This is a genomic window from Occallatibacter sp., assembly GCF_049582745.1.
GTDB lineage: Bacteria > Acidobacteriota > Terriglobia > Terriglobales > Acidobacteriaceae > Telmatobacter.
This window is the reverse complement of the sequence record NZ_JBAUUO010000127.1, coordinates 1-57,671: the sequence shown is the minus strand read 5'-3', so window position 1 is coordinate 57,671 and position 57,671 is coordinate 1. Positions and strand designations below refer to the sequence as shown.

The window sequence follows — 57,671 nt, the reverse complement described above, 5'->3', positions numbered from 1 at the left end:
TTCGCAGTTCGACTCCCTGCTTGTGCTGGCCTTTGCTGCGATCGCGCTGGTCCTCGCTGCCGCCGGTCTCTATGGAGTGCTCACGTATCTTGTCACGCAGCGCACGTCCGAACTCGGCATACGCATGGCCCTCGGCGCGAGGCGCGTCCAGTTGCTCAGTACAGTCCTCTTCGATGGCTTGCGCCCCGCTCTTCTTGGTCTCGTCATCGGCCTCGGAGCGAGCGCATTTGCCGTTCGCCTCATCAAATCGATGCTGTATCAAACAGAGGCGCTCGACCCCACGGTTTTCACAGCCGTTGCAGCTCTTCTGCTGGCCGTGGCCACCCTTGCCTGCATGCTCCCGGCATGGCGCGCCTCGCGCCTTGACCCGATGCAAGCACTCCGAACGGAATAACGGGAGAATTCACCATGCGCTGGTTTGAACAACTTCGAATGCGGGTTCTGATGCTCTTCAGCCGCGGCCGCGCCGCCGCACGCCTCAATGAGGAACTGGCCTTCCACCTCGACCGCCAGATCGCCGAGAACATCGCCGCAGGCATGACGCCGGACGAAGCGCGCTATTCCGCACTCCGCACCTTCGGCAATCCGCCGTTGCTGCGCGAACAATCCCGCGCCACCTGGAGTTGGAACGGTCTCGAATCCCTCCTCCGCGATCTCCGCTTTGCCTTTCGCGCCTTGCACCGCACTCCCGGCTTCACCGCCATTGCGATTGTCGTCATGGCTCTCGGCATCGGCGCGAACGTTGCTTTGTTCACCGTTGTGCGCAACGTGATCCTCAAACCGCTGCCATTCAAAGATCCTGATCGTCTCCTCATGCTCTATGAAGACAGTGTTCGCAATCCCGGTACACCGGATTACAACGTCGTCGCAGGTGGAATCTACCAGGAATGGAAAAAGCAGAACCATACATTCAGCAATCTTGCACTGGTAGGAAATACGCGCGTTGGACTGTCCGGCACGAGCGGCCAGCTCCCTGAGAAGGTTGCCGGCGCGCAGTTTTCCTGGGACCTCCTGCCGACTCTCGGCGTAAAGCCGGCGCTGGGCCGCAACTTCGCGGAATCGGACGACAGCCCCTCGGCCAATGGCACAGTTCTGTTGAGCTGGGGCCTGTGGAAGCGGCGTTTCGGTGGCAATCCTGCCATCGTGAATCAGTCCATCTTCATTGACGCTGTGCCCTACACGGTCATCGGCGTGATGCCGGCTTGGTTCGATTTTCCGCGGCCTGGAACGCAGTTATGGTTGCCCGTCTCTCACGAGAGGCCGATGAAAACAATGACCACTCTCAGCAACCACACGTTTAGTGTTGTCGGTCGCCTCAAGCCAGGAATCTCAGAAGAGCAGGCCGCGGCCGATCTGAGTCTGATCTCGCTGCATCTCCACAACGCAAATCTCAACGATCCTTTCGTGTTCAAGGCAGCCAACAGCCGTCCGCTCCTCGAGCACATGGTGGGACCCATCAAGCCCGCGCTCTTCGTTTTGCTTGCCGCTACTACATGTGTACTTCTGATTGCCTGTCTGAACGTCGCCAATCTGCTGGTGGCGCGCGCGGCTGCGCGGCGCAAGGATCTCGCGATTCGGAGCGCACTCGGCGGCAGCCGGCTTCGCCTCACCCGCGAACGCCTGATGGAAAGTCTGCTGCTCTCATCCTTCGGCGGCGCGTGCGGCATCCTCCTCGCGTACGCCGCGGTGCAGTGGCTTGTGCAGACGCGGCACGACATGAGCCGAGTCGAAAGCATTCACTTCGATGGTGTAGTTGCCGCATTCACATGTGGGGTGATCATCCTCTGCGCCTTGTTCTCAGGCTTGATCTCAGCAATCAGCGCCAGGGACGCCACGATCCTCAGCACGCTTCACGAGTCTTCGCGTGCCCACAGTGGAGGCCGCGCGAAGACGAGCCTGCGCCGTGTCTTGCTTTGCCTTCAGGTCGGCCTCACGGTCGTCTTGTTAACCGCCGCCGGCCTCCTGCTCAAAAGCTACGAGCGCCTTCGCTCCACCGACATGGGCTGCCACACTCAGAGTATGCTCACCCTGCGCACCGGCCTTCCGGATGCACGCTACACAACCCCGGCTCAGCGCGCCAACTTCTTCGATGTGCTTCTTGAGCGGATTCGCAGCGTGCCTGGAATTACCGTTGCGGGCATCGTCGAAGCTGTGCCAGGACAGGGCTATTGGGGAGACACGAGCTTCACAATCGTCGAGCATCCGCCGCTTCCGCAGGGCTCCGGAATCTGGGCGCTCAATCGAACGGCCGACTCCCGTTATTTTGAGGCGATGGGAATTCCCATCCTTCGCGGCCGCACCTTCAATCCTGCGCTTCGACTGAAGCTGGCAAACGAAATCATCGTCGATCAAACCTTCGTCAACAAGTTCATGCCTGGGGAAGAACCCATCGGCAAGCACATCCACACCAATGACAAGGACTTTGCGATCGTCGGCGTCGTTGGCGCCACGCGATTCCAAATCGGTGAAGATCCGAAGCCTGTAAAATACTTTTCGCTCGAATCAGGAGAGGCTCCCGTCGTCACCATCGTGATCCGCTCGAATCAGGACGTCGCGCAATTCGCACTTCCGGTGCAGCGCATCGTTTCCGACATGGATCGTGACCTGGCCGTATCCGACATTCTCACCATGAACCAGTTGCTGGGCAAATCGACACTCGATTCCAGCTTCAATGCGACTCTGCTCGCCGCCTTGGCTCTTCTCTCTCTAATCCTCGCCGCAGTCGGCCTCTTCGGCGTGCTCTCTTACATCGTCGCGCAGCGCACCAGCGAGATCGGAATCCGCATCGCTCTCGGTGCGCAGCGGGAACAAGTGCTGCGACTGATGCTGGTGGACGGAATGTGGCCGGCACTTCTCGGCCTCACCGTCGGCCTCGCGGTCAGCGTTGAAGCAGCTCGCCTGATCCGCACGATGCTCTACGAAACGCAACCGCTCGATCCAACTGTCTTTTCCGGGGTTGCGGCAATTCTGCTCGCAGTTGCGGCACTTGCCTGCCTGCTCCCTGCATGGCGTGCCTCGCGTCTCGACCCCATGCAGGCACTTAGAACGGAATAGGCGCGGAGTTTGCACCCCGCGCCTACGTCGTACACACAAGCAGTCGGATTGTTATTCCCTAATCCCTATTCCCTGTTTCATTGCGTCACCGGTGGTGCTGGAGGCGCCTTCGGCGCTCTCAGATGCGGTCCGCTTCCCGAGGACGGCCCGGCAACCGCTGGCGGCGGACCCGGCTCCTCGTCTCCACGCTTGATGTGGATGTCGCCGTTGTCTGCGGTTAAAGTCACCTTCGGCCCGCCCGCACCGATCTTGCCGCTCACCGACTTGCTTTCATCTCCGTTTACCGTTAGCGGAAAATCCGAAACAATGTCGCCGTTCCGCGTGTTTCCCGTTACAGAGGCCGCCGCATTCGGCGGCAACGTCAATTCCACATCGCCCTTCAGATTTCTCGCTTCGACTGCGTAATTGCCCGCAGACTCTACGGCAATCCGGCCGTCGCGGTCCTGAACGTAGCTGTCGCCGTACACCTGGCTCAGGTCCACATCCTTCGAGTGCGTGGTAACGCGCACCTGACCTTTTGCCTGGGTTACGCGCAGATTATCGGAATTGAGCGTAAGGTCGCCCGGCAGCGATGCCACATCCATGTCGGTCACCGACGTATGCACGTGAATCGTTCCACTCACATTCTCCATGTGCACGTCGCCGAAGAGTTCGCCGTTTATGGTGACCTTGCCCGTAATCTCCGACAATGTGAGGTCGTTGCAGTTTCCCTCGGCAGTAATGTCGCCATCGACCTGGTGGGCTGAGAAGTCGCCCTTGTCGGTGGAGAAATGCACATCCACCGATCCCTTGATCACACTCAGGTGGACGTCTCCGTGAGTCGAATTGATATTCAGACCGCTATCGAGGTTTGCCGCTGTCACATCTCCGTGACCCGAGTGCACTGTCACGTGTGCGCTCTTCGGCACCGTTACGGTCAGGTTAAGGCGACCGTTACTATTGCTGTCCGACTTCACCAGCACTGCGCCTCCGCTCACCGTCACGTGCGCCTGTTCCGCGTCGAAGATCTTTTTTGCCTCGTCGTCCGAGCCGGCAAACGCCACCTCGTGCGCCTGTACTTCGATATTGGGCGAGTCGCCAGCCGTAACGCTTACATCGCCGCGCGGATTCTCAATCTGTATTGCGGCGCCCGACGGAATCGGCACGTTCAAAACTTGCTGATCCAGATCGTGTTCCGGCTGCCCGAACATGTTGAAGAAGTTGTCCCCGTCGTGGTCACCCCAATCGCCTCGCCACGGGCCCCATATTCCACGCGAAGTGCCAGACGCAAAAAATCCAATCACAGCGAGCAGGATCAGGATGCCCACAAATCCGGTCCCGCGCCGCACCGGAGCTTCGCGCCGCAAGTCCAGCGCCCACTCCGCCAGCATCGCCAGTCCGGCGGCGATCAGCAGCAGAGGCCACCATTTGCCGTACCAGGTCCAGAAGTTCGCGGGAGCAATGTGGCCGGAGTAGATCAGCAGCCACACAATGCCGATCGCAATGAGGATCAGCGGACCAACCACCGACGGAACGCGCGGCCCGTACGCGTGCTGATACTTCGCCTTGTATGCATACTGCTGAGCTTTCCATGCATCGCGCTGGGCGCGCCACGCAGCCCTTTGCTGTTCGCGGTACACGCGCCATTGCGTACGCGGATCGTAACCGCCCGGAGGCATGTTTGGAGGTGCGCTGCTCATGACTGACCTCCCTCGGGACCCTTCCCGTAGTCTGGCGCCGCAGGAACGATGGATGTGCCGGGCTGCGGCTGCGCGGCTCCCGCCGGAGCCGGGGTCGCGGCAGCGCCATATGGATACGGAGAGCCCGGATACGGCGCCTCATCTCCTGCCGCGGCCAGCGCCGCACGCTCCGCCAGCTTCAGCACGCCAATCAGAATCAGCAGCAGCGGAACGAACAAACTCCAGAAATCGAGAAGACCCGCTTCGTGCATCAGCAGAACTGTTCCCAGAAGCAGCAGAATCGCTGGCCCTCTCAATCGGCGAATCAGGATGTAGCGGTTCATTGCGGGCCTCCCTTCGTATCTTCAAAGCGACGAACAATCAGCCACACACCGAGTGCGATAAAGACAAGCGGCCACAAGAACTTCAAAATATGCTCGGCCAGAAAGCCCATCTGATTCAGCAGCAGCAGCAACCCAAACCCGATCAGGATCAGTGCTCCAATCGGCTCCTTGCGGCGCCAGAACACGGGCGGCACGGGAGGTACAGCCGGATCTACAAATCCAGCAGCGGCCGGTGGCGTATACGGTGCCTGATATTGCGTGTACGGAGCCTGCTGATACGCGCCTGCACCCGGATTGGGCGCCGCAGGTCCAGCGCCGGAAACGCTGCCAGACCCCGGCGGAACAGAACTGTACGGCATGCCCGGCCGATGCTGCGGTCCACCCAGGTTCAGCCAGTTGCCCACCTCATTCAGACCCAGAGGGTCAGGCAGCGGCTGTCCATCGCGAATCGCCTTCGCCGTGTGGAAGGCTTCAAACGACTGATACAGAACCCACGCTGGAATAAACAGGCCAAATATCCCGTAATGCGTCGTGATGCTGATGATCACGACAAAAATCACCACGTGGATCAGCCCCTTGAAATACTGACCGTTGTACATTGCGCCCACGCCGGGTATAACGCCCAGCACGGCCGCGACCGACGGATTCGGTCCGCCCGCGGTCGGCGCAATAAAAGGTTGCTGCACGTTCTGCCAGGCAACGTAGCAAGGCTCGCAAAGAATCTGTCCATTCCCCGCGTTGCGAATACAGGCCGCGCAGAGCGCCTTGCCGCAGTTCTGGCAATAGGCCGTCGCACTAACACCGCTGTGATTTACGCAGTCCATACTGTGCTCCCTTCCCGTATTGCCATTTCGAACTCGGGTTCTCCGGCAACAAATCCAAGTTGCTGGAGTGCAGAGCCGCCAGGATGCGCGGGCCCGGGTCCCAGGCGGCAGGTCTCTGTCGCCTGGGTGGGGGACTGTTCGTGAAGGTCAACGGAAGTTTCTAAATAGTCGGGATCCCTCAAGGCTGGGGCCCCGGATTGCTGCGGAGGATCGACGCGGGATCCGCCGTCTTTCCGGTTAGGGTTTTGTTTTGACTCCCCCGGTTGCACCGGCCGAGTCTGCTGCTGCTGCGTCTCGGTTCTGCGCCGGATCTCCTGCATCCGCGACTGAACCTCGTACACCAGTCGCAGGTGATCGTAGTACCGGATAATCGGGGTCGACGCCATTGTCAGCCTGCGCTCCATGAACGAACGCACCGCCGTCGGCCGCAGATTCGAAAGCCGCAGGTCTGCAAGTTTTACGCCCGTCATATTCAGCGTAAGCGCGATTGAAAAGAAGGCCATCGCCGCCGTCATCAGCAGCCGTGGCTCGGCGAAGCGGCGAATCCGCCCCATCATGCCCGGACGCTGCCACGCTGGAATCGCCATGGGAGCCACGTCGCCCGCGGTCGCCAGCTTGTACTCCGACGTGTGTCCCGGCCCAGTCTGCGCAAGGATTTTATCCAGCAGACCCTCCGGGACCTCTGGTTCCGGGCTTAGAAACTCCAGCCACTCGCGCCCACGCCGGGCTTCTTCAAAAAGGGCGGTGCACGACGGACAGACAGCCATGTGGGACGAGAACGTAGCCTCATCCTCTGGCCGCAACAGCCCATCCAGCGCGTCGGCCAGGAGTGTTTCCCAAAGCCCGCAAGCTGGAGAGTTCGGAATGTTTCCGCGGTCTGCCATCACATCACCTCCCGCTTATTACGTTCCAGCAGGCGCGCAAGTTCCGCACGGCCTCTGCTGATGCGGGATTTAACCGTCCCTTCCGGTATGCCCAAAACCTGGGCGATCTCTTTGTAATCCATATCCTGTAAGTCCCTTAATATCACTGCCTCGCGCAATTCCACTGACACCTTGGCCAGCGCGCCCTGCACCATCTTGGCCAATTCCTTCTGGGCCGCTTTTTCATGCGGTGAAGGTCCGCTTGCCGTCAGCCTGTCAATCGGCCGCAATTCGTCGGTTTCGTCCCACCCCGCGTCGAGCGAATCCGTGCTCCGCTGGTTCCGGGTGCGGCGGAAATTGTCCACAAGCAGGTTACGGGTCATGGTCGTGATCCATACCTGCAGGCTTCCGCGAGCGATATCAAAGCTGGCAAGATTCGAATAGATCTTTAGAAAGACGTCCTGCGTTAGATCTTCGGCGTCAGCGGCATTGTTCGTAAAACGATAGCAAAGTCCGTAGACACGGCGATGGTGGGTACGAACCAGTTCGGCCCAAGCCCCGGAATCGCCGTCCATGCAGCGGCGGACGACTTCAAACCAGTCGATCTCGAGCGGCCCGCTCGTCTGGCGAGTGTCCGGCGTCATGGGTTTGGCTTCCTGACCGTGGACCGGAACCAGCTTCCGCGGGACACCTTCATCCCGGGGCTCCAACTTGCGCCGGATGGGCACCTTTGGCGCCACCAGTCCTGCCACGCTCCAGCTTAATGTACCCGCACAAGCCATGGAGGCCTATACGCATGATTTTGTTGAACAGTTCCCATATCTGGCCATGGCACGCCGGATCTCCGTGCCTCCCATTAAGTTTTCATTCAGTAAACCGATTGCGCGGCTGTATTTATTCCTTCGCCGCTTCCAACTGCCCTGCGAGAGGGGCCGACCAATCGTCACGCCGGGCGACGAAAGCGCCCGGAACACGCTGCCGCCAGCGTTCCGACGATGGCCTTCTTCACATGCCGATCTTCCATCTTCACTTGCCGATCTTCCAGGTGAGCTGGTCCATATCAAAGCGCATCTCCTCCGCTCCTGGAACCCGATGAAGTGAAACCTCACGCCAGCAGTACTCCGCGGGGGCCGCGGTGTCATTGCTGTCGTCGCGTTTGCATAAACCCATCCCGGCCTCTGGGCTGATGAAGGTCAGCACCGTCCAGCTCGAAGAGTCTTTCGACACCTCCACCAGGACGTAATCCACCGAGGTGAACGAGTACCCCAGGTCGCGCAGCCCCATGAAATACGCCTTGTTGTTCTCGATGGCCAGCAGGTAGCGGAGCCTGATATCCCAGATGGGCCTGCTCGCCCCCGTATTGACTGAGACGTCCAGGGTCTTGGGCATCGCCGCAACAATCGCGCACCAGTCCTCGCCTGTGCGCTTCGAGGCCTGCTTGCATATCGGATTCGGCTGCTGGCAGCACAGTGGAGAAACCGGCAGGCTGATCCCGAGTTGCTTTGCTGTCTCATCCTGAATGGCTTTCGCGCTCTGAATCGGAATGGGACGCGCCCCCGGCTTGATCGGCGCAGGGTCGGGAATCGCAACACCGGCCGCGATAAAAGCCTTCGCCAGATCCTGCTTCTGTTTCAAATCGAATTGATCGTTTGCGGCCAGCGACTGCAGTGGATACAGAAATCGCGGGTCCTCGAATCGGGTGAGAAATAGATCCTGGTACGCATGTGGGCTGGCTCCGTTTTCCAGCAGCAGCTTAACCGCCTTGGCATTTCCGGCCCGCATCGCCGCGATCAGCAGTCCTTCCTGCTTGTAGTAGTCGTTCGGCACCGTCATGTTTGGATCGAGTCCCGCCTTCAACGCCGAATCCAACCAACCGAGCGCTTCCGGCGCATTGGCGGCGCTTTGAAAGAATTCCTGCGCCACCGTCGATTTGCCGTCCGCCGATTTCTGTCGCAGCCCCTGCTCAATCTCCGCCGGTCTCACCCCGGCAGCCGTGGCGTCTTTCAGGAACCGCACGTCGGCGGAACTGAGTGCCGCTGCAATGTTCGGAATCGTCATGCGAAGCCGGTTGATCGATCGCTGGAAGTCTCCCGCATCCGGTGCGGGAGAAGAGTCCGCCGCTTCAGGCTCAGCTTCCGGCACAACGACCGTCGCAGCGCCTCGCGCCCCGCCCGCAACCGGCAAGGGCGCCTTGCCGTTGCGAACAAACACAAAATCGCCGCCACTGTGGGTGGAGTTGGGAATCACCGCATATTCCGGTGTCTGCGTCGAATTGCCCACCACGGAGTCCTTGATGGTCCCGTAGAACAGGCTGCTCGCCGTGAACATCGAGTTCCCATTCTCGGCCAGCGCGCGCAGCAGCACGCCTGCAAACACCGAGTGCCCGTCGACCCCAGCGTCGGACACCGTCTCTTCCCCGCCGCTGGCCATCAGGTTGCGCGACTTGCGTCCGAGCATCCGGGCAATCATCGCCGGGGTTCCTCCCTCGATTCCCGAGCCCGCGCTGCGCGTGTTCGCCAGGTCTCCCGAGTAGCAACTATCCGAGATCACCAGCACGTGACGGGCCGGCGCATCGCTCACATCGTTCATCAGTTCGTCGGAAATGATGCGGTTTGGGCTAAGTATGGAGTTGGTATCGTACGGCATCCAGTAAGCGCGCTTCGTCTTTGGGTCCAGATAGCCGTGCCCGGCGAAGTAGATCACCAGATTATCCGCCGGTTGCAGTGTGCCCTCGAGTTTTGCCAATGCGTCCAGGATATTGAAGCGAGTGGCGTCCGCGTTCAGCAAATACTGCACCTTGAACCCGTAGCTCTGTTCCAGCACCTTGCCGACGGCCTGCGCATCGTTCACCGGCGTCTTCAACCGGGGTAGCGGCGCATGGTAGTCGTTGATGCCGATAACGAGCGCGTAGAAGTTGCCGATTCCGCCGTTGGCTGCGGGCGGCGGCTGTAGAGGCTCAAGACCGCGCTGCGGTTGCGCGTGCATAAAAGGCGCGACCATAAAAGGCGCGACAAGGAGCAGCGCGAAGCAGAGCGCGCCGCCGCAGGTGCACGAACGGATGCCATGGTGCGGAGTCTTCATCAAAATCAACTCGCGCTCTTGCCGGGGAAGCAGGAAGGTGGCCAGTGTAGCGCGCCAGCAATTCTTCGCGCGAGCTTATTTGATGTTCGAGGCCACTCGGTCTGTTTGAATGCGGCATGCGATCAAGACTGTTCGGCCGCCGCGCCCGCTCACTTTTCCGGGCCGCTTTCTTGTAATCTGATTCAAACCCCAACTGCCCAAGCGGCATGGGGAAAATGAGGTCAGGCTTGCCGTCAGGGAAATTCGCTCTTACCTATACCGTCAAAAATGAGGCAAGGCTGTTGCCGTCGGCGATTGAGTATCATCTCGCCGCGGGATGCTCCCGCATCTACCTCTTTTGGGACAACACCACCGATAATTCAGCCGAGCTCGTTCAAAAATATCCGCAGGTGATTGCGCGCAATTCATTCCGGCCCGAAGAACTTCACAACCCGCCAAGCTGGCTCTCCCGAATAATGCCTGCCTGGGGAGCCGACCTCAATGTGCGGAAGATCACCAACACCTTCTACTCGGCGCGGGATGCCGCAAAAGACGGTATCGAATGGCTCGTCGGCATCGATCCCGACGAGTTGATCCTGATGTCGCGCCGCGAGCAGGTGCTCGAGAATCACATTCCCCGCTATCTAGAAAAAATCCACGACGACATCGACCAGTTGCAGCTACCCAATCTCGAATCCGTTCCCACCGCGGCCGAAACTGAGAATCCATTTACGGATTGCGTCTATTTTCTCAACCGCTTCCCGGCCACGGAGGCCGTCTGGCGCTATTCGCGTGCGGCGCTGGCTCGCATCACGGCGTTTTCAAAAGCGCGGGTCACGCGGTTTCCCAAGCTCATCGCGTGGTACGACTGGCTCTTCTACGAGGTGCGCTTCGCCGGCGCGCTGCATCGGATGATGCGCGAACCAGGAACGAAGCGAAGGATTCCCGGCACCTATTTCCTGGGATACAGCAGTTATAAGTCCTTCATACGAACAGATCGCGTGGCGGACTTCCAGTTCGCCACGCACGGCTGGAAGCCGTTTACACGGCGGCCCCGCAGCCTCCGGACCGGCAACGTCCTGCATTTCGATCTGCTCGATGCAGCCTACTTTGCATTGAAATTCAGGCAGCGCCCCGCGCCGCGCGACATTTTCTACCTGCGCTACATGCTGGGACTCGTTGCACGCGATCATAGCCTCGAAGAGATCAGGGAGTTCTTCGAAACCTACATCGCCATCCGCGATCCGAAACGCATCGAATTGCTCAAGAAAAAGGGCATCCTCATCGAGATTAGATCCGCATCGAATCTCCTCAAGAAGCTGCTGAAAACACCAGCTCCCATCGAGGCCTGACGATCGCGTCAACCCTCCGGCGACGCTTCAGTACCGGTCGCCAAACTCCGGCTCGACCGGGTTCTCGAAGAGCGATGCGTCGCGCGTCACGATCGTCAATCCCGACGGCGTAACGAAATAGCGTCGCTTATCCTCCACCGGGTCGTAGCCGATGACCGTTCCCTCCGGAATGTGTACGTCGCGATCGATAATGGCGCGGCGGATCCGACAGTGACGGCCGATCTGCACGTGGGAAAAGATAATGCTCGAGTCGACTTCGGAATACGAGTTGACGCGCACATCCTGCGACAGCACCGAATTCGACACCGAAGCGCCGGAGATGATGACGCCCGCCGTGATGATCGAGTTCATCGCCATGCCCGTGCGTCCCGGCTCGCCAAAAACGAACTTCGCCGGCGGATACTGTCGCACGCGGGTGCGCATCGGCCAGCTTTTGTCGTAGAGGTTGAACACCGGCGACACCGAGCACAGGTCCATGTTGGCTTCGTAATAGGAATCGAGCGTGCCCACGTCGCGCCAGTAGAGCGCCGTTTGCTTGTTCTCGTCGACGAAGCTGTAGGCCATCATCTTTTTCTTACCCAGCATGTTGGGCAGAATGTTGTGGCCAAAGTCGTGTTTCGAATTAGGATCCTCGGCATCGGCGATCAGCGCCTTGAGCAAGGTCTCGGTGTTGAAGATGTATATTCCCATCGAGGCCTCGACCTTGTCGGGATTGAAGGGCGACCTGAACTTCGTCGTTGCCGGTTTTTCCTCGAATCCCTGCAACTCGCCGTTTTTGCCGACGTCAACCACTCCAAAGCGGGCCACCTCATCGGGCGCAACCGGCAGTGTGGCCAATGTCACGTCCGCCTGGGTCTGGTTGTGATACTCCAGCATGCGGCTGTAATCCATCTTGTAGATGTGGTCGCCGCTGAGAATGATCATGTGCTTCGGCTGTTCGCTGCCGATGGAGTAGATATTCTGGTAAACCGCGTCGGCCGTGCCCATGTACCAGTTGGTGCCGGTGCGCTGCATCGGTGGCAACAGCTCAAAGAACTCGCCAAGTTCCTGCGCCACGATACCGGTCCAGCCTTCGCGGATGTGCCGATTGAGCGACAGCGCCTTGTACTGAGTGAGGATGAAGACCCGGCGCAGACCGGAGTTTATGCAGTTGGAGAGCGTGATGTCGATGATCCGGTAGTGACCGCCGAAAGGCACGGCCGGTTTGGCGCGGTCGCGGGTAAGCGGAAAGAGCCTTTCCCCGGCGCCGCCTGCAAGCAAAACACCCAAAGTGTCTTTCATGTCCGTATGAGCCTGCCTTGTCGCGTTGTCTGTCCGGAGCGTTCTCAGCGCGAGACCAATGTGCCGTTATCCGGTACGGCATGTTTCAGAGAAGAACTTCCTCCGTTCGCCTCTGAACGGCGAAGAATACCACACAGAGATAACATCCGCAGCCTGTCCGCGTTACGGCACATTTACGGGGCCCAAATTGTCAAGAAACCGGGCCGCAACGAGAGGGGCTTTTAATGGGGACTTCCGTATTGAACCTACCCGGTCAGGCCGCGCCTATCTGCGCTTTGCCTTGAACCGGTACTCCACGCCGACAGAAATCGCAAAGTTCACGTCGTTTTGCGTGTACTTCGTGCCGTAGTTGATGCCATACCGGGTAAAAACCGCGTCGGGCGTGATGCGGAATACCCACCGCGCAGAGCGGTTCAGGTCAATATGCCCGCCAACAATTGCTCCCAGCGCCACCTGGTTGGGGTAAAAATCAACCGCGGAGGGAGGTAGACCGCGGAGGTCCTTCTCGAACTCACCGTAAGCACCGCCCACCATGGCATGTGCAATCAGTGCGCCGTGCTTGTTATGCGGCCCAAGCCGCTCCGGGCCGCCGACAAAGAGATACTGCGCGACAAAGGGTCCTTCAATCAGCTGCGTCGATACATTGCCGCCGGTTCCCGCGCCGCTTGTACCCACGTATCCCCGGCCGCTTCCTTCGAGGGCCCAGTGCTTACTGAACCAATACGAACCCGATAGGTCCAGTCCGCCGAGATTCGACCCCTGCACAAGTGTCGGGCCAGCCTTCATGTGGTCGTAGGCCATGCCCAGCGATACATCCCACTTGTTGTCGTACTTCACATTGGCCAGCGGGTCGACGGCAATATACGTGCCGTTGCCGGTCGGCTGCGAACCCGTCTGCACAGACGGCTGCACCTGGCTGAACGCACACGAAACCGCGGCGGACAGTCCGAGAACCAGGACTGCCGAAAGCAATGAAAACCTTACTGGAAGACGCATCAACACAAAGCTTACAGGACCATACCTTGGAGGGACAATGATCGGAACTGAGGGTTAGACGCAAGCCAGCCCACTGCGGCGAGCAGGGCATCGCGCGTTTGCCTCACGGCGCGCAGGTTTCGGTCCACCTGGCATAGACCAGGTAGCGCATGGTCTTCAGGATTTCGAGCGCCGAATCCGTCTCCGAACCGGAAGCACCCGGTTGCAGCGGTGGTGCTGCATGCAGGCGCCAATCGAGTGGAATGTGGCTGAAGATCATCGCAGTCCGCGGCAGATGATAGGCGCTGGAGACGACCTCCGCCGAGTGCCAGCCGTGCGCCTGCATGATTCTCGTCGAGTAGCACGCATTCTGGATTGTGTTCGTGGCCCTGGTCTCCACAAAGATAGCCGAGGGGGGAATTCCCTGCGCTGCAGCAGCACCAGCCATCACGTCTGCCTCGACGAATTGATTGTGTGCCGGTCCTCCCGTAAACAGAAGTCGCGGAGCTACACCGCGTTCGTACTCCCGCACCCCTTCGGAGACGCGCGCCAGTTCCTCTGGAGTTGGGTTGCCGTCCTGGTCAGCCGGATATCCGAGAACAATGATTGCATCGAAGCGATCGCGGCTGGTATTTGCAGTCGGCGCAAGCCGGCGCGCGATCAGAGCCCATCCCACCAGGACGATTCCTGCCAGAATCCCGGTCAGCAAAGCACGCACAGCCCACCGGTTTTTGCCCGGCTTGATTGGCTTGTAGCGGTGCAGAGGGCGGCGGGTCGATGCACGCCGACGCGATTGGCGGGATGAGGATGCAATTGCCACAATGAGCCCCCATCCTTCACTCTACGAGTGAAAGCCGCGCGGCAGGCGCACGAAGGTATTTACTGAATGGGCGCTCTGCCGTCTCAAGCCAGCTCTGCTGGATGATCCCAGGACGACAAGACAATCTCGCTCAATGGTTTACGGCTGCGCGGCGACTGCTCCTGCGCCTGGTAGTGCTCGCTCAGTGAAGACAGGTCGCCATGGTAGCCCATCGCCATCACTGAGCCAATCGCGTACGTCTCGGGAATTTCAAATGTTTCGCGCGCTTTGGCTTGGTCAAAGCCGGCCATTTGGTGGGTCGCGATTCCCATCGCGGCTGCTTGCAGCGTGATGAAGCCATCCGCTGCGCCGAGATCGTGAATCGCGTAGTTATTCGGGGAGTCGTTGTGGCTGAACCGGGTTTTGGCGACACCCAGGATCAGCACCGGGGCACTCCGCACCCAGGCCTGGTTAAACGGCACGAGTGTGTTGAATATCTTCTTGTAGGTCTCGGAATTACGGTGGCCGACAAAATACCGCCATGGCTGCTCATTAAAGGAGGACGGCGCCCAGCGTGCGGCTTCGAAGATCGTCTTCAGATCGGCGGGACTCACATCCTGGTCAGCAAAGGCGCGGGGGCTCCAGCGCTCCAGAATGACAGGCAATACTCCCTCCGTCGAGGGCTGCGCGTACTTCATCTTATTGATTTCATTTAGAGTAAGGGGCATCGATCTCCGCTCCGCCAAAAGCTCTGCACTTAATGGGATGCGCAAGTGCAAGGAAGGGTGCGGATGCGGACTCCGATCCGGAGCGATTCGCACACAATTCGAGCTTTCCCTGCCTTGCCACGCGCATCTACCACGGACACCAGACTGCGAGACGAAGCGCGGTCGCCGTCACATTGCATTCACAGTTTTCTGGAATACTATGGCCTAGCTCTAATTTCCCAGATTTCCAGGAAAGCTCGCAGCTCTCCTGTACGAACGCCGCAAATCTTTTGCGGATAGGGAAGGAATGTGGTCAGGCCTGGATTACAAGTCGACGCACCTCAGGCGGGTCTTGATCGCGGTTTCACAACTTGATGGAGGAAGTATGACCGGTTTCAATCTGCGTAGGGGCTTGGCTTGTTTTGCGGCCCTTTTCATTCTGCTTACATTTGTATCAATAGCCCGTGCCCAGTCGGCCGTCGATGGTGCTGTGGGCGGTAACGTTCTCGACAGCACCGGAGCAGTTATTCCGAACGCTTCGGTTACGGTGCGCAACCTCGGCACCAACGCCCAACAGCAGGCTGTCACAGATTCATCCGGCTATTTTCGTGTCATCCACCTGCAGCCAGGCGTCTACGAAGTCAAAATCGCAGCTTCTGGATTCGACACCTACGACGCGACGAGCCTTACAGTCCAGATCGGATCTCTGACCGACGTCCAGGCACGCCTCAAGGTAGGCAGTTCATCCCAGACCGTTGAAGTAACCGGCGAAGCGCCGCTTGTGAATACCACCACTCCTGACTTTGCCGGCGTGGTAGACCAGGTCTCGCTCCACGATCTGCCCGAAAACAACTACCGCTGGTCGGCCTTTGCGCTGCTCACCCCCGGCGTCGTGAACGACAGCAACGGCTATGGCCTGCTGAGCTTCCGCGGCCAGAGCACATTGCTTAACAACGTCACCATTGACGGCACCGACGACAACCAGGCGTACTTCTCTGAAGAGCGTGGCAGGACCCGCGCCGGTTACTCGACGATCAAAGCTGCTGTGCAGGAGTTCCAGGTAAACACCTCGAACTATTCGGTGGAATACGGCCGCTCTGCCGGCGGCATCGTCAACTCGATTACCAAGAGCGGATCGAACGCGCTCCACGGCGAAGGTTATTACTACGATCGCGACAGTGCGTGGGCCGCACAGAATAGCTACGTCACCCATCCTGTGCAGGTTTCGAGCAACCCGGTTACGTATGCAGTTCAATCATTCAAACCCACCGATCTCCGGCGTCAATACGGATTCGGCGTAGGCGGCCCGATCCTCCGCGACAAGCTCTTCTTCTTCCTCGCGGCTGACCGCTTCTATCACGACTTCCCCGGGGCTGCAACCATCACGGGCACCAGTGCCAATGCAAACTTCTACAACCTCACCGGCAGCTACGCCCAGTCGCAGATCGCGCAGATCGCCAAGAACACCGGGCTCTCCTCCTCCGACGCCACAACCGTGTATGACAACGGCATCACCGGCCTCACCTCGATGCTAGGTACCGTTCCTCGCATCGGCAAACAGGTCATCTATTTTCCCAAGATTGATTGGCAGATCAACCAGCGCAACCACGCCTCCATCGAAGCCAATCAGATGCGCTGGTCCTCTCCGGCGGGCATCCAGACCAGCCCCGCCGTTGCCTACGGCATGGCCAGCTTCGGCAACGACTATGTGCGCGACAATTGGATCGTCGGCAAGCTCGACAGCTTCATCACCAACAAATGGAGCAACGAAGCGCGTTTCATGTACGGACGCGACTTCGAGTTCGAATTCAACCAGACGCCGACATCCTACGAGCAGTCCAACCTCGTGAACACGCCGACTGGCTACCTTAACCCCCAGGGTCTGCCGCCCAATGTTTATCTCAGCGGCTTCTTCCAGTTCGGCACTCCGCAATTCCTCAATCGCGCCGCACTGCCCGACGAGCGCCGCTGGCAGTTGTCCGACACCGTGGTCTGGGTCCGTGGCAACCACACCATCAAGTTGGGAGAGGACTATATCCATACCGACGACTTGATCTCCAACCTTTACAACCAGTACGGCGGATTCACTTACAGCGGCAGCACCCCGCTGGGCAATTACATCTCTGACCTTTACCTGTCGCAGAATCCCATTGCCGGCAAGACTGCCGAAAACTACACCTACTTCAACCAGGGCGTCGGCGCGGCCGGTCTCGACTTCACCACTGGCGACTACGCGCTCTTTGCGCAGGACGAGTGGAAGGTGAGCCCACGCCTCAGCCTGACCATGGGCCTTCGCTGGGACTTTGAGAAATACCCGCACCAGCAGCTGCCCAACTCTCTGTTACCGCAAACTTCTTACCTGCATGACAACACGAACAACATCGGACCCCGCGTCGGGTTTGCCTATGACGTTTACGGCGGCGGCAAGACCATCCTCCGTGGCGGTTACGGCATGTTCTTCGCCCGCGCTATCAACTCCACGCTCTACCAGGCTCTGATCGGCACCGGTGTTTCCGCCGGCCAGGTCAACCCCTCTCTCAACCCGGGCACCCCCTGCGCTCCGCAGTTCCCGCAGATCATTCCGTCCGGTTCGTACGCAAGCTGCCTCCAGGGTTCCAGCGGCAACGCGACATCTTTTTACATCGATCCGAACTTCAAGGTCCCTGAGATTCATCAGGGAGATCTGACGCTCGAGCAGCAACTCACCAAGAACGACGTATTCAGCGTTTCATGGCTCGGATCGTGGGGCCGCCGCCTGCCCGACTTCGTCGACACCAACCTGCCCGCGCCTACGTCCGTAACCTTCAACGTTACCGGCGCCGGACCGCTCGCAGTGGGAAGCGCCGTCACTGCCAACGCCTATTTCTACACGGCGAATCCTAATCATCGCCCCAACCCCAACTTCAGCTCCATCACCGATATCTTCAGCGGTGTCACTTCGAGCTACGAAGCGCTGGTCGCCCAGTTCAAGCACCAGATGTCGTATCACGTCTCGTTTGGCTCAAACTTCACCTGGTCGCATGCGCTCGACTTCGGGGAAAACAACACCACCGGCGCATCTGCCACCGCGCTGCTCGACCCCAGCAACATCGGGCTCGACTACGGCAACTCCAACCAGAACGTGCCCTATCGCTTGCTGATCTACACCGTCGCGGATTCCCCGTGGCATGTTCACGGACCGCTCGGCTATGTCCTCAACGACTTTGAGCTGGCTCCTACCTTCCAAACTCAGAGCGGCCTGCCCTACTCGGTCGGCATCAGCGGATCGTCGGCGAAGCTCTATCCCACCGGATCGACAACGCAGCAATCGATCATCAGCACCAGTTCATTCAACGGCACCGGCGGCGCCAACCGCATTCCCGGACTCAATCGCAACGACTACCAGTATCCGAAGACCTGGGGAGTCGATATGCGCGCCTCCAAAAAGATCGTCGTGCGCGAGCACTACGCCCTTGAGTTCCTGGCCGAGGCCTTCAACCTTACCAACCACCAGAACGTCACCGGCGTGGGCGCAACCGCATACACCATCTCTGAGAACACCGCGACCCACACCAACAACCTGGTGCAGTACACGGCCACACCTTTCGGCGCCGTCACCAGCACCGACAACAGCAACTTCGCGTTTAACGTGCGCCAGATGCAGATGGCCCTCCGCCTCACTTTCTAACTGAGTGCAGGCCTCAAACAAAAATCGCGACGCTCAAGGGCGTCGCGATTTTGCTTGAACGGGATGAAATCAGCTGGAGGTTAGACGTGAACCGCAATATTTGCCACTGTCGGTGGTGCTGACATTGCCGGCTGTTTGAATACCTTGGTGGTAAAGAACTCAATCATCAATCCAAACAGTGCATTGACGAAGAAGTTCACCACCGGCAGCAGGATCAATCCCGCATTCATCAAGAGCGAATAAGAAGAGACAGCTCCCACAACCAGCCCTATGATCGCGCCATTCCAGGCCCAATGCACCTTGAGGCCGGAGATGCCAATGACAAACCCCATCACCGCCCGATTCAGCAGAATCCACACCAGTGCGACCACGCTGAATTTGAGGATGTGGCCATAAAATGCTCCGCTCGCGCAAATCAAACCTGCAACTAGTCCAAATAGAATTGCGATTGTGATCCGCTTCATTGCCTTGCCTTCTTTCAGGCACACCAGTGCCTGAGGCTCGATACGAAGAGAATCGTGCAGGGGTTCCTTAGTTAGTTGGATTTATGGATAAATCCGGTGCAGCGTCCGCGCAAAGGGAATCGTCTCCCGCACGTGATCCAGCGCGCACACCCACGCCACCACGCGCTCGATGCCCATCCCGAATCCCGCATGAGGCACCGATCCGTAGCGCCGCAGATCGAGATACCACTGAAATGATTCGAGCGGAAGCTGGTGGTGCTCGATGCGGCTCTTCAGCAATTCGTAGCTCGACACGCGCTGCGATCCACCGATCACCTCGCCGTACCCCTCGGGCGCCAGCACATCCACGCACAACGCAAAGTTCGCATCCTTCGGGTCGGGTTCCATGTAGAAGGCCTTCACCGCAGCCGGATAGCGGTGCACCATCACCGGGCGATCGAACTGCGAGCTGAGCCAGGTCTCATCCGGCGAGCCAAAGTCGTTGCCGTACTCAAACGGCTGCTCCAGCAATCCCTTGGCGTGCGCCTCGTTCAACATCTTCGCCGCCTCGTCATAGCGCAGCCGAGGAAACGGGGGAAGGATGTTCTTGAGTTTCTCAGGATCGCGTCCGATCACCTGCAATTCCGGTGCACGGTTTTTCAGCACGCTCTGCACGATATGAGAGAGGAAATTCTCCGCCAGTTCCATGAGGCCGTCGAGATCGCAATAGGCAACCTCCGGTTCCACCATCCAGAACTCAGTCAGATGCCGCCGTGTCTTGGACTTCTCCGCTCGGAACGTCGGCCCGAAGCTGTATACCTTTCCCAAAGCCAATGCGGTTGACTCGATATAAAGTTGCCCGGACTGCGTCAGAAATGCCGGGTCGCCAAAGTAGTCCACCGGAAACAGCGTTGACGTGCCTTCGCAGGCCGCCGGCGTCAGAATCGGCGGATCGGTGCGGATAAAATCGTTGCTGTCAAAATACTCCGCCGCGGCGCGCATGATCTCTGCGCGAATCCGCAGAATGGCCGACTGCCGTGGCGACCGCACCCATAGGTGCCGGTGCTCCATCAGAAAATCGACGCCGTGTTCTTTCAGCGTGATTGGGTACGGATCCGACTCCGGCACGCGCTGAATGACCTGAATGTCTTCCACATCCAGCTCGAACCCGCCCGGCGCGCGCTTGTCTGCCCGCACCTTGCCGGTCACGATCACCGAAGACTCCTGCGTGAGGCCCTTCAAAGCCTCAAATACATCCGGCCGCACGCTCTTCACGTGCGCCACGCCCTGCACCGTCCCTGTACCATCGCGAAAGATCGGGAACAGCAGCTTGCCCGATTCGCGGGAGTTGTAAAGCCATCCCTTGATCTGGACAGACTGGCCTTCGTGTTTGCCCAGCGTAGCGATGGTGGCAACGGGCGGGGCTGGCACGGCGGTTTCAGTGGTTACGACGGGGGCGGTTTCTTCAGGCATAATTTGAACTCTCTCGATGCGGCGCGGTATCGGCGGACTTTCCCGGACCTTCTAGGATAACGCGCGCCATTCCCGCCGGGATTGACCGCCACGACATTGCTCGCTGCATCCTGCCTGCTTGGTTTATCGTCTCCATAAGCGTATGGCTACCCATCCCAAGCCCCAGCCAGTTGCCGCCAACCAGCCACACCCTACCCCCGAGGCCGAAGAAGTCTTTCGCCGCTGGATCCGCTTCCTCGACGAGGAGTTTTACCGTCACCGCTCCCCCGAGCGCCGCGCTGAGATCGTGCGCGACCAGCTTTACCAGCTCTATCTGGGCCGCCCCCACGGAGGCAAACCCAACGTCACCCTTTCCAGCGAGCTGCCCGTCAACGTGCTGGGCCTGTCGCTCGACCCCGAGAACGTCACGCTCGAAGCCGAATACTTCGGCGGCCTCGATGAGGCGGAGTTTGCCATTCGCAAGCCGCTTCTCTGGTTCTGGAAGATGTTTGACCGCTCCCCGATCGGTCTCAACCTCTGGCTGGGCATGCGCTTCCGCTGCATGCTGGGTCGCCACATCTTTGACCACATGGGATCCGGCGTCAAGATTCACAACGGCGTCGATCTCACTTACGGCTACAAGCTCTCCGTCGGCGACGGCGCGGTCATCCACCAGGGCGTTCTGCTCCACGACCGCGGCGGCATCAAGATCGGTAAAAACGCCATCATCGGCTCCTTTGCCCGCGTCTTCTCTCATAGCTACTCCAACATCGGTGCGGAAGAAGAAGTGAAACTCCAGCCCACCACCATCGGCGATGGCGCCCGCATCGGCAGCCACGAAATCATCATGGGCGGCACCAACATCGGCGCCGGCGAAGTCGTCGGCCATTACCCGGCCTACAAGGTCTAGCCGTGATGAAACGGCAGCACAGCGCACCATGCTAACCTGACCTTTCCGCATCCGGGGAGTGTCTGGTGCAGTCTGCCCAATTTACGATCGCAGTCTTCGAGTTTGTTCTGCTCATCTTCTCGCTGAGCGTCCACGAGTGCTCCCATGCCTGGGTAGCCTCGCGTCTCGGCGATCAGACGGCTCGCATGCAGGGCCGCGTCACCCTCAACCCCATCTACCACATCGATCCCGTCGGCACCCTCATCATGCCCGCCATCATCATCTTCGGCCCGTTTATCGGCTTCTCCCTCTTCAGCGGAGTTCTGATCGGATGGGCCAAACCAACCCCGGTCATCAGCCGCAACTTCGCCAAAATCCGCCGCGACGAAAACCTCGTCACCCTCGCCGGCCCCGCGTCGAATCTGCTGCTGGCCGTCGTCGCCACCGCGATTCTCCTGGTCGTCATCCACGCCGCGCCAGGCGGACGCCAGATCGTCAACTTCGCACTTCACGGCATCCTTCTCCCCAACACGTCGTCCGCAGTGCAAGCCGTCGTGCTGTTGGGAATCGCTGCTGTCGAGATCAATCTGGCGCTTCTGTTCTTCAACCTGCTCCCGATACCGCCGCTCGACGGCAGCCAGTTGCTCCGCAACATCCTCCCCTACAACGCCGTTCAGACCTACGACCGCATTCCTCTATGGATAAGCTGGATGCTGATGATCTTCGTCGGCGGCTACATCATGCGCTTGCTGCTGGCCCCGGCGTTCACAGTTGTGCTGTTCGTCCTGAGCCGCGGATAAGTGCGGCGCATGCTGCATGCCTTCAGCCGCTACAATAAACCCAGCCTCACTTTGGCCTTTTAGATCGAACTTGGGCGGCTTATCCCGGCCTGATTCCGGAATCGAAAAAAGAATGTCTGACACTGCAACTCCATCCTCCCGCCCCCGCGTCCTCAGCGGCATGCGCCCCACGGGCAAGCTCCATCTGGGCAACTACATGGGCGCCCTCGCCAACTGGGTCAAGCTGCAGGACAGCGGCCAGTACGAGTGCTACTTCTTCATCGCCGACTGGCACGCGCTCACCACCGACTACGCCGACCCGTCAAGCATCGAGCCAAACTCGCGTGAAGTGATCCTCGATTACCTCGCGGCCGGCCTCGATCCGGCGAAGACCGTCCTCTTCCAGCAGAGCCGTATCTCTCAGCACGCCGAGTTGCCGCTGCTGCTCGGCATGATCACGCCTCTCGGCTGGCTCGAGCGTGTCCCCAGCTACAAGGAGATGCAGGAAAACCTGACAAGCAAGGACCTGACGACTTACGGGTTCCTCGGCTACCCCGTCCTCATGGCATCCGACATCCTGCTCTATCAACCCAAATATGTCCCCGTGGGCCAGGACCAGCAGGCCCACGTCGAACTTACCCGCGAAGTGGCTCGCCGCTTTAACAACTTCTACAAACTGAATGATCGCGAAGTCCTGCCAGAGCCCGACGTCCTGCTTACCCCGTCACCCAGGCTCCCGGGCACCGACGGCCGCAAAATGTCCAAGAGCTACGGCAACACCATCCTCATCAGCGATCCGGAACCGGTCGTTCGTCAGAAATTGAAGACCATGGTCACCGACCCCGCCCGCATCCGCCGCAAAGATCCCGGCGATCCCGACAAGTGCCCCGTCGGCGATCTGCACAAGGTCTTCTCCACGCCGGATACGCTGGCCAAGGTCTACGAAGGTTGCCGGTCCGCCGGTATCGGCTGCATCGAGTGCAAAGGCTGGGCCGCCGACGCCCTCGTCCAGATCCTCAATCCCATCCAAGAGCGGCGTGCCCGCTTCACCCCCGGCGAAGTTGAGGATATTCTCGAAGATGGCTCCGATCGCGCACGCACCCGCGCCGAGCAAACCATGGTCGAGGTGCGAGCGGCGATGAAACTGACGCCGGCTCTGAAGTAAGCGAACCAGGCAAATCCCCCGAATTCGAGATTCTCCTTGAGCGAAGCTCCCAAAAACCCGGATACCGATCAGCCCCTACCTCCCGTCGAGGATCCCGAACCCGGCCATCGCGGCCCCATCAGCGATCCTGAACCGGGCCCCGAACCGGAGCCCGGCTCACCGGGACCCGGGCCCGAGGCTCCGCACGGCGATCCGCCCACAAAAGAGCCCGGCATCCACACCGCTCCTCCGTTGGTGCTCACCGCCAAACCGATTCCCGAAGACATGCCGGCAAAAGCCGCTCCCGCGAAACCAAAGAAGCCGGAACAAGAGCAGGACCAGTCTCCCTTCTCCGTCACCGTGGGCCAGGTTTACGACGGCCCGCTCGACCTACTGCTCGAACTCATTCGCAAGCAGGACATCGACATCTACGACATTCCGATTGCGAAGATCACCGCACAGTTCCTTGCCTACGTCGACAAGTTAAAGGCGACCGATATGGACGTGGCCGGCGACTTCATCTACACCGCTTCGCTGCTCATCCATATCAAGAGCAAGATGCTGCTGCCTCGCTCACCCGCTGGCCCCAACGACGACGCCGACGATCCGCGCCGCGAACTGGTCGAGCGCCTCCTCGAACACGAGCGCTTCAAAAACGCTGCCCAGATGCTGCAGCAGAAGCAGATGCTCGAAGCCGCCACCTGGAGCAACCCAGGCGTCCGCGAATTCAAGGAGGACGCCGCGGCTGAGCCTGAAATCGCCGCCGACACCGTCGACCTGGTGCGCATCTTCCGCGACATCCTCGAGCGCGCCCGCAAGCGCCCCACTTTCGACGTGCAGGACGACTCCATCACCGTCGGCCAGATGATCCAGTTCCTCACCCGCCGCCTCTCGATGGAAGACCGCCCGCTCGCCCTCCGCAAACTGCTCAGCCACAGCAAATCCCAGCGCGCGCTCGTAGCCATGTTCCTCGCGCTGCTGGAGTTGGTTCGTCTCCAGGCGATTCTGCTGCGGCAAGACAAGGCCTTCTCTGAGATTTTCATCAAGAAGAGCACCGGCTTCGACGCGGTGGTGAATGAAGGCCTCACCAACGCCACCGATGAATGGAGATAACTCTCGACGGCCATTATAACATTTGTTATAACTTAAGTTGAGGTAGATGTCATGCCGACGACGGCCAAAATCATCGCGATTGGAAATTCTGTCGGAATCGTTTTGCCGAAGGAGACGCTTGCCCGCTTAAAGCTTGAGAAGGGCGATATCGTGTGTCTTTCCGAGACCCCCTACGGCGCTCATCTGACGCCTTACGACGAGCAGTTCAATCGCAAAGTCGAAGCAACCGAAAAAGTCATGAAGAAGTATCGCGATGCACTTCGGAAACTCGCCAAATAAATGGAAGAGCGCATCTGGATGGAAGTTGCGGATGCGGTGATGGCGCACGATGCCGAACTCACGGCCCACGGAGGCTCCGAAGGCGTTCGCGACCCGGGACTCCTGGAGTCCGCACTTGCGCGCCCGAAAAACATCTGGAACTACGCAGATTCGCCTCCGCCCCTGAACCGCTTGGCGGCTGCGTACGCCTTTGGAATCTCCGCAAATCATCCTTTCGTGGATGGAAACAAACGAACTGCGCTCGTTGTCTCATTTGCGTTCTGCGAAGTGAACGGTCTGGAAATGACAGCGGGACAGGAAGATGCTTACCTGACGTTTCTGGCGCTGGCCGCCGGCGAAATTTCCGAAGATAAGCTTGCCGACTGGTTTGCGCGCAATACTGCCTCATAACGACACATGAAAATGCAACCCGATCTCTCCGTGGCTTCTTGAAATTCGCCCCGTCATTGCTGGCCGCCGGTAGAAAAAACCTGCTCTCAACCAAACGCAGCTGATCGGTTGCATTACCAGGCTCCCTGTTTATGCGCAACCCTTTGGTTGCGTATGTTTTCGGGCCGACCTCCCACGCATTCACGCATCGCGATGTATCCACGCATTGCTCCCGCAAATGGCGACAAAACGGTGCAAATGGCCGAAATTTCGCCTCCTAATCCTGAAATCTAGTAAGCCGTCTAAACCAATGATGACAAAAGATTTAGAATTCGGATCCCGCGCCACCTCCAGACCTGTTTCGCACACCCCTCCCTGCTATCCCGTGTAAAATCAATAGTGCGGTACCTCATCGAGGCGCCGCGACAAACAACTGTGGCAAGTATTCAGTTGTTGGGGTTTTATGCAATCCTGCTTTGATTGTCCCTTCTGCAGCGATCTCAGATCCTTCCATCCCCATTCCAATCCAGGATTCCCAGCCGATTCCGCATCTGCTCTCCCCGTGCTCGTCCGGAAATCGCTTGTCGCAGCCGGAGCGATCTGATGGCGGCAACCACGGCAACTGCTCTATCCAACACATCGCTGCTCGACCGCAAGCTGAAGAGCTCGCCGAGCACAGCCGGTATACTTGCCTTCCTTGCCGCACTTGCCGCCGGAGTGGTCTACATCGTCTTCCATGTAGCCCACGACCTCGATGCCGCCTCCATCACCAGCTATGCTCCATACGGCATGCTCGCCCTGGCGTTGCTGATCGCGCTGGGCTTCGAATTCGTCAATGGATTTCACGACACCGCCAATGCCGTCGCTACCGTCATCTATACCCACTCGCTCGAACCCAACATCGCGGTAGTGTGGTCGGGCATCTGCAACCTCGCCGGCGTACTCTTTTCTTCGGGCACTGTCGCATTCGCCGTTATCACTCTTCTGCCCGTCGAACTGATCCTGCAAGTCAGTTCCGGCGCCGGTTTCGCCATGGTCTTCGCGCTGCTCATCGCCGCTATCCTCTGGAACCTCGGCACCTGGTGGCTTGGCCTTCCCGCTTCAAGTTCGCACACCATGGTCGGCTCCATCATCGGCGTCGGCATCGCCAACCAGTTAATGCACCTGCACAGCGGTACGTCCGGCGTTGACTGGGAACAAGCCATGAAGGTGCTGAAAGCGCTTCTGATCTCGCCCGTCATCGGATTTGTTTTTGCCGGCATGCTGATCCTGCTCGCGAAGCAGGTCGCAAAGTTCCCGGAACTTTACGAAGCTCCCAAAGACAGCACGCCGCCGCCGTTGCCCATTCGCGCACTTATGGTGCTCACCTGCACCGGCGTCAGCTTCTTCCACGGATCCAACGACGGGCAAAAGGGCATGGGTCTCATCATGCTTATCCTCATCGGCACCGTGCCTACGGCCTATGCGCTGAACCACGCCGTAAGCCCCGCGCAGGTGCAGGACTTTATCGTTGCCTCCGAGCAGGCTGGTCGAATCTTTGATCGCCACGTCGATCCAAGCGGCATTCTCGGCGCCGATGCCCGCTCCACCGTCACCGACTACATCCGTACGAAGCAGTTGCAGCCCGACACCATCCTCGCATTGCGCGAATTGGTTGAGGATACTGACCACGAAGTCGCACTCTACAAGGAATTCAAGGCGGTGCCTCCGCGTGAGCAGGCCAACGTCCGCAACGACATGTATGTGGCCAGTGAAGCCCTTAGGCTGATGATCAAGGCCGGAAATCCTGCTTTCGACGCCAATGAAAAGGCCGCTCTCACCAGCTATAAACAAAAGGTGGATCACGCCACCAAGTTCATTCCTTCCTGGGTCAAGGTGGCCGTAGCGCTCGCGCTTGGCCTAGGCACCATGGTTGGCTGGAAGCGCATCGTAATCACGGTGGGCGAACGGATCGGCAAGCAGCACCTGAGTTACGCGCAAGGTGCAAGCGCTGAACTAGTTGCCGTGGCGACAATCTTCGTGGCTGATCGATTCGGCCTGCCTGTGAGCACAACGCACATTCTCAGTTCGGGCGTAGCCGGCACCATGGCGGCGAACGGAAACGGCGTGCGCTTCAGCACCGTCCGTAACATTGCGGCAGGTTGGTTGTTCACCCTCCCCGTCGCGGCTCTTCTCTCCGGTTCGCTCTACTGGCTTTTCCGGCATATCGCATAGAACCCACTTCTGCGTGCGGTCTTCATCTCCCTCCTGAACAAGGAGCTTCCAGATCACCGGATGCCCTCTCTTTTTCCGCAATGCACAGAAGCTGGCGTCTGGGTACGCAACCGCCCCTCCCGTCCAGTACCATACATAAGGTACTGATTGCCGCATGAGCCTGAAATCCAAGCTGGAAGCCGTTATTTACGCCTCGGAAGAGCCGGTCACCCTGACCCAGCTCGCAACTCTCTTTGGCGCTGAAGCCCTTGAGTGGAAAGCAGCACAGGAAGCCGCCGCCCAGAAAGCTGTCGCCGAGTCCGCTGCCTACGCAGCCGACCCTTCGCAATCAGCAATCGACGAAGGATTGGAATACCTCGATCTCCGCACCGAAGACGGCCGCCTTCTGGGAGAGCCGGAATCCACCGATGCCGGATTCGCCGACCTGTCCAGGGCCGAGTCCGCGAGCCCTTCTGAGGCCGTGAGTCCGGTCGAGATCGCATCAGAATCCAGCGAATCGACTCCGTCCCCCGCAGAACAGCCGGAGACCGCCGAGCCCGCAGCCGCCGAAGAGTCCACGCCCGACCCTGAAGCCGAAGCCAAACGCGCAGCCCGTCAGCGCGACCGCGAAGTCAAGGGCATCCTTCGCCAGCTCATCGACGAACTCATCGCTTTCTATGCGTCAGATGACCGTGGCGTGGAAATTCGCGAAATCGCCGGCGGCTATCGCATGGCCACCAAGCCCGAGTGCCACGACGCGGTTCGCATGTTCATCAAGAGCCTCAAGCCCGCCCTCAAACTCTCCCTGCCCGCCCTCGAAACCCTCGCCGTCATCGCCTACAAGCAGCCTGTCACCGCACCCGAGGTCAACGAGATTCGTGGCGTCGACTCCTCGGGTGTATTCGGTTCGCTGCTGGCCCGTAAACTCATCACCACCTCGGGCCGCAAGCAGGTCATCGGGCGTCCTATCCTCTACAAGACCACCAAAGAATTCCTCATGCGCTTTGGCCTCAAAGACGTCGCCGAATTGCCATCAATGGATGAATTCGAAAAGATGGCGAGCGAACTCGAGGAAGTCGAGCCGGCTGCGGTCGACGAGGGTGACGCTGCAACCGCGGAGTACGAAGCCGAAGGCAATGCCGGCCCAGCACTGGACGAGAATGCACCGGAAGAGCCGGGGTCCCCGCGGACAGGTCTTGGTCCGTGGGGTGATGAACCGGACAGCGATTCGCCCGTGACCGCCGAGAGCTCCAGCGAGACTCAGGCGAACGAAACCAACAAGAAAACGGAATCGGCGGGATAGCCGGCCCTTCTCCGCACAAGCCCGCGCCTGCCGAGCCGTGACCCCAAACGCAGCAGGCAGAACCGAGATTTCCCCATGAGCGACGATGTGCGCCCCGATGCCAACCGGCCCGAACTCGAAGGCCCCGAAAATGAGGCGGCTGCGGCCGATGAAGCAACAGCCGCTGCGGCCAGCGACACATTTGAGCAAGCGAGTGACGCAGAGCCGGAGTCGATCGCCGAAGATGCCGACGCGAGCGGAGTGAACGATCCGGGAAATGATAGAAAAATCGACTTCATCGCCGAGCCGGAACTGCCAGGCAAGCTCGAACGCCTGCAGAAGATCCTTGCCCAGGCCGGAGTCGCCAGCCGCCGCCACGCCGAAAACCTGATCACCGAAGGCCGCGTGCAGGTCAATGGCAAAGTCGTCACCGAGCTCGGCACCAAGGCCGACGCCGCCCGCGACCACATTCGCGTCGACGGCAAACTGCTGCAGGGCTCCGAGCGCCTTCGCTACTACATGCTCAACAAGCCGAAAGGCTTTGTCACCACGGTCAGCGATCCCGAGAAGCGGCCGACCGTGATGCAGTTCTTCGCGAAGTTGCGCGAGCGCCTCTACCCCGTCGGGCGACTGGACTACCTGAGCGAAGGCCTGCTGCTGGTGACCAACGACGGAGACCTTGCCAACAAGCTAACGCGCGCAGCGGCAGGAGTGGAGAAGACTTACCTGGTTAAGGTGAGCGGCGAGCCCACGGAAGAAGCATTGGATCGCCTGCGTTCGGGCGTAGGAATTGAACGAGGCAAGCCGGGCTCCGGCAAGGTACAAACTGCGCCGGCACAGATTCGCAAGGTCCGCCAGGGCGACAATCCCTGGTACGAAGTCGTCATCATCGAAGGCCGTAATCGTGAACTGCGTAAGATGTTTGAGGAAATCGGCCATCACGTCGAGAAGATTCGCCGCGTGGGCTACGGTCCGTTGGTGCTCGACCTCGAACCCGGCAAGATCCGCGAACTGGAGCCCGAAGAACTCGAAGACCTGCGCAAAGCAGCTGACGGTAAGCTCCGCAAACCGAAATCCAAAGAAAAGCGCCGCCATGCTTCACAGGCCCAGTTGCCCACCCTGAAACCGCGCCAGGGTCTCCCGCCCTCTGCTCCGCCGGCAGCCGAGCGCCCCGCATTCCCCCCACGCCCCGAGTCCTCTCCGAAAAAGCAATTTGGAATTGGCCGTCCGCCGCGCCCCGAGCGTTCCGCTGGCGAAGATTTCCGTCCCAGGCCCGAACGCGCCGAGACCCGTCCGGTCCGCTTCGGGTCACCGAGACCTGGTCCACAGCGATCCGGCCCGCCAAGTTCTCGGCCGTTACAATTTGGCACGGGCCGCCCGGCCTGGAAGAAGGACGATCGTACCGCCCGTCCGCCGGCTCGGTTTGGGGAGCGCCCGCCGCGCTCCGAACAGCGTCCGGCACAGTTTGGATCGGCACCTACGCGTCAAGGTCGGCCAACTGGTGGATTTGCCCAGCGTCGCCGTCCTGATGGCGCTCGCCCGTTCGAGAAGAAGCCGTGGAAGAAGCCCGATTCCGCTCGTTCAAATCGTCCAGACCGTCCAGCATTCAAACCCCACGCCGGCCCGCGTCGCGATGCTGCCCCTGCTCGTGAAGAAGTCAAGGCTCCCAAACCCTCCAGGTTGCAGATTGAAGCGGTAGAGCCCGAACGCGAATCTCCAATTCGCCCCAGCGCTAGCCGCCCTCCGACCGGCCGCCCCACAACAGGCCGTCCACCGTTTCGTGGCGCTGGTTCTGACCGCTCAACTGGAGGTCGCACCGGCCAAAGCCGTCCCGGCCAGTTCCGGCCGCGGATGGACAGGCCAGGTTCAGATCGTCCACGACCTGATAGAGCGGGACCGGACCGGCCAAGGCTGGACCGACCGAGGTCAGACAGCCCACGTTTTGATCGCCCTTCCTTCGACCGCCCCAGCGGTGCACGCCCAACCGGTGGCCCCGGCCGCACCGGCGCTCGGGAGTTCGGCGCTGGCCGGCCTCTTCGCGCCGAAGGTGATCGCTCGCGCCCCTTTACTACCAGCACCGGCAAACCCCGCGCCGGCGGAGCCAGGCCCTCCAACAAACGCTCTGGCCCACCAGCGGCAGGAAAACCGGCCTGGAAGCCCCGGCCTGGCGGCGCTGGCCGGCCATCTTCTACCGGTCGCTCGAAACCCGCCTTCGGCGCCGGCGCAAGGCCTGGAGGGTTTTCAAAATCCTCCTCTGGATACAGAGCCAAGCCCGGCGGAAGAAAGCCCGGGGCCGGTCCTCGCCCCGGCGGAAAACGGACGAGCGGCAAACGCCCCGGCGGCAAAACGCGCGGTTAATCAAAGATACGCAACCATCAGGTTGCGTATCTCCGCAAATCGGTTTATGATGCGGCCCTGAAGTTGCTTACGAAAGCACGCACCCGGCCCAATCCGCAATCAACCGGTTCTCGACCGGGCAGACCAGGAAGCATCGACAGCCATGTCACACAAAATCCGTAAGCGCATTACCGCCAAACCCAAGGCCCGGGCACGCGTCTTTGCCGCGCTCGGCGACAAAACCCGCCTGGCGCTCGTCGCTCGCCTCTGCTCCGGCGAACCCAGCTCCATCTCGCAGCTTGCTGATGATTCGAAGCTTACCCGCCAGGCCATCACCAAGCACCTCGGCGTCCTCGAGCGCGCCGGAATCGTCCGCAGCTCTCGTGCCGGCCGCGAGCGTCTCTTCCACTTTGATCCCGAGCCGCTCGAAGGCCTCCAGGCCTACCTGGCCTCCGTCTCCAAGCAATGGGACCAAACGCTGGCGCGCCTCAAAGCGCACGTGGATAAGTAAACGACCTAGGTAAGAAACCGCGTTCCCGCGAGGTCTCGTCGCCGAACCATAACCGCTTCTGTCACCAAATGAATTGCTCGCGCATCTAAGAGGTATGGCCATCGAAAAAGCAACATTTGGAGCGGGTTGTTTCTGGGGCGTCGAAGCTGCCTTCGCCGCAATCCCCGGCGTCACGGCGACCGCCGTCGGTTATGAGGGAGGCCAGCTCGACAAGCCTACCTACCGCGACGTCTGCACCGACCAGACCGGCCACGCCGAAGTCGTAGAGCTTGACTTCGATCCCGAAAAGGTCAGCTTCGAAAAGTTGCTCGACGCCTTCTTCGAACTCCATGACCCCACCACGCTGAACCGCCAGGGGCCGGACTGGGGTACGCAGTATCGCTCCGCCATCTTCTTCCATTCGCCGGAACAGGAAGCGCAGGCGAAAGCGAAGATCGAACAGCTTACAGCCTCCGGCCACTTCGCGCCCAAGCGCACCGTCACCAAGGTCGAGCCCGCCCAAACCTTCTGGCGCGCCGAAGAATACCACCAGAAATATCTGGAAAAGCGCGGCCAGGCCAGCTGCCACATCTAAAAGCAGTTCGCAGTTGAGAGTTCTGAGTTCACAGTTGATGCATCCGAGGCGCGCGGAGAACTGTGAACTAAGAACTACGAACTCAGAACTCGCTCATTCCTTCCCCTGTCCCAGCCGCCACGCCTTGATGTACTTCCAGTGGATATAGACCGAGTGGCTGATGTGCAGAATCAATCCCTCGCGCCCATCCAGAAATCCCAGCCGAAAGAAATAGTTGTAGATAAACGTTGCTGTCGGATTCAGCACCGCATTCCACAAAAACGGCAACAACGCCCTGCTGACCTTGCCGCGCTTGTGCAGCAGTCCTGCGATCTCCGAGCTGTAGCGGTTCATATGCTCGAGATAGATCCCCAGCGTGGGATAGGCGTAGTGCAGCATATCCCCGCGCAACTTTCCGCGCGACCCCGCGAATTGCGGTGTCGAGTGCGGCCCCACTCCCTCGCTCAGCCGCGCCGCGCCGCGCTTGAAGAGACGCAGCTTGCGATCCGGATAAAATCCCCCATGCCGGATCCACTTCCCGAAATAGAGATTTAGCCGCTTGATCCAATAGGCATCGAACTGCGGATCGCCCGCGAGCAGATCGCGAATCTCCGTCTGCAACTCCGGCGTAAGAACCTCGTCGGCATCCAGCAGCAGGATCCAGTCGCTCGTGCACAAATCGAGTGCGACATTCTTCTGCTCACCATGCCCGCCAAACGCGTGATAGCTGGTCTTCGCCCCGAACGACCGCGCAATCTCAATCGTCCTGTCGCGTGACCCCGAGTCCACGACGATGATCTCGTCGGCCCACTTCACGCTCTCCAGCGTACGAGGCAGGTTGACCTCTTCATTCATGGCGATCATGGCGACAGAAAGTGTCTTGCGCTGGGTCGGCATCACCCCGAAGGATAAATCAGCGCTCCGCGCTTTCTCATCTTGCGCAGCCAGCGAACTGCGAACTAGAACCGGATTGTCACACCCTGCTCGCACATATCGGTCAGCACCGAGAGCAGATTTGTAATCCCCAGCAGCTGCCTTATCCGCGGACCGAGGTTCACCAGCACCAGGCAGCTTCCGCCGGATTTGGCCGAGGCGTAGAGCCGCACAATCGTGCCCAGCCCCATGCTGTCCATCTGCTTCAGATCGGTCAGGTCCAGCACGATGCGCTTGGTGTCGGGAATCAGGGCCTTCACCTTGCTGACCAGCACATCGCATACACCCAGCACCAGCTTGCCGTGGCATTTAACTGTGGCTACGTCGCCAGCGCGTTCAACTTCGAGAGTCAGCAGGGATGCAGCGGCAGAATCGGGCATGAGTCTTCCTTCTGGATGATTGGAGAAGCGGGGAACTGAGAATGGCTGGATTCTCTCACAACCTCGAATCGACGCGAAACCGAAAAGAACGCGCTGTGCCCGAAGATGCTCAATTCAGAGCGGCGCGAGCGCCGTTAGCGGCTTCCGACCGGCGATCGAAGCGGCAACGGAAACGCGGGATCCACCTGAATCTTGCGAATGGGATGTCCCGAAGCACACGTCAGTTCGGCCCACAGCCACTCGCCGGCCTCGGCTTCTCCCGTCGGCGTGTCACCATCGAGCGTTGCAAACAGGGGAACCCGGTCAGGACACGTTCGCTCAATGCATTGCAGCCAATGCAGCAAGACGGTCTGGCCCTTGATGGGAGAGTGCATGATCTTGTGGCGCGTATCGAAACCGCGGCACGCGCGAAACATGGAGTAGTTACCGATGTGTTTGCAGTTGTGGCAAACAGCCGCAATCGAACGGACATCGATCTTGCGCGCATCCGGATGACCGAAGGGAGAGCCGATTCGGTCGTTGGGCAGTAGAATCGGCTGTCCGCACCACGCACAATAGAAACAGCAGTGAGGTACGGAACATACGGGAGCTTCAACTTTGCGATCTGCTTGTACCGGCTGGATGGCACTTGATTCTTCCTCAGCCGTCTTTCCAGTCACAAGGAGTGATGGTCTCCGCATCACCAGGACATATCCGTTTTCATCGCGCAGCAATTTCATGGTGTTCGCCCCTATCGCTGACGGTTCTCCTGGATGCTTTGGCGAGGGAGAAATTCCAAGCACCGTATAGATGAATACCGGGATTTAAAGCGGTTGGAAATTCCACCAATGGGCTAATTACGATAAAATTACGGAAGAGAGTTACTATCTGCAATAACTATGCAGCAAGGTTGGGTTACTTTGCGAGAATAAGTAATAGATTACTTCAATCATAACTTAGTCTGTACAAGAATTTCCAAGCTACTTTGTTCTTGGCGTTCGCATACGTCGCGCTGGGTTCTCCTTGGCTCTCCGCGAAGGGAAAGCTGAAGCCTTACGCGGGCGAAGGCGACAAAACAGGAGAACCGATTTCCGCGGCAGATTCAGCCACCACTGCGGCACGGCTCAACGTCAGCACAGTGATATCGTCTTCCTGCCCGAAATCCCGCGCCGCCTGCGCAATCGCATCGGCCGTCCCGTTCGCGATCATCGCGGTGCGCTGGAACCCGAAAAGCTCTCCCGTCCTGGTGCGCGCCTCCACAACCCCATCCGTCAGCAAGGTAAGTTGCTCGTTGGTCCCCAGCGAGAATGTTGTTTCCGCATAAGTCGTCTTCGCTTCCAACCCTAGCGGCAAGCCATTCTTCAATTGCAATTCATGGCCGTTCCGTAGGGAGCCAGGTGTCCCGCATTGGCGGCCGTGAGCTTGCCGTCCCCATCCACGCGCACCACCAGGCAAGTTGTGAATCCGCCCGCACTGCGCATCAGCATGCGGTGATTCATGGCTGTAAGAATTTCGCCGGGGCTCTGCGTGTAATGCGCCAGGGTACGCACCGTCCCCACCAGCAACGAAACCGTCATGGCCGCCGGCATGCCCTTGCCGCTCACATCGCCAATCACGATCAGCGCTCCACCTTCACCCGCCGAAAGTATCTGAAAGAAGTCGCCACCCACTTCGAGCGCTGGTTTGTATGCGCTCGTCAGGTTGAACCCTGGAATCGCCGGCAGCGCCTCCGGCACCAGCACCTGCTGCACTTCACGAGCATTCTGGAGCTCGCGCTCCATCGCCGTCTGCCGATGGCGATAGTCCACCGCGTAGCGCAGCACCGCATACACAATCGCCAGGAACAGCGCGGTACGCAATATGGTTTGCACGTTAAGGATGGTTCCGAAAACCGTCAGATGCATCCCGTTGATCCAACCTGCCAACGGCCAGTGCGTAAATCGAATTCCCTGCTGTGAAGTATTCGAAACGGCATACACCACGTCATTGGCCAGGGCGATGCTCGCCACCAGCCACCGGGCGGAATCCAGCCGCCGCCGGCGCAGCACCGCATAGACAACCAGAAAAATGGGAATGGCCTCTCCCGGAAGAATGAAAAACGTCAGTACGGCATCGGTGATCTGGAACGTCGACTTCGCAAGAACCCCGTACAAGAACCCAAGCGCTCCATCGACCGTTCCCGCGATCAGCGATGCGATGGCAAAAATCTTTACATAGCGCATGAGTCTGGGAGCAGCTTTCAGTTGCAGCAGGTAAATCAGAACGTACCATTGCGACACTTCGCGTATCTGGATAGCGGCCTGGACGAAAAATGTGATCCAGATTGCTGAATACTGCAGGCGCATGCCGTTGAGCATCAACTCCAGCGTCGGCATGAACGTGTACACCATTATCCAGAAGAGCAGCCGCTGCTGCCGGTCGCGCATCCAGGCCAGAAAACTCAAAATACAAACCAGGGCATATAGCCCGGTAAGGGCAAACCGAAATTGCTGGCTACGCAGCCATTTGTAATCCAGCGAATCCTTGATCGCGGCGATCGCGTCGGGACTGCCAAGAATCGGCGCGCCTTCAAAGCCGCCGGCCGTGCCATCGTCGTTCGAGGCGAACGGCACCTTCAGCACACGCACGGCAAGAACCCCGCTGCGCACCGCACCCAGCCCATAAGTTTGCGCGGGAATCGCACTCAAATAATCGGGATGTGGCGGAAATGACCCAAGGTGTCCGACCGGCTGCCCGTTCCAGTAAAGCTCATAAATGTCGTCAATCGCCGGAATCAGCAGGGCTACATTCTGCGGAGCTCCCGGCGCAATCGTCAGATCGATATGGCGGCGATACCAGCCGGGCCCATCGTAGTTCGGATGCGACTGCGTGCCCCAAGGCGCATCTGCCTTCAGTTGCTCCCATCCATCGTGGCCTGTCGCGTCGTCGGTCTCCGGCTTGGCCCAACTCAGGTCGTCGCCCGCGTGAAACTGCCATGCGCCATCGAGCGGCACCGCTCCCTTGCCGAGCGCCTCAATCTTCAGAGGAGCCGACGGTGCCGCCGCCGCCGAACTCGACTCCGCGGTTGCCTTCGGCGAGGCACCTTGGATCAAACAAAGAGTCACCAGAACGCAGCTTGCGATCCGGATCGGGCAGGGAATCAGGCTGCCGGCCCCCGACCGCGCGGGCAGCAATGCTTTGGGTTGCATGGCAAAGAGCATATCCCGTAAAAACGGGCTTGGGCAGGAAAAACTGCATCACACTCTGGGCTTGCGGTTCTAATCAATCACCAGCCGGGTCACACACTTGCACGTAAAGCAGAGCGGCCGCCGAGTGCGCGACTTCGACAGCCTGGCTGCGAAGAAGTCAAAGGTCTAGTGGGGAACGACCACCGCGCGAATCTGGAAGTTCCCAATGTTCACCATCACATAGTTGCCGTCAATCATCCGCCACTCATATCCGCGAGGCGGTGCGTTCAGGTGGTACCGGTGGTAGTCGAAGCGCTCGCCGCGGTCCCAGTCTTCGTGCCGGATGTGCTGGCCCTTTTTCCATTCCTTGTGCTCTACGTAATGATGGTTGTCCTTGTCGTGGTGGTCCTGATCGTGGTGGTCCTGCGCATAAGCCGACCCGCCAACCAGGCTTGCCGATAACACACCGAGCGCTAAAGCGTTGCAAAATCTATTCATGGTAGGTTTCCTCTCTTCCATTTGATTCAGGCTCAATGAAGCCCGTTGTTTCGGTACGAGCAGAAAACTGCGCAAAGGTATCCCGCACACATCCTCGAAGCGCGCGACATCCGCGCCGCAGCCGAACTCGCTTTCTGACCACACAGGTCATTCATCCCGCAAAAGCTGTTGCAAGATACCTATCGACGCCCCCACCTCTCTCCGTGATAGATTGAGATTCCCCGCAAGTGTATGGTGAGTTTATGGCAGCAGGCCTTCATTTGTCCGGCAACGACGAGACCATCGATCTGCAGCAGCAGGTAGCCCGCCTGCAGGCTCTGCTCGAGGCCTCGCGCCAGGTTCACTCCACCATCCGCGAAGAAGCCGTCCTCGGCGCCGTCCTCCGCATCGTCGTCCGCGAGCTTGAAATGGCGGGCGCTGCCTTCCCCGGCACCGGCCTCAGCTACGGCGAAATGCCCGATCTCGCTTCGCAGTCCGACGAGGCCCGCGCGCTCCCCATCTATCTGCTGCAAGATCGCGAAGGCAAGCGCATGGCTGAACTGGTGGTCGCTCCGCCGCAAGGTCGCGAACTTACAATCTACGAAGCTGACTTCATCGAGGGTCTGGTCCTGCAGGCCGCAGTCGCACTTGAAAACGCCCGCAACCACGAGCGCAACCTGCAGTGGGCCCGCGTCCAGCAGGATCTCGATGCCGCGCGCAATATCCAGCGCTCCCTGCTGCCACAAGAGCTGCCCGACATTGCCGGTTACTCGCTGGCCTTCCGCTCTGTCACCTGTTACGAGGTCGGCGGCGACTACCTCGATATCGTTGAGCAGCCCGATGGCAGCCTCCTGATCGCCGTCGCCGACGTTGCCGGAAAAGGCCTGGCCTCAGCCATGATGTCCACCAGCTTCCGCGCGGCTTTTCGCGCCATGGCCATCACAGGGCCACCCCTCGGCGAGTTGGCCACGCGCATGAACGAGCACCACTGGCGCGAGGGCGAAGAGGCTCGCCGCCGCTATGTCACCGCCATCTTCCTGCGCCTCCATCCCGAGCTGGGCAAGATCGAAGTCGTCAACGCCGGCCACAACCCCGGCTTCCTTGTTTCAGCCGACGGCACGTCTCGACAATTCGAAGCGGCCGGTACGCCCCTCGGATTGTTGCCCGGCATGCGCTACTCCAGCGAAGAAGCCGTGTTTGCACCGGGGACGAGGCTGCTGTTCTACACCGACGGCCTCACGGAGGTATTTCGGGGCGAGGAAGAGTTTGGCCCGGAAAGACTTATGGACGAATTTTCCAAGTGCCCGGGCGAACGGGCCGATGTTATTCTCGATGCATTGTGGGCAACAATTGACGACTTTGCCGACGGCGGCCCGCAAAGTGACGACATGACCGCATTGGCGCTGTGCCGGTGCGCTGAGGGTACGGAGATGCCGGCATGAGCAAGCTGAAGTCCACAAGCGTGGAGGTGCGGCTGCCTTCGCAGCTCGGCTACGAGAAAGTGGCGATGAGCACCGCGGCCGCTGTGGCCAAGCTGATGGGTTTTCGCGAAGACCGCGTCGAGGATTTGAAGACGGCCGTGGCTGAGGCCTGCATCAATGCGATTGAACATGGCAATAAAATGAACGACGACCTTTCCGTTGGCGTAGTCCTTTCAGCAGGTATTAACGCGCTTGAAGTAAAAGTGATCGATGATGGCAAGGGCTTGAAAACGGTTCCGGCGAAGCCCGACATCGACAAGAAAATTCATGGTGAGGAAGATCCCCGAGGAATGGGTATGTTCTTAATCCAGGCTTTGGTCGACGAGGCCGAATGGGTCAAGGGCTCCAACGGCAAAAGCAGTTACGTCAGGCTGGTCATTCGTCTGGATGCAGTAGCGGATTAACACGAAGAACACGGAGACACGAGATCGTGCAGAGTGAAACCAAAGCGCGCGTAGACCAGTTGACTTCCCCGGCAGGCCACAACGTCACAGCCCTCCGTTTTGAGGGCGACATTGCCAGCACGTCGAAGGATGCGGTGCTCGGCAGCTACCAGTCGCTGCCCAAGGAGACCGCCAAGCTCGTGCTGCTCGACTTCACCAAGGTCGACTACATCAACTCCAGCGGCATCGCCCTGGTCATCCAGATGCTGATTGAAGCGGCGAACTCCGGCCAGAGAGTCTATGCCTTCGGCCTCTCGCCCCACTTCACCAAGGTCTTCACCATGGTAGGCATCACCAAGTACGCAGGCCTTTTCCCCTCCCAGGCCGATGCTCTCGCGGCGCTGTAATCCCTGCGCCGCATCACGTCCGCACTGCCTGCAGGCTGAACGACGGAGACTTCTCCTTGTGAAATGGGCACAGTCCCGCGTAGTTCTGCGCCCCCGCTTTTCGCAGACGGATATACCCCTCGATCACCTTGACGATGTCGACCTGCTGTTTCACGCTTTGGGCGAAATCCGACACGGATGAAATCTGTAGTTAAGGATTGCCCGGTCGCATTCTCAAGCCTGCGCACTTCACTTCTCAATTCGTTCCTATAATCGAGTCCTGGCGCTTTCCAGCCATCCATCGGAATTTGCCATCCCGTCGACGCACGCCTGGCGCCCCGCGATTCAAAACATCAGTCGGCGGGAATATCTACTCGGTCTTCATCAGCGTCGCGATCAGAAAATCCCTGCGTTGGTTGGCGTTGTCATCCGAGTAGTGCAAGACACGCATCCAGGCAAATGATGCGCCCACGGCCAACGCTAGAAATATGGGCACAGGCAGCCACCAGCTCTTCAAAGACCAGCAGACCGAAAACACCAACAACCCGACTCCAAGCACTCCCAATTGGATGAACGCGGCCGGCAACGTGTTCGCCTGCGCTCCCGCCGGCCGCGTGATTCGGCCGGGATGAATGCGGTATGGCTTTGCGAGTGAAAAGATGTTCCCCACGGCCAAATTGCACGGAAGCGCAAAAACAAGCCAAGAGCCGGTAGCCGCCAGCACCACGAACGGCGGAACTCCCAACCGAAGACAGCTCACGACGCCCGCAGCGAACCCTATGAGGACGAACAAGATCGAGTGAAGCAGATTCTTGGCCAACAAAACTGTTCTGATCGGTGTAGGAGAAAGGAACAACAACTGAATCCCGGCCCTTTCAGCGCCCAGATTGTTGTAAAACAAACCCGTAAATCCAAGCAGTGCGTAAGCCACGCACAAAGGAAACGCATACGGAAACGACTTCATGTCACTGGAGGGGCTGTGATGAAATGCACCCGCAACCACAAGCACGAACAGCAACGGTACACTCGCCGCCCAGAGTGATGGCGCCGAACGCAGCAGACTCCGCAATTCCTTCTCCACAATTGCGGCAAAGGCGCCAGAGCCGCCCAAGGTCCACCCGCTCCCCCGTCCGATAGCTTTCTCCGGGCGCGGAGCCCAACTCAAGTTTTGTCCCCGATACTGCGCCTTGAGGCGGTCTGCTAACGCACCTCCCGCGAGAACCGCCCAAAGCCCGAGCATACTCAGTGAAGCGATCCCGGCCACAGGTTTTTGATCGATGACCTGCTGCAGCGTCCGTGCACCCGGCCCAGGCGGCAGCCATTGCTGCACCAGGTTTGCGGTCTTCAGCAACGGCGCATGTCGGTCCAGGGCCTCGCGCAAAAGCGCTGCCTCTCCTTTGTCACTTTTCGAGCCCTCAAAGTGCTTCTGGCTACGCACTGAATTGATCACCAGCAGGCTCACAAAAAGAATCATGAACACTGCGCCCAGAATCTCGCGGGTCTTTCGCTGCGCCAGCCAGCGGTCAATCCAGGCAAAGACAGCGCGCACCAACAGAATGTTGAAGGCCGCGAGCACCGACAGTCCGAGCATCGTCCACAAATACAAATCCGGCCGCGCCATGACGATTCCAAGCCAGACGCCCAAACAGCAGAGCAGACCTACAATCGTGGAGGCTTCCATCAAGCCGGAGATCAAGTCGAGAAGGAAGTACGATCCGAAACGCACAGGAAAGCGCAGCAGAATTCCTAGATCGGCCTGCTGCTGAAACGAGACCACAACCATCGGAAACATCAACCAGAGAAAGCTGATTGCCCAAAACAGGATTGGCAAATACTGCCATGTTGCGCGCGATGCTATCGAGTAAGCGGCGGCCCAAAGGCAAGTTCCCAAACCCAGCCCATAAATGGAATAAAGTAGCCACGCAATCCCAGTGGCGCCCAGATCGAGCAGGCCGTGAATAGAGCGGAGACCATTTATAAACATCCGCCAACGCATTTGAGCCATGGCCGCGTATTTCGTCCGGGCTTCGCGGCCGAGCATTCCTCCGGCTGCCCGGTTCAAGTCAACTCCGGTTAGGCCATCCATGAAAGTTCCTGCGTCGGCTCCGGTTGACCATCTGTTTCCAAAATTGCCAGAAAGATCTCCTCCAACGTAAGCCAGTGTGTCTGCTCGATACTTGGCAACGCGCTCGTCACGCCAGCCCTCAACTCATCGAGCGATCCAGTGCCCACCACCAGTCCTCCCATAACATTTGTATCGGGCCGATACGCGCAAAGTTCTATCAGGACTTAGCTGTTCCCGTCGCCATCTGCCAGTACACCGCATACCTTTGATCCCGCACCGCGTACATCGGCAACACATCCAGATTCCCGCTCTCTTCCGCCGCTTTAAATCGCAACTCCTCCGCCGACTCCGTCCTCACCCAATCCGCCCCAGCCGCTTTCGGCAGGGCATCCGGCTTCGCCAGCCCCTTCGGCACCGTCGATCCATCGGGAATGATCTTGCCCGGTCCATCCGTCGGTCCCGCTCCCAGGTCCGCCGCCAGCACCAGCGGCCCATACAGCGACGCCGCTACTGAGTCATCTCCGGCCAGCAGCTCCGTCCGCAACGCCATCGGCAAACTCAGGCTGATCGTGTCGCCATCCTTCCACACTCGCCGTATAGCGAGATACGAGCCTGGATCCGCTACCGCTTCCAGCGGCCGCCCGTTCACTTTCACCTCTGCCGCATCCGTCGTCCACGCAGGAATCCGTACATGCACCGTCCGCATCTTCGGGTGCGCCGTCGCGAACTTCAATGTCGTCCCCTGCTGACGCGGAAACGTCGTTGCCTGCTCGATCTTCAACCCCTCATCTTTCCAGTCCAGCGTCGACGCGATGAACTGGTTCACATACACATCGCCGCCCCGATGGAAATAGATCGTGTCAGTAAATTTCGCAAACTCCTCCACGCCCGTTCCCGTGCAGCACCAGAACGAATCCTCCGCCGAGTGATACGCGCGCCAGTATCCCGCCGCCAGCGGAAAGAAATACTGCTTCAATCCCTGCGCATTCTGCGTTCCCAGCCTGCAGTTGAACATTGCCCGCTCATACGCATCCATCCAGCGCACATCGCCTGTCCAGCCAAACACCAGGCGCTCCAACTTCATCAGGTTGTAGGCCACGCAACATTCCGCATTCGTCCATCCAAGCGATCCTTTCAATTCTCCTGCGGGAGTGGTCCAGTGCTCATCGAGACTGGTGTTCCCAATCGCGTAGCTCCGCGCCGTCAGCACCTCCTCGAGGAAGTACTCCGCGATCCGCCGATGGCGCCGGTCCCCTGTCACCTCGTACATCCGCGCCGCGCCAATCATCTTCGGCACGTTCGTGTTCGCATGCAGCCCCGTCAGTTCATCTCGCCGCCCCGCCAGCGGGTCGAGAATGCTCGGCTGCTCAAACAATTTCGCAGTATCGAGATACTCCTGCTTCTTTGTCAGCGCCGCCAGGTTCACCAGCGCCTCGTTCATCCCGCCGTATTCCGTCCGCAGCATCCGTTGCCGCTGCTCGTCGCCGATGCCTTCGAAATAGCGGTCCACCCAGTGCGCCATCCCCTCGGCCACTTTCAGCGCATCCGTGTTGCCCGTCAGCACATACATGTCCAGCAGTCCGGCCATGATCTTGTGGTACGTGTAGAAGGGCGCCCACACCGGCTTTCCCTCTTGCAGGTGTTCGAACAGCCCAGTTGGAAACGCGCTCACATAGCCATTCCCATTCTTCGTCTGGCACTGCGCCAGTCCACCCACCACCTCATCGCCGCGCGCTTTCAAAACCGAGTTGCCCGCCGTCGCCGAAGCCAGCGCCACCGCCGACAGATAATGCCCTCCATTGAAGTGCCCGCGCAATTCAACCGTCGGGCTCTCCCAGCCTCCGTATGGCTTTGCGCTCGAAGTGATCCCTGCCGTCAACCGGAACGAGTGCAGCAGCCGATCGGTTGTGAGCGAATCGAGATAGCGCGCGTTCGTCTCCGCCTGTTCCGCGAAGATCCCCGGCCCCAGCCGCACCGCGCTCAGCGGGAAGGGAACAATCCGCTCGTCGCCGTGCTGGTCCGCGCCCGCCAGCAACGAACTCGTGTAAGCCAACGGCGGCGCGAAGCGCAAAGCCGCGCCCGCCGCGCTCATTTTCAGAAACTCGCGACGCGAATGAGTTGTCATGTAGATCTCCTGTTGCCTGCTGATTTGGTAAACGTTTGCCACCCAACGCAGGCTAATTCTTGGCCATCGTGACTGTAAAGAAACCTACTCCGGCAAACCACCCGGGAAGCCGCCAACCACTTTCCGGTTTAAGCTCCTTCGAGGTGCACCATCAGCTCTTCCCATTCGGCAGTGAGTCGCTTCAATTCCTCGCGCAACCCCGCCGCCAGTTCCGTCAGCCGCTGCGTCTCCGCCGCCGAAACGTACACGCCCAACTGCTCCTCAGTATGCGCGATCGAAGCCTCAACCCGCGGAATCTCCTCTTCCAGAAACCCGCACCGCTCCTCCATCTGCTTCTGCTTGATCGGATTCAGGCGCCGCGAGCGAATGTTTTCCGGCCCGCCCTCAATCACGATCGTCGCACCGGCTGCCAGAGGGCTGGGCGCCACATGTCCATCATTCGAGGAGGTGGGTGCCCCGGGTCTCGCCTTTGAGGCCTGGGAACTGCTCTCACTCAGAACAACGAACTCAGGACTAGCTGCCTGAACGGCAAGCTCTTCCTTCTTCCGCAGATAGTCCTCGTAATTCCCCGGGTAGCTGGTGATCACGCCGTTCTCCACCTCGATCACCCTCGTCGCCAGCCGATCGATGAAGTACCGGTCGTGCGAAACAAAAACCACCGTGCCTGAAAACGCGGCAATCGCATCCAGCAGCACGTCCTTGGCCCGCATATCCAGGTGATTCGTCGGCTCATCCAGCAACAGAAAATTCGAAGGCGACACCAGGATCCGCGCCAGCGCAAACCGGTTCCGCTCTCCACCCGAAAGCACGCCCAGCGGCTTGAACACGTCATCGCCCGAAAACAGGAAACATCCCAGCAGCGACCGCAACTCCGATTCAGGCACCTTCAGCGCGGCGCGGCTGATGTCGTCCAGCATCCGCGCCTCGGGGTCAAGCACCTTGTACTGATCCTGCGCAAAGTACTCGCTGACCACGTTGTGGCCCATCTTGACCGTACCGGCCGTCGGCGTCTCCGCTTCACTTAGCAGCTTGATGAGCGTCGATTTGCCAGCGCCGTTTACGCCCACCAGCGCCACGCGATCGCCGCGCTCAATCGTGAATCGTGCATTGCTGAACACCAGCTTCGCCCCGTAGCTCTTCGCCAGTCCTTCGGCCTCCACCACCGTGCGCCCCGATGGCGGGGGCTGCGGAAACCTGAAATGAATCGCCGGCTCTTCTTCCAGAATCTCGATGCGCTCGATCTTTTCCAGTTCCTTGATCCTCGACTGCACTTGCTTCGCCTTCGTGGCCTGCGCGCGGAACCGGTTGATGAACGCTTCGAGATGTTCGATCTGATCGCGCTGATTCTTGTACGCAGCCGTCAACTGCGCACGCCGCTCATCCTTCTGCGAAAGGTACTTCGTGTAGTTGCCCTGGAAGATGGTGAGCCGCTTGTTCCAGATCTCGACGGTGCGATCGATCGTCACGTCGAGAAAGTAGCGGTCGTGGGAGATGAGGATGTACCCGAAAGGATAACTATGCAGATAGTCCTCGAGCCAGTTGCGCGTCTCGAGATCCAGATGATTCGTCGGCTCATCCAGCAGCAGCAGGTTGGGTTTCGCCAGCAGCAGCTTGGCCAGCGCGATGCGCATCTGCCACCCGCCCGAGAACTCGTCCACCTGCCGCGTCCAGTCCTCTTTGCCGAATCCCAGACCGGTCAGAACCGTTCCCACCTGCGCATCCAGCGCATATCCGTCCAGCGCATGAAACCGTTCCTGCACCATCGAGTAGCGCTCGGCAGCGGCCTCGTACTCAGCGCTCGCATGGTCCAGCTCCGACAACTGCGCCGCTGTCCGCTCGATCTCGCCTTCCATCGCCCGCAGCTCATCAAAGACGCTCAGGCACTCGTCAAACACCTTGCGCCCGCTCAGCCGCAGCCCTTCCTGCGGCAGGTATCCGATGCTCATGCCGCGCGTAAGCTGCATCGTCCCGTAATCGAGCGATTCAAGCCCCGCCAGCACCTTCATCAACGTGGATTTGCCGGTCCCGTTCGCGCCCACGAGCGCAGTCTTTTCCTTGCTGCGAATCAGCCAGTTCGCCTCGAGAAACAGCGTGCGAGGGCCAAACCGCTTGCCGGCATTTTGAAGAGAGAGCATTCCTCTCTCATTTTCGCAGAAGGATCGCTACTGCAGGTCGCCCGTCGGCGCCGGCGCCGCGGATGCGGCCGGTTGTGTGGGGCCTGGAGTGAAGCTCTTCAACGCCTCAAGATTGGCCTGCACCTTCTGCCATTTCCCCGGATCCTTCTTCGTCTCGTTCGGCGCCGACGCATTTGCATAGAAACCGAGAATGTTCGTCTGGAGCGCAGGCGTCGTCGCATCGAACTTCTTGTCGGCCAGTTGCGACAAAAGTTTCGCATAGGTGTCGTCGGCGAGCGTGTACTCTCCGGCGGCCGTCGGCTTCCCGCTGTCCAGATCGTCGTCCGGCAGTTTCGCCCTCCGGGCGCGCACTTCGTCCAGAAGAGAACCGTAGTTCTCAGCCGTCAGGTTGATGCTCGCGAAATACATGCTCTCTGTTTTCGCCGTCGGAATATTGAAGTCGAGTGCCTTTAGCGGGCCGATTTTCGGCAAAATCTTCAAGAGAACCGCCAGCAAGCGCTCGCCGAATCCGGCGCGATGGTAGTTCTTGCCCCATTGCTTCTCGTAGTCCGCTCGCGAAAGCCGGTAGAGGAAATTCTGCTTCTGGAAGTTCGGTATTTCGCGCATGATCTCTTTCTTGTGCGTGCGAAGCGCCACCTGGGTCATGTGCGGAATCAACGTGCTCACTGAATACCGAAACGATCCGATGGATAGGTCTTCATGCGGCAGCACATCCTTCAACTGCACTCCATATACCACGGGGAACACCCGCTCGAGCAATTCTTTCGATACCTCGAAACCGATGAAGTCGTGGTACTGCTGCGGTGCGTACCGCTCCTTCGCCACCTGCGCCATGTCAAAGCCGAACTCCGTGCGAATGTGAGCGGTCGTGTCTTGTGCGTAAAGAACAATGGGACCAAATTTCGCGCGAAGCTTGGGATACGCGATCGCGACAGCCTGGTTCACCGCAGGATGGCCCGAGATGTCTGAAGCGTAGTGAGACAAAGCGCCGAGCGCAAAAGCGTACTCATCCGCGGTCTGGCTCTCCTTAATGAGCTCCATCACAAAGTCGCCACTGCGCACATAGTGCACCAGGTCGCTGAACTCCTTGTTCCCGAACGGATAGTAGCCCATGTCCTGGATCACCGCTCCGCCATAAGCGTAGGCATGGGCCTCGCGCATCTGGTCGTCGGTCAGCCCCGGATAGCGCGCCAGGATCATCGGCCGCAGATGGTCGTTCCACAACAGATCGATAATCTCTTCATGTGTCAGCACGGAATAGGCGTGTGATGGTCTGCTGCCGCTCAGCAGCAGAAACACGATCACAAAGCCGCCAATTGTCGAACGAAACTTGCTTCTTCCGGAAAGGACGCGAGAATTGAATAGGTTGAACATAGATCAAACTTTCCATAGCCGAGACTTCGGGCGCTGAATTCTAAGCGGGAGTCTTCTCAATTGGATGCCCGCCGACAGATCGGCGTTGTCCTGACTGCGGCCTCGGCCTCGGACAATAACTCTCTTCCTCTTGGCGGGAGTGAGGCCACTCATGTAAAACAAGCGACGGGAGCCGAGATTCCCTCCGATCCACAACGCCTCCGTGAACAAGCTCTTCCCCAACCCGAAAGCCGCCCTCGAAGGCGTGGTCCACGACGGTATGCTCATGGCCATTGGCGGGTTCGGCCTTTGCGGCATTCCCGAAGAACTCATTCTTGCTCTGCGCGATACCGGCGTCCGCAATCTCACTATCGCCAGCAACAACGCCGGAGTCGATGGCGCCGGGCTCGGCCTTCTTCTCGCCACCCGCCAGATCAAAAAGATGCTCTCCAGCTATGTGGGCGAAAATGCCGAATTCGAGCGGCAGTTTCTGTCGAGCGAAATTGAAGTCGAGTTCTGTCCCCAGGGAACCCTCGCCGAACGTATGCGCGCCGGCGGTGCAGGCATTCCCGGCTTCTACACCCGCACCGGCATTGGCACCATCATTGCCGAAGGCAAGGAGCACAAGGACTTCGACGGCAAGACCTACATCCTCGAACGCGGTTTCGTTGCAGATCTGTCCCTTGTAAAAGCCTGGAAGGCCGACCTGCACGGCAACCTCATGTATCGACGCACCGCGCGGAACTTCAATCCCAATGCGGCCACCTGCGGCAAAATCACGATCGCCGAAGTGGAAGAAATCGTCCAGCCCGGCGAACTCGATCCCGACGAGATTCACACGCCGGGAATCTTCGTTCATCGCCTGGTTCATATTCCTCATCCCATCAAGCGGGTCGAGAAAAAAACCACGAGGGAGGGCTGAGGCGATGCCATGGACACGCAACCAGATGGCTGCACGAGCGGCGAAGGAGCTGCAGGACGGCTACTACGTCAACCTCGGCATCGGCATTCCGACGCTCGTCGCCAATTTCATCCCCAAAAACATTACCGTAACTCTGCAATCGGAGAACGGCCTGCTCGGCATGGGCCCATATCCGCGCGAATCCGAGATCGATCCCGACTTGATCAACGCCGGAAAAGAGACGGTGACATTTGTTCCGGGGGCGGCAACGTTTTCGAGCGCCGATTCCTTCGCAATGATTCGCGGCGGTCACATCGACCTCGCGATTCTTGGCGCCATGCAGGTGTCTGAGCATGGCGATCTTGCCAACTGGATGATTCCCGGCAAGCGCGTCAAGGGCATGGGCGGTGCGATGGACCTCGTCTCCGGTGTCCGCCGCGTCATCGTCCTGATGGAACACACCACCCCGGACGGAGGTCACAAACTGCTGCGCGCATGCACGCTGCCTCTCACCGGCAGCGCCGTCGTACATCGCGTGATCACGGATCTCTGCGTCCTCGACGTAACGCCTTCCGGCTTCGAGGTCTTCGAGTTTGCCGATGGCGTTAACCGTGAAATTGTCGAGCAGCGGAGCGGGGCGCCAGTGCATTTCAGTTAAATCGGAGAATGCGTCGTCACTGCTTCCAGACAGGCTTTCTCTTCTCCAGAAACGCCGACACGCCTTCGCGAAAATCCGCGGTTTCCCGTGATTCCGCATTGGCTTCGAGGGCCGCCATGATCGCTGCATCCAGCCACGCGCGGTTCTGACTCGCCAGCAACCGCTTGGTTGCTCGTTGGGATTCAGGACTGTTGGCAATCAAGGATGCAGCCAACGCCTGAACGCGCGTCATCAGATCCCCGTGCGCAACAACTTCATTGACGAGTCCCAGTCGCTGAGCCTCTTCTGCTCCAAAGATTCTGGCGGTCAGCAGCAAATCCCGGCATTGCCTGTCTCCCACCTGCAGCGCAAGAAACGCCGATACGAGAGCCGGAACAAAACCGATGCGCGCCTCAGTAAAGCCGAATTTCGCATCAGGCGTCGCCAATGTGAAATCGCAGATCGTCGCGAGGCCTGTGCCGCCGGCGATTGCCGGTCCATGCACTGCCGAGATCGTCGGAATGGGCAACTCGCTAAGCGTGACAAACAGCCGTGCGATCCGTTCCGCATCGATGCGATACTCTGCCGCGCTCTTGTCCCGCATCGCCTGAAGCTCTGAAAGGTCCAGCCCGGAACAGAACGCTTCCCCCGCGCCGGTGAAGATCAGTACGCGGCACCCACTCGCGACGGCCTCTTCCATCGCGCTGATCAACTCCGTCTGCATCTCGTGCGTCATCGCGTTGCGGCGCTCAGGACGATTCAGGGTAATCGTCCGAATCGAAGGTTCGTTCGTGATCAGGATTGTCTTGTAGTTCAAAATCCCGCCCTCCAGCGAATGGGAGCCCTATTGAACAAGCGATCCAAACCGGCTCGAAATCTGATTGCTTGCATCGATCAAACCGTTGAGAGATTTGAACGCCGGCAATTGCGCGCCGCACTGGCGCAACTCGGCAATCAGGATCTCCGTCGGAATATTACCGACCAGCACATCCTGCGCAAAAGGACATCCACCCAGCCCGCCGATTGCAGCGTCAAACCGCCGGCAACCCGCCTTGAATGCAGCCCTGATCCGTTCCGCGGCATCCAGAGGCCGGGCATGCAGATGCACTCCAATCTCTAGGCTCCCATACTCACCGATCGCGGCCAAAAGTACCTCCTCGATCTGAGCGGCGCTGGCGACACCAACCGTGTCCGCCAGCGAAACCTGCGTCACTCCACATTCGGCAATCAGATCGCAGGCCTGCAAAACTTCGTCGATGTCCCATGCGTCGCCATACGGGTTCCCGAAGGCCATCGACACGTACGCGACCACATTCCTGCCTTCGTCTCCCGCCAGCGTATAGATTGACTGCAGCGTATCGATCGATTGCTCCAGCGTCTGATGCTGGTTGCGGCGGAGGAACTCCGGTGAGATCGAATACGGAAACCCCAGAGTCTTCACACCTTCAGCGCCGACCGCTCGCTGCGCGCCCTTCTCATTGACCACGATGCCGATAATTTCTACATCAGCCGGCAATGAAAGCCCCAACAAGACCTGCTCCGAATCTGCCATCTGTGGCACTGCCAGCGGCGACACGAAACTCACCGCATCGATGTGCTTGAATCCCGTATCGATCAGCTTGCGAAGGTAATCCGCCTTCGCCTCCGCCGGAATCACTCCCGGCAGGCCCTGCCACGCATCCCGCGGGCACTCGACAATTTTGACCTCATTACCCATTCAATTCGCAATCCTTGCAGCAGCCGGCACCCAATGCTGCTTCTCCGCCAGCTACCCGCGCGACGGATAAACCTTGAGAATTTCCCTCGCAATCACCATGCGCTGAATCTCGCTCGTGCCCTCGCCGATGGTGCACAGCTTCACGTCACGATAATACTTCTCGGCCGGATAGTCCTTGATAAAGCCGTACCCTCCAAACAACTGCACCGCATCGTCGCAGATGCGCACTGCCACTTCGCTCGAAAATAGCTTGGCCATCGACGACTCACGCGTCACCTTGCGTCCGGCGTCTTTCAGAATCGCAGCCCGCTGGGTGAGCAGTCGCGCCGCATCGAGTTCCGTCGCCATATCGGCCAGCTTCCACTGGATTCCCTGGAACTCCGCAATCGCCTTGCCGAATTGCCTGCGTTCTTTCACATATTTCAGGGCGGCATCCAACGCACCGCGACCAATCCCGAGCGCCAGTGCGGCAATCGAGATACGGCCGCCATCCAGCACCCGCATCGCATCGATAAAGCCCTCGCCTTCCGCCCCCAGCAAATTCTCCTCAGGAATCTCGCAGTCCTCGAAAATCAGCTCGCTCGTGTCGCTGGCGCGCAGGCCCAGCTTGTTCTCCTTCTTGCCCGGACGAAATCCCTTCGTCCCCTTCTCCACAACAAATGCCGAGAGACCATGCGTGCCTTTGCTCTTATCGGTCGAAGCAATCACCACGGCCACATCGGCATAATGGCCGTTCGTGATGAAGGTCTTGTTCCCGTTGAGGATGTAGCGATCGCCCTTCTTCACAGCCGTCGTGCGCGAATTGCTCGCGTCCGATCCCGCACCCGGCTCGGTCAATCCCCACGCAGCGAGCCACTCGCCGCTCGCCAACTTTGGGACATACTTTTTCTTCTGTGCATCATTTCCCGCGAGGAAAATGTGGTTTGTGCCCAGCGAATTGTGTGCGGCGACGATAATCCCAATCGATCCATCCACGGACGCCAGTTCCTCGATCGCGAGAACATAATCGACATAGGCGAGCCCCGCGCCGCCATACTCCGGCGGGAAAATAATGCCCAGCAAACCCATCTGGCCGAGCTTCTTCACCACGTCGAGCGGAAATTCGCTGGCCTCGTCCCACTTCATCACGTTGGGAGCGATTTCGCGCGCTGCAAATTCGCGAATCTCGCGGCGAAGTGCCTCCTGCTCCTCGGTCAATACGAAGGGATACAGGCTTTCATTTGTTTCGCGCGCGACGCTCATGCTGTTTGGCTCCTTTACGTCCGGGGGTTGACGCCAGCCTACGCTGCTGACTGGTTAAGATGCCGGTTTATGAATGTCAGATTCTGGCCCGGGATGCTCCTCAGGTCTGCAGCACTCCTGGGTTGAACTTTGGTATATCGGGATTCATCGCGCATGCCTCAAGGGCGGTGATCAGCACGCCTCTCGTCTTTGCAGGATCGATAATCGCGTCGATCCAGAGCCGTGCCGCCCCATAACGCGGGTCGGCTTGCGCATCGTAGGTTGACTTGATTTCTTCATAGAGCGCCGCTCTCTCTGCTTCCGAGAGTACCTTGCCGCCGCGCTCCACCTGCCTGGCGCGAACCTCAGCCAGCGTACCCGCTGCCGACGCACCACTCATCACTGCATAGCGAGCCGTGGGCCAAGCAAACAGGAATCGCGGATCGTAGGCCTTGCCGCACATGGCATAGTGGCCCGCGCCAAAGCTGCCGCCGATGATCACCGTAATCTTCGGAACCACGCTGGTGCTGACCGCTGAAACCATCTTCGCGCCAGCCCGGATAATGCCCGACCACTCCGCATCCTTGCCGACCATGAACCCGTTCACGTCATGCAGAAACACTAGCGGCACCAGGTTCTGATTGCAATCCATGATGAAGCGCGCAGCCTTCTGCGCGCCCTCGGTGTAGATCACGCCGCCCACTTCAATCCGCTTCGCGCCTGCCTGCGGACCCATTGCGACGGTTTGATTCTGGTTGGTCTTCTGATTCGCGACAATGCCTACGGCGTAACCGCCAATCCGCGCATATCCGCACAGAACCGTCCGTCCAAATTCCGCTTTGTATTCGTCAAATTCGCTGCGGTCGGAGATGCGCGCGATCACGTCGCGCATGTCATAAATATTGCTCGTGCCGGGTGCAGGATTCAGCAGCCCATAGAAATCCTCGATCGAATACTTCGGCGCGTCATGCTTCGCATCGCAGGCCGTGCGGCTGAATCGCTGTTCCGCTCCCTCCGCCGGCTTCCTGCTGCCCAGCTTGTCCACCAGCGACCGCATCCGTGCGAGGCAATGGTGATCATCCGGCTCCTTGAAATCGACCGTGCCTGAAATCTCCGCGTGCATAGCGGCGCCACCCAGTTCTTCAGGATCGGTCTTCTGTCCGATGGCCGCCTGTACCAGCGAGGGGCCCGCGAGAAAGAGTCCTGAGCCCTCGGTCATCAGCACCGTATCCGTCATTACCGGTAGATAAGCGCCGCCGGCAACGCACATGCCCATAATTGCTGTGATCTGCGGAATGCCCAGCGCACTCATCACCGCGTTGTTGCGAAACACCCGGCCAAAATCGTCCGTATCCGGGAAAACATCCTCCTGCAAGGGCAGAAAGACACCGGCGGAGTCGACGAGGTAGAGCGTAGGAATCCGATTTTCGAGCGCAATATTTTGCGCGCGCAACACTTTCTTCGCCGTCATCGGGAAAAAAGCGCCGGCTTTCACCGTCGCATCGTTCGCAATGATCATGCAGAGCCGACCGCATACGCGGCCCAGTCCCGTGACAACGCCTGCCCCCGGCGCGCCGCCGTACTCCGCATACATTTCGAACGCCGCCCACAGCCCCAGTTCGAGGAATTCGCTGCCTTCATCCAGCAGCAGCTTCAGACGTTCCCTTACCGTCAGGCGATTCTTCGCGTGCTGGGCGGCTGCCGCCTTCGCTCCGCCGCCAAGACGAATGGTCTCTTCCTGCGATCGAATCGTAGCAAGTAATTCGAGCAGCGCGGTCCGGTTCGCCTTCGCGCGCGGCGATTGCGGATCAAAGCCGGAATCGATCACATTCTGAAGCTTCGAGCTTTCGGCCATTCCTCACTCACACAAACTCGCAGACTATAGCACCTTGGATGGTACCGGCGTCCACAACGTCACGCGGCACGTTGAACTTCACCCGAATCACGCTGCCCTTTTTGAACGGGCTCCCCTCCAATAGAGAAGCAGACCGATGAGGATAGAGACGGACGTGCCACCCACCAGTTGCAACTCGAAGCTGACTGCGCTCGACCCTCCGGGCGGCACAAAGGACAAGATGATTCCAATCAGGACGACAAGAAATCCAAGGGCGCCGCAAATCCACACGCCTGCAACGCCACCGGGCACCAGGACGGCGTGCGGATTCTCCTTGCGATCCTTCCGCGTCGCAAGCCGGATCACAGCAGCAAACATGTAGAGAAATGGAATGAAATAGAGAATGATCGCGGCGCTGACAACAAGTTGGTAACCAACAATAACGCTCTTCTGCCTGATCTGACTTAGAACCAGGATCGTGCCGGAAAGGACCGCCTGGACCAATATCGAAATATAGGGCGTCTTCCACTTCGGATGAATCTTGCCGAATGCCGCCGGCAGGTAGCGATCGATCCCCACCACGAACGGCACCCGCGCAATGCCCGCAACCGTACTGCCCACGCCGCCCGCATTGCCTACCGTCACCAGCATTGCCGCCAGCACACCGAGCAAGCCGATTTTCAAGGCCACAGATCCAACTGTGATCGCACTGAACACTCCGCTCTGCGGGTCAATGCTTGCCGCGGGCAATAGCGCAAGAATCGCAAAAGTGCCGCCGATGTACATGAGCGCAATCAGCGCCCCAGCGCCAAAAACCGCGCGCGGCAGCGTCCGCCGCGGATCACGCACCTCTTCACTCATCGCTGAAACCAACTCAAGCCCCGTGAACGCAAACGCAATCTGCGACCAGAAATTCACCGTGTCCCAGTTCCACGCCGGCATCATGTTCTGCAATGTAAAGTGCGTCGCCGACCCGTGTTTGAAAACGACGATCAGCGCCACAACCGCAAGGATCAAGAGCGGCAGGTAGGTGCCGACGCCTCCAGCATTTTGCAGCCACTTGCCGATATTCAGGCCAATGATATTCAGAACCACCGCAACCAGAAGTAATCCCAGCGAGACGCTCAGCAGGAACGTGCGGTCCTGCGCCAACTGAGCGCCGCGCCCACCCAGGATGTACGCAGCCATCGACGCACTGGCAAGCAACAGTCCAGGAAAATAGAAGACGGTGTAGATCCAGTACGTCCAGCCCGCGACGAAGCCGTGGAAGTCGCCGAAGGCTTCCTTGGACCAGGCGTAGAGGCCGCCCTCCTCTGGAAAGCGCGACGAAAGCTCATTGATGACGAGCGCACCGGGGACAAAGAAGAAGACCGCGGCAATCACCCACAAGCTGATCGACGATGTTCCGTTGTGCCCGGCGGCTGCAATCCATCGCGGCCCGAGCACCGTGGCGATGTTAAACAGCAGCACATCCCAGAAGCCCATGGTCTTGCGGAGCTGGGACTTGGTATCTTGCGGCGGAGGCGCAGGAAAGGTCATAGCCCCTTCGCGGCGCTGCGGCGATGGTCATCTTGCATAAGCGAACATCATAGTTGCCGCTGGTGGCAGGCACAAACTGGCCTGGCGGGGTTCCCGAGTCGTGAATTTCCACCCAAGCCGTAGAAAGAGATTGGTCCGGTCAATCCTTAAGGTGCGCGGCGCGGCTTGGGGTGTGCGGGCCGCATGGGACAGCCGGCCATGATGTGCAACCGAAAGGTTGCATGTCTGTGCGTCTTCAGAAAAAGCCGTTTTAGTCAAAGTCCTGATTTGATTTGAGTTGACTGGCGAGGGGGGCTTGTAAGCTATGGTAAACAAATAGCTTAATATCTAAAGTCCTCCTGAATTGCGGCTTAGCCGGATTTGCACTGTTTTTGGGCGTGCTTATATCGGATTGTGGTACGCTGACTCACCAGGGCGGACGGATCGGATCACGAGAGACTGTCCGGGTGTGGATTCTCGCCCGCCGGCTCGAGTCCTCATGCTGGCGGCCCTTTTTGTCCACACAGACAAGTGTAGGGAAGTGGGAGAAATAACCTGCAAAGTTCAGAAGATTTATTTTTGCAACGGAATGAGAGACATGGGGCGGATTTGGCGCGGGGGGATATTGACATCGGGTTGGGTGGGATCTTCGGGGGCGGCTATTCAAGGTCGTCACCGATCGGCCGAGGGGGGCTCCGGCAGTTTGGAGGTTGAGACTCCGAAGTGGCGAAGGTTCAGCAAAGGTCCGAGTGGGCGGTGACTTGACCGCAACCCCCGACGAGGGAACCTCCGATGACAAGACCCCGAGTTGTCACATGCGATCTTGCGGCGGCTAACTGGCTTCAGTTTGTCACAGCAGGTGCTGGCGCATCACAACCGGAAATCTCAGAAACGTGAACAATTTCCGTCCGATGCCCCGGCTTCCCATTCGGCCCTATCATCTCAATCTTTAGCTTCTGAGGCTTCAGCACGGGCTGCGATGCTTGCAGTACAACCGTGAAGGGCGCGTTTATGGCGGACCACAACTGACTTGCAGCTTCCGCAACTCCGGACGCTGACGACGGATGCGCAAGGATTCCTCCGGTTTCGGTCACAACCTTTTTGAAGTATCCCCGCCGTTTCTCGTCATCCGAATAATCGAGTACGAGACCAAAAACCGGAGGCCACCGATTCTTCAGAAACAGATCTATCGTTTGTTCAGGCGAGTGGTGGCTTTCGTTATCCTTGCCGTCGCTGAGAAAAATCAACACGGTGTTCGGATTTTTCGCCGCATTCGCTACCTCGATCAGCGTATCGTAAAGCGCAGTTCCGTCCATGCGGGGTTTAAGAGTAGCCAATCGCTCAAGCAATTTGTCTGTGGGTTCTCGACCACTGGCGAGATCGAAGACCTGGTAGTTAAACACAACCACACCGACCCTATCGCCGGCACCTCCTGTTAGTTGCTTCGCAGCTTCTAGGGACTGCTGCCACTCTGCTTTCATGCTGCTGCTAAAGTCAATCAGTACGATTGTCACTGGCTTCGGCGCATGTGTGACCGAAATGACCCTCGCAGGGCTAGTGCCAATCTTCGCGGTCAACTGTTCTGGCGTTAGACTCACCGCAGACCTCCAGGGATCGCTCCGCACGCGCACTGTCGTGGTCACCCGGCATTCCTGCCCCAAGCTGCCGAGAGTGCCGAAACAGAATACGCCACACGCAATCGCCAACAAGCGCCAGCCGTACCGCAGTTCCATAGTCCTTATACCCTCATCCTCAGCACCCTATACACAACGAGGGTGAAGTTCAAGCTCGTGGCTCATCCAATCAGGACGCAGGAATTGTTCAGCGGTCGAGTCTTGGCCAACTCGTCCCAATGCCGTCTCTTCGCCCCCAGTACCGGCGAGACGGCTGGGTTGGGGACGAGTTGGCGGTTATTCGACCGCGATTGGAGAATTGTGGTCCGTCCTCACCCTATTGCAGCTTTCCGCTGCGACTCGTCAATAGTGCTGGTTGTCGTTTCATTGCCAGCTAACGAATGGGCACTCCGCACTACATTTGGTCCCGAACATCAGGGTTAGGCCACTTCCATGCATACCAGACAATAAATGACATACACATAATTTCGATGGTTGCGAAGACTATGTAGTATGGACGCGGCTGTCCCCCTGCTATGACGGCCACCATATTTATTACGCCTACGATGATGTTTGCCCAGCGATTTGCCTTACGCTTCAATACCCGGGACAGAAGGACCAGAGCAATCGGCGTCTCCATTAATAATGCGCCTGCCAACAAACCTCCGGGAGGCAGGGGAGCGCCCTTCATTACTTCACGGATTGGTGACGCAGGGTCCATCAAAGAAATGATGTCCGCATAAATCATGTTAAACAGCACAAATATCCACAGTGTCGACAGTTTTACTTTGATATCCATTCCGGTAGTCTGTCTGTCTGCACTCATCGTCTCTCCTTTTTGAATTTAGCGAGCGTTCGAATCATGGGCGCATGCCACGCCAGGGTCACAGTCTGTCCGCTACGCTGGCCTGCTCCTTCCATCGTTGAACACAGCGGTCGTGAATCGTCAGCCGTCTCAGGACCAGATAAACGGAATAGTCCGTTGGATACTCATCAAGGTCGTCATCAAAGGCGCTCTGGAGTAGAAACCGCCTTCCCCGGTAGCGAAGTGAAATACATCGGGGCACATCGTAGAACCCGCCGTATGTGAAGGGCGTCATTTCAGCCATGAACAACAGTTTAGTTCGAGTTCCGAGCGCATTGTGGTCTACACTTTCCCAACTCATTTTGCACCAGAATTGGTAATGTCAGGATCGGCGGTTACACACCGTGCGCCGGGATAAACCGACGTGTTGCAGGGGTGCAAGTCCCTGCAGGAAAGGAAATAGCGAATCCATCCTGACCTCTAGTCTTGCGTGGCACATCGTGAGGTGTGTGGCGAAGCGTAGATCGAGGCATCGGTGGGCCGGGTGATTGAGCTTCGAAAAACCGCGGATCAGGATGCCGACTCCCTGGTGAGTAGGAGGAAGGCAATACGGCGGCTGCGTTATACGCGAGC

General features: G+C 59.1%; 51 protein-coding genes (1 of these 51 running past the window's edge). 20 read left to right on the top strand and 31 right to left on the bottom strand.

Features of this window, described 5'->3' with window-relative positions:
* On the top strand, positions 1-394 hold the final stretch of the coding sequence (locus WCA10_RS18050) for an ADOP family duplicated permease (RefSeq protein WP_472823907.1). Its footprint begins 2,261 nt before the window's first position; 394 of the gene's 2,655 nt are visible here — the last part of the coding sequence; the start codon falls outside the window, past its left edge; it ends in the stop codon at positions 392-394.
* A 14-nt stretch (positions 395-408) separates the two neighbouring features.
* Entirely contained in the window at positions 409-3,054 is a 2,646-nt protein-coding gene (locus tag WCA10_RS18045; protein ID WP_472823906.1) for an ADOP family duplicated permease, read from the top strand.
* Between the two features lie 77 nt (positions 3,055-3,131).
* On the opposite strand, the gene WCA10_RS18040 is transcribed toward WCA10_RS18045, so the two are convergent.
* The 6 genes from WCA10_RS18040 to WCA10_RS18015 all read right to left on the bottom strand — a co-directional run bounded on the left by WCA10_RS18040 (position 3,132) and on the right by WCA10_RS18015 (position 9,824).
* Positions 3,132-4,733: a DUF4097 family beta strand repeat-containing protein gene (locus tag WCA10_RS18040; RefSeq protein WP_472823905.1), complete on the bottom strand. Its 1,602-nt coding sequence runs from the start codon at positions 4,731-4,733 to the stop codon at positions 3,132-3,134.
* Positions 4,730-5,056, bottom strand: a complete 327-nt coding sequence (locus tag WCA10_RS18035) for a hypothetical protein (protein WP_472823904.1) — start codon at positions 5,054-5,056, stop codon at positions 4,730-4,732. The genes WCA10_RS18040 and WCA10_RS18035 overlap by 4 nt, the downstream gene beginning before the upstream one ends.
* Positions 5,053-5,880: a LiaI-LiaF-like domain-containing protein gene (locus WCA10_RS18030; protein WP_472823903.1), complete on the bottom strand. Its 828-nt coding sequence runs from the start codon at positions 5,878-5,880 to the stop codon at positions 5,053-5,055. Before WCA10_RS18030 ends, WCA10_RS18035 begins: the two co-directional genes overlap by 4 nt.
* Positions 5,868-6,764, bottom strand: coding sequence for an anti-sigma factor family protein (locus tag WCA10_RS18025; RefSeq protein WP_472823902.1), 897 nt, complete (start codon positions 6,762-6,764; stop codon positions 5,868-5,870). Before WCA10_RS18025 ends, WCA10_RS18030 begins: the two co-directional genes overlap by 13 nt.
* Positions 6,764-7,387, bottom strand: coding sequence for an RNA polymerase sigma factor (locus WCA10_RS18020; RefSeq protein ID WP_472823901.1), 624 nt, complete (start codon positions 7,385-7,387; stop codon positions 6,764-6,766). Before WCA10_RS18020 ends, WCA10_RS18025 begins: the two co-directional genes overlap by 1 nt.
* A gap of 382 nt (positions 7,388-7,769) precedes the next feature.
* Entirely contained in the window at positions 7,770-9,824 is a 2,055-nt protein-coding gene (locus WCA10_RS18015) for a caspase family protein (protein ID WP_472823900.1), read from the bottom strand.
* Between the two features lie 227 nt (positions 9,825-10,051).
* Here WCA10_RS18015 and WCA10_RS18010 point away from each other — a divergent pair, with 227 nt between their 5' ends.
* Entirely contained in the window at positions 10,052-11,155 is a 1,104-nt protein-coding gene (locus WCA10_RS18010) for a glycosyltransferase family 2 protein (protein WP_472823899.1), read from the top strand.
* Between the two features lie 27 nt (positions 11,156-11,182).
* On the opposite strand, the gene glgC is transcribed toward WCA10_RS18010, so the two are convergent.
* The 4 genes from glgC to WCA10_RS17990 form a co-directional block, all read right to left on the bottom strand.
* Positions 11,183-12,484 carry a glucose-1-phosphate adenylyltransferase gene (glgC, locus tag WCA10_RS18005; protein ID WP_472823934.1) on the bottom strand — a complete coding sequence of 434 codons (1,302 nt, stop codon included), beginning with the start codon at positions 12,482-12,484 and terminating at the stop codon, positions 11,183-11,185.
* Between the two features lie 216 nt (positions 12,485-12,700).
* Positions 12,701-13,408: a hypothetical protein gene (locus WCA10_RS18000; RefSeq protein WP_472823898.1), complete on the bottom strand. Its 708-nt coding sequence runs from the start codon at positions 13,406-13,408 to the stop codon at positions 12,701-12,703.
* A 127-nt stretch (positions 13,409-13,535) separates the two neighbouring features.
* Positions 13,536-14,231, bottom strand: coding sequence for a YdcF family protein (locus WCA10_RS17995; RefSeq protein ID WP_472823897.1), 696 nt, complete (start codon positions 14,229-14,231; stop codon positions 13,536-13,538).
* Between the two features lie 83 nt (positions 14,232-14,314).
* A complete protein-coding gene (locus tag WCA10_RS17990) occupies positions 14,315-14,938 on the bottom strand; it encodes a nitroreductase family protein (protein WP_472823896.1) in 624 nt (207 codons plus the stop codon).
* A gap of 364 nt (positions 14,939-15,302) precedes the next feature.
* On the opposite strand from WCA10_RS17990, the gene WCA10_RS17985 reads away from it, so the two are divergent.
* A complete protein-coding gene (locus WCA10_RS17985; protein WP_472823895.1) occupies positions 15,303-18,584 on the top strand; it encodes a TonB-dependent receptor in 3,282 nt (1,093 codons plus the stop codon).
* An 80-nt stretch (positions 18,585-18,664) separates the two neighbouring features.
* Here the strand turns inward: WCA10_RS17985 and WCA10_RS17980 are convergent, their stop codons facing one another.
* On the bottom strand, positions 18,665-19,048 hold the full coding sequence (locus WCA10_RS17980) for a hypothetical protein (protein WP_472823894.1): 384 nt from the start codon (positions 19,046-19,048) through the stop codon (positions 18,665-18,667).
* A gap of 81 nt (positions 19,049-19,129) precedes the next feature.
* Positions 19,130-20,500, bottom strand: a complete 1,371-nt coding sequence (gene asnS / locus WCA10_RS17975) for an asparagine--tRNA ligase (RefSeq protein WP_472823893.1) — start codon at positions 20,498-20,500, stop codon at positions 19,130-19,132.
* 142 nt (positions 20,501-20,642) lie between these two features.
* Here asnS and WCA10_RS17970 point away from each other — a divergent pair, with 142 nt between their 5' ends.
* From WCA10_RS17970 to msrA, 11 genes are all read left to right on the top strand, one after another.
* Positions 20,643-21,389 (top strand): acyltransferase, encoded by a 747-nt coding sequence (locus WCA10_RS17970; RefSeq protein WP_472823892.1) that lies wholly within the window; start codon positions 20,643-20,645, stop codon positions 21,387-21,389.
* A 65-nt stretch (positions 21,390-21,454) separates the two neighbouring features.
* Complete coding sequence (locus tag WCA10_RS17965; RefSeq protein ID WP_472823891.1) at positions 21,455-22,168, top strand: site-2 protease family protein; 714 nt, start codon at positions 21,455-21,457, stop codon at positions 22,166-22,168.
* Between the two features lie 112 nt (positions 22,169-22,280).
* On the top strand, positions 22,281-23,312 hold the full coding sequence (gene trpS / locus WCA10_RS17960) for a tryptophan--tRNA ligase (RefSeq protein ID WP_472823890.1): 1,032 nt from the start codon (positions 22,281-22,283) through the stop codon (positions 23,310-23,312).
* 36 nt (positions 23,313-23,348) lie between these two features.
* Positions 23,349-24,404: a segregation and condensation protein A gene (locus WCA10_RS17955; protein ID WP_472823889.1), complete on the top strand. Its 1,056-nt coding sequence runs from the start codon at positions 23,349-23,351 to the stop codon at positions 24,402-24,404.
* A 51-nt stretch (positions 24,405-24,455) separates the two neighbouring features.
* The gene (locus WCA10_RS17950) at positions 24,456-24,683 is read left to right on the top strand and encodes an AbrB/MazE/SpoVT family DNA-binding domain-containing protein (RefSeq protein ID WP_472823888.1); all 228 of its coding nucleotides are present in this window, start codon (positions 24,456-24,458) and stop codon (positions 24,681-24,683) included.
* The gene (locus WCA10_RS17945) at positions 24,684-25,073 is read left to right on the top strand and encodes a type II toxin-antitoxin system death-on-curing family toxin (protein WP_472823887.1); all 390 of its coding nucleotides are present in this window, start codon (positions 24,684-24,686) and stop codon (positions 25,071-25,073) included.
* 582 nt (positions 25,074-25,655) lie between these two features.
* Positions 25,656-27,266, top strand: a complete 1,611-nt coding sequence (locus WCA10_RS17940; protein ID WP_472823886.1) for an inorganic phosphate transporter — start codon at positions 25,656-25,658, stop codon at positions 27,264-27,266.
* 154 nt (positions 27,267-27,420) lie between these two features.
* The gene (gene scpB, locus WCA10_RS17935; protein ID WP_472823885.1) at positions 27,421-28,548 is read left to right on the top strand and encodes an SMC-Scp complex subunit ScpB; all 1,128 of its coding nucleotides are present in this window, start codon (positions 27,421-27,423) and stop codon (positions 28,546-28,548) included.
* 75 nt (positions 28,549-28,623) lie between these two features.
* Complete coding sequence (locus tag WCA10_RS17930) at positions 28,624-30,885, top strand: pseudouridine synthase (RefSeq protein WP_472823884.1); 2,262 nt, start codon at positions 28,624-28,626, stop codon at positions 30,883-30,885.
* A gap of 142 nt (positions 30,886-31,027) precedes the next feature.
* Positions 31,028-31,375 carry an ArsR/SmtB family transcription factor gene (locus tag WCA10_RS17925; RefSeq protein ID WP_472823883.1) on the top strand — a complete coding sequence of 116 codons (348 nt, stop codon included), beginning with the start codon at positions 31,028-31,030 and terminating at the stop codon, positions 31,373-31,375.
* Positions 31,376-31,469: 94 nt separating this feature from the next.
* Complete coding sequence (gene msrA, locus WCA10_RS17920) at positions 31,470-31,949, top strand: peptide-methionine (S)-S-oxide reductase MsrA (protein ID WP_472823882.1); 480 nt, start codon at positions 31,470-31,472, stop codon at positions 31,947-31,949.
* Positions 31,950-32,042: 93 nt separating this feature from the next.
* On the opposite strand, the gene WCA10_RS17915 is transcribed toward msrA, so the two are convergent.
* The 6 genes from WCA10_RS17915 to WCA10_RS17890 form a co-directional block, all read right to left on the bottom strand.
* A complete protein-coding gene (locus WCA10_RS17915) occupies positions 32,043-32,825 on the bottom strand; it encodes a glycosyltransferase family 2 protein (RefSeq protein WP_472823881.1) in 783 nt (260 codons plus the stop codon).
* A gap of 62 nt (positions 32,826-32,887) precedes the next feature.
* Positions 32,888-33,241, bottom strand: coding sequence for an STAS domain-containing protein (locus WCA10_RS17910; RefSeq protein WP_472823880.1), 354 nt, complete (start codon positions 33,239-33,241; stop codon positions 32,888-32,890).
* A 134-nt stretch (positions 33,242-33,375) separates the two neighbouring features.
* On the bottom strand, positions 33,376-33,960 hold the full coding sequence (locus WCA10_RS17905) for a hypothetical protein (RefSeq protein ID WP_472823879.1): 585 nt from the start codon (positions 33,958-33,960) through the stop codon (positions 33,376-33,378).
* A gap of 313 nt (positions 33,961-34,273) precedes the next feature.
* The gene (locus WCA10_RS17900; RefSeq protein ID WP_472823878.1) at positions 34,274-34,585 is read right to left on the bottom strand and encodes a SpoIIE family protein phosphatase; all 312 of its coding nucleotides are present in this window, start codon (positions 34,583-34,585) and stop codon (positions 34,274-34,276) included.
* Positions 34,582-36,408 carry a PP2C family protein-serine/threonine phosphatase gene (locus tag WCA10_RS17895; RefSeq protein ID WP_472823877.1) on the bottom strand — a complete coding sequence of 609 codons (1,827 nt, stop codon included), beginning with the start codon at positions 36,406-36,408 and terminating at the stop codon, positions 34,582-34,584. The genes WCA10_RS17900 and WCA10_RS17895 overlap by 4 nt, the downstream gene beginning before the upstream one ends.
* Before the next feature lie 165 nt (positions 36,409-36,573).
* Positions 36,574-36,885, bottom strand: coding sequence for an RcnB family protein (locus tag WCA10_RS17890; RefSeq protein ID WP_472823876.1), 312 nt, complete (start codon positions 36,883-36,885; stop codon positions 36,574-36,576).
* Positions 36,886-37,127: 242 nt separating this feature from the next.
* On the opposite strand from WCA10_RS17890, the gene WCA10_RS17885 reads away from it, so the two are divergent.
* Genes WCA10_RS17885 through WCA10_RS17875 form a run of 3 tightly spaced genes read left to right on the top strand, consistent with a single transcriptional unit; the run spans position 37,128 to position 39,135 of the window.
* Positions 37,128-38,306, top strand: a complete 1,179-nt coding sequence (locus WCA10_RS17885) for a PP2C family protein-serine/threonine phosphatase (RefSeq protein WP_472823875.1) — start codon at positions 37,128-37,130, stop codon at positions 38,304-38,306.
* Entirely contained in the window at positions 38,303-38,749 is a 447-nt protein-coding gene (locus WCA10_RS17880) for an ATP-binding protein (RefSeq protein WP_472801448.1), read from the top strand. Before WCA10_RS17885 ends, WCA10_RS17880 begins: the two co-directional genes overlap by 4 nt.
* A gap of 26 nt (positions 38,750-38,775) precedes the next feature.
* Positions 38,776-39,135 carry an STAS domain-containing protein gene (locus WCA10_RS17875; protein ID WP_472823874.1) on the top strand — a complete coding sequence of 120 codons (360 nt, stop codon included), beginning with the start codon at positions 38,776-38,778 and terminating at the stop codon, positions 39,133-39,135.
* Between the two features lie 13 nt (positions 39,136-39,148).
* Here WCA10_RS17875 and WCA10_RS17870 read toward each other — a convergent pair whose 3' ends face one another.
* The 6 genes from WCA10_RS17870 to WCA10_RS17845 form a co-directional block, all read right to left on the bottom strand.
* Complete coding sequence (locus WCA10_RS17870) at positions 39,149-39,310, bottom strand: CHC2 zinc finger domain-containing protein (RefSeq protein ID WP_472823873.1); 162 nt, start codon at positions 39,308-39,310, stop codon at positions 39,149-39,151.
* A 174-nt stretch (positions 39,311-39,484) separates the two neighbouring features.
* Entirely contained in the window at positions 39,485-41,200 is a 1,716-nt protein-coding gene (locus WCA10_RS17865; RefSeq protein WP_472823872.1) for a hypothetical protein, read from the bottom strand.
* Positions 41,188-41,346 (bottom strand): hypothetical protein, encoded by a 159-nt coding sequence (locus tag WCA10_RS17860; RefSeq protein WP_472823871.1) that lies wholly within the window; start codon positions 41,344-41,346, stop codon positions 41,188-41,190. Before WCA10_RS17860 ends, WCA10_RS17865 begins: the two co-directional genes overlap by 13 nt.
* A 50-nt stretch (positions 41,347-41,396) precedes the next feature.
* Entirely contained in the window at positions 41,397-43,304 is a 1,908-nt protein-coding gene (locus tag WCA10_RS17855; RefSeq protein WP_472823870.1) for a beta-L-arabinofuranosidase domain-containing protein, read from the bottom strand.
* Positions 43,305-43,432: 128 nt separating this feature from the next.
* The gene (gene abc-f / locus WCA10_RS17850; protein ID WP_472823869.1) at positions 43,433-45,439 is read right to left on the bottom strand and encodes a ribosomal protection-like ABC-F family protein; all 2,007 of its coding nucleotides are present in this window, start codon (positions 45,437-45,439) and stop codon (positions 43,433-43,435) included.
* Between the two features lie 27 nt (positions 45,440-45,466).
* Positions 45,467-46,744 carry a zinc dependent phospholipase C family protein gene (locus WCA10_RS17845; RefSeq protein WP_472823868.1) on the bottom strand — a complete coding sequence of 426 codons (1,278 nt, stop codon included), beginning with the start codon at positions 46,742-46,744 and terminating at the stop codon, positions 45,467-45,469.
* A gap of 271 nt (positions 46,745-47,015) precedes the next feature.
* On the opposite strand from WCA10_RS17845, the gene WCA10_RS17840 reads away from it, so the two are divergent.
* On the top strand, positions 47,016-47,714 hold the full coding sequence (locus WCA10_RS17840) for a CoA transferase subunit A (protein ID WP_472823867.1): 699 nt from the start codon (positions 47,016-47,018) through the stop codon (positions 47,712-47,714).
* A 4-nt stretch (positions 47,715-47,718) separates the two neighbouring features.
* Positions 47,719-48,351, top strand: a complete 633-nt coding sequence (locus WCA10_RS17835) for a CoA transferase subunit B (protein ID WP_472823866.1) — start codon at positions 47,719-47,721, stop codon at positions 48,349-48,351.
* A gap of 16 nt (positions 48,352-48,367) precedes the next feature.
* Here the strand turns inward: WCA10_RS17835 and WCA10_RS17830 are convergent, their stop codons facing one another.
* From WCA10_RS17830 to WCA10_RS17800, 7 genes are all read right to left on the bottom strand, one after another.
* Positions 48,368-49,147, bottom strand: a complete 780-nt coding sequence (locus WCA10_RS17830; RefSeq protein ID WP_472823865.1) for an enoyl-CoA hydratase/isomerase family protein — start codon at positions 49,145-49,147, stop codon at positions 48,368-48,370.
* Between the two features lie 27 nt (positions 49,148-49,174).
* Positions 49,175-50,047 (bottom strand): beta/alpha barrel domain-containing protein, encoded by an 873-nt coding sequence (locus tag WCA10_RS17825; RefSeq protein WP_472823864.1) that lies wholly within the window; start codon positions 50,045-50,047, stop codon positions 49,175-49,177.
* 51 nt (positions 50,048-50,098) lie between these two features.
* On the bottom strand, positions 50,099-51,289 hold the full coding sequence (locus WCA10_RS17820) for an acyl-CoA dehydrogenase (protein ID WP_472823863.1): 1,191 nt from the start codon (positions 51,287-51,289) through the stop codon (positions 50,099-50,101).
* Between the two features lie 100 nt (positions 51,290-51,389).
* Positions 51,390-53,123, bottom strand: coding sequence for an acyl-CoA carboxylase subunit beta (locus WCA10_RS17815; protein WP_472823862.1), 1,734 nt, complete (start codon positions 53,121-53,123; stop codon positions 51,390-51,392).
* Positions 53,124-53,210: 87 nt separating this feature from the next.
* Positions 53,211-54,641 carry an APC family permease gene (locus WCA10_RS17810; protein WP_472823861.1) on the bottom strand — a complete coding sequence of 477 codons (1,431 nt, stop codon included), beginning with the start codon at positions 54,639-54,641 and terminating at the stop codon, positions 53,211-53,213.
* An 821-nt stretch (positions 54,642-55,462) separates the two neighbouring features.
* Complete coding sequence (locus WCA10_RS17805; RefSeq protein ID WP_472823860.1) at positions 55,463-56,218, bottom strand: vWA domain-containing protein; 756 nt, start codon at positions 56,216-56,218, stop codon at positions 55,463-55,465.
* Positions 56,219-56,648: 430 nt separating this feature from the next.
* Entirely contained in the window at positions 56,649-57,059 is a 411-nt protein-coding gene (locus tag WCA10_RS17800) for a DUF6326 family protein (RefSeq protein ID WP_472823859.1), read from the bottom strand.
* Between the last annotated feature and the right edge of the window lie 612 nt (positions 57,060-57,671).

What these genes read in the sequence shown, in the direction of transcription:
- WCA10_RS17815 (WP_472823862.1), bottom strand. Translation starts at nt 53,123, where the DNA reads ATGGCCGAAAGCTCGAAGCTTCAGAATGTGATCGATTCCGGCTTTGAT.
- WCA10_RS17925 (WP_472823883.1), top strand. Translation starts at nt 31,028, where the DNA reads ATGTCACACAAAATCCGTAAGCGCATTACCGCCAAACCCAAGGCCCGG.
- asnS (WP_472823893.1), bottom strand. Translation starts at nt 20,500, where the DNA reads ATGCCTGAAGAAACCGCCCCCGTCGTAACCACTGAAACCGCCGTGCCA.
- WCA10_RS18040 (WP_472823905.1), bottom strand. Translation starts at nt 4,733, where the DNA reads ATGAGCAGCGCACCTCCAAACATGCCTCCGGGCGGTTACGATCCGCGT.
- WCA10_RS18030 (WP_472823903.1), bottom strand. Translation starts at nt 5,880, where the DNA reads ATGGACTGCGTAAATCACAGCGGTGTTAGTGCGACGGCCTATTGCCAG.
- WCA10_RS17885 (WP_472823875.1), top strand. Translation starts at nt 37,128, where the DNA reads ATGGCAGCAGGCCTTCATTTGTCCGGCAACGACGAGACCATCGATCTG.
- WCA10_RS18015 (WP_472823900.1), bottom strand. Translation starts at nt 9,824, where the DNA reads ATGAAGACTCCGCACCATGGCATCCGTTCGTGCACCTGCGGCGGCGCG.
- WCA10_RS17880 (WP_472801448.1), top strand. Translation starts at nt 38,303, where the DNA reads ATGAGCAAGCTGAAGTCCACAAGCGTGGAGGTGCGGCTGCCTTCGCAG.
- WCA10_RS17950 (WP_472823888.1), top strand. Translation starts at nt 24,456, where the DNA reads ATGCCGACGACGGCCAAAATCATCGCGATTGGAAATTCTGTCGGAATC.
- trpS (WP_472823890.1), top strand. Translation starts at nt 22,281, where the DNA reads ATGTCTGACACTGCAACTCCATCCTCCCGCCCCCGCGTCCTCAGCGGC.
- WCA10_RS17915 (WP_472823881.1), bottom strand. Translation starts at nt 32,825, where the DNA reads ATGCCGACCCAGCGCAAGACACTTTCTGTCGCCATGATCGCCATGAAT.
- WCA10_RS18020 (WP_472823901.1), bottom strand. Translation starts at nt 7,387, where the DNA reads ATGACGCCGGACACTCGCCAGACGAGCGGGCCGCTCGAGATCGACTGG.
- WCA10_RS17945 (WP_472823887.1), top strand. Translation starts at nt 24,684, where the DNA reads ATGGAAGAGCGCATCTGGATGGAAGTTGCGGATGCGGTGATGGCGCAC.
- WCA10_RS17930 (WP_472823884.1), top strand. Translation starts at nt 28,624, where the DNA reads ATGAGCGACGATGTGCGCCCCGATGCCAACCGGCCCGAACTCGAAGGC.
- WCA10_RS17825 (WP_472823864.1), bottom strand. Translation starts at nt 50,047, where the DNA reads ATGGGTAATGAGGTCAAAATTGTCGAGTGCCCGCGGGATGCGTGGCAG.
- WCA10_RS17940 (WP_472823886.1), top strand. Translation starts at nt 25,656, where the DNA reads ATGGCGGCAACCACGGCAACTGCTCTATCCAACACATCGCTGCTCGAC.
- WCA10_RS17800 (WP_472823859.1), bottom strand. Translation starts at nt 57,059, where the DNA reads ATGAGTGCAGACAGACAGACTACCGGAATGGATATCAAAGTAAAACTG.
- WCA10_RS17905 (WP_472823879.1), bottom strand. Translation starts at nt 33,960, where the DNA reads ATGAAATTGCTGCGCGATGAAAACGGATATGTCCTGGTGATGCGGAGA.
- WCA10_RS17895 (WP_472823877.1), bottom strand. Translation starts at nt 36,408, where the DNA reads ATGCAACCCAAAGCATTGCTGCCCGCGCGGTCGGGGGCCGGCAGCCTG.
- WCA10_RS17865 (WP_472823872.1), bottom strand. Translation starts at nt 41,200, where the DNA reads ATGGATGGCCTAACCGGAGTTGACTTGAACCGGGCAGCCGGAGGAATG.
- abc-f (WP_472823869.1), bottom strand. Translation starts at nt 45,439, where the DNA reads ATGCTCTCTCTTCAAAATGCCGGCAAGCGGTTTGGCCCTCGCACGCTG.
- WCA10_RS17810 (WP_472823861.1), bottom strand. Translation starts at nt 54,641, where the DNA reads ATGACCTTTCCTGCGCCTCCGCCGCAAGATACCAAGTCCCAGCTCCGC.
- WCA10_RS17855 (WP_472823870.1), bottom strand. Translation starts at nt 43,304, where the DNA reads ATGACAACTCATTCGCGTCGCGAGTTTCTGAAAATGAGCGCGGCGGGC.
- msrA (WP_472823882.1), top strand. Translation starts at nt 31,470, where the DNA reads ATGGCCATCGAAAAAGCAACATTTGGAGCGGGTTGTTTCTGGGGCGTC.
- scpB (WP_472823885.1), top strand. Translation starts at nt 27,421, where the DNA reads ATGAGCCTGAAATCCAAGCTGGAAGCCGTTATTTACGCCTCGGAAGAG.
- WCA10_RS17970 (WP_472823892.1), top strand. Translation starts at nt 20,643, where the DNA reads ATGGCTACCCATCCCAAGCCCCAGCCAGTTGCCGCCAACCAGCCACAC.
- WCA10_RS17910 (WP_472823880.1), bottom strand. Translation starts at nt 33,241, where the DNA reads ATGCCCGATTCTGCCGCTGCATCCCTGCTGACTCTCGAAGTTGAACGC.
- WCA10_RS18035 (WP_472823904.1), bottom strand. Translation starts at nt 5,056, where the DNA reads ATGAACCGCTACATCCTGATTCGCCGATTGAGAGGGCCAGCGATTCTG.
- WCA10_RS17820 (WP_472823863.1), bottom strand. Translation starts at nt 51,289, where the DNA reads ATGAGCGTCGCGCGCGAAACAAATGAAAGCCTGTATCCCTTCGTATTG.
- WCA10_RS17985 (WP_472823895.1), top strand. Translation starts at nt 15,303, where the DNA reads ATGACCGGTTTCAATCTGCGTAGGGGCTTGGCTTGTTTTGCGGCCCTT.
- WCA10_RS18025 (WP_472823902.1), bottom strand. Translation starts at nt 6,764, where the DNA reads ATGGCAGACCGCGGAAACATTCCGAACTCTCCAGCTTGCGGGCTTTGG.
- WCA10_RS17835 (WP_472823866.1), top strand. Translation starts at nt 47,719, where the DNA reads ATGCCATGGACACGCAACCAGATGGCTGCACGAGCGGCGAAGGAGCTG.
- WCA10_RS17890 (WP_472823876.1), bottom strand. Translation starts at nt 36,885, where the DNA reads ATGAATAGATTTTGCAACGCTTTAGCGCTCGGTGTGTTATCGGCAAGC.
- WCA10_RS17980 (WP_472823894.1), bottom strand. Translation starts at nt 19,048, where the DNA reads ATGAAGCGGATCACAATCGCAATTCTATTTGGACTAGTTGCAGGTTTG.
- WCA10_RS17990 (WP_472823896.1), bottom strand. Translation starts at nt 14,938, where the DNA reads ATGCCCCTTACTCTAAATGAAATCAATAAGATGAAGTACGCGCAGCCC.
- WCA10_RS18045 (WP_472823906.1), top strand. Translation starts at nt 409, where the DNA reads ATGCGCTGGTTTGAACAACTTCGAATGCGGGTTCTGATGCTCTTCAGC.